The following is a 56,369-nucleotide window of genomic DNA, read 5'->3' as shown; positions in this document are numbered from 1 at the left end:
ACCTTGTTGGCCTTGTTGATCGGTCTCGCGGCCGCGGCACTGACCAGTGCCGCGGTCCTGCGCCGCCCACCGTGGCCGGACCTGACGGTCACGGTGGACAAGCACCTTCAGTAGTACGGCCGCTCCCGGGCCTCCACCGCATCCTTGGCGTCCTTCAGCGACGTCTCGGGCAGCATTTCCCGGTAGAGCTTGATGGCGTGGATCTTCTTGCCCTGCGCTATCAGCGCATCGATCTCGGCCAGGTCCGCGCCGGAGGGCGGCGCGGATCCGGACATCGGCCGAGTCGGTGAATCGTTCGGCGGCGCAGAGGAATCGGTGATCTCCAGATGTCGCATGATGAGATCGAGTTTGTACTCGATACGTTGCAGCCTGCGTTCGTGCCGCCGATTCTCGAACATCCCCGAACTCTAACGCCGGGAGGGCATGTGGCGGGCGCGCTCACGCACCGTTCACATCACCTTCAAGGTCCCGCCGTCGATGACGTAGTCCGCGCCGAGAATGTTGCCCGCGCGTCCGGAGGCCAGGAAGGCCACCAGCGCGCCGACCTCCTCCGGCTCGGTGATCCGCTCCGAGGCGATGCCGAACTGCTTCGGTAGCGCGGCGAGGAACTCCTCGTGGCCGACGCCGCTGACCTCGGCGACCTTGGCGCCGAACCGGCCGGCTTCGCGCCACAGCGGGGTGCCGACCACACCCGGGGATACGGTGTTCACCCGCACACCGCGCGGCCCGAATTCCTCGCTGATCCGCTTGGAGAACGAGGTCAGCGCGGCCTTGGCCTCGCTGTAGGCGACCGGACCGACCGCGGGCAAGTGGGCGTTGATCGAGGAGATGGTGACGATCGCACCGCGACGTTCGATCAGGCTGGGCAGTGCCGCCCGGGTGGCCCGGACCGCGCTCATCAGGTTCAGTTCGAATATCCGGTCCCACTGCTCGTCGGGGATGTCGAGGAATCCGCCCAGGGTCATCTGATCGACGTCGCCGCCGCCGACGTTGTTGATCAGAATATCGATTCCGCCCAGTTCCGCCTGCGCGGCGCCGAACAGCGCGGCGATGCCCTCGGTGCTGCTCAGATCCGCGGAAACCGCTGCGACACTGACTTTTTCGAGTTCCGGCGTGACGGTGCGCGCCCCGCCGACGACGCGCACGCCCTCATCGGTGAGCGCCTGTGCGACGGCCAGGCCGATGCCGCGGCTGGCTCCGGTGACGACGGCGGTCTTGCCGGTCAATTCGAGATCCATCGGATTGCCTTTCCTTATTGAACTGTAGGTCAAAAACTAGGGCAGCGGAAAGCGCTGCGGTGGAAGGGATTTCAGAGCGTGCTGAGTGCGGTATCGATGATGCGGTACAGGACCGCCAGGTCGTAGCTCTTGGCCATGACGCGAAGTCCGGCGATGGTGTTCATCAGGAACTCCGCGGCGGCGCGTGGATCGGTGTCGCGGCCGACGTCGCCGTCGCGGCGGCCCTGGGCGATCCGGTCGGCCAGGGCGGTGAGGTTGTGTTCGGCGATGGCTTTGACGATGCGGCGGATCTCCGCGTCGTGTCCGGACAACTCCAGTGCCGTATTGGCGGCCAGGCAGCCGCGTCGATCCGGATCCGCGATATCGGCGTCGACCAGATACCGCAGGTACGCACCCACGACCTCGTGGGTGCTGCCGGGCCGGGACATGTAATCTGCGGTCAGCTCGATCCCCATCCGGTCGTAACGCGCGAGTGCTCGCTCGAACAGCTCGCGTTTGCTGCCGAAGGCGTTGTACAGGCTGCCCTTGGCCAGGCCGGTGGCTTCGGCGAGCTGCGCGGGAGATGTGTTGGCGTATCCGTTGATCCAGAACGTCTCCATCGCGCGATCGACGACGGCGTCGTCCTCGAAGGTGCGTGGTCTGCCCATGAGATGAACGATAGGGATTCTGGACCTGTAGGTCAAGAATTGAAGCGGCTGTATCGGCCGAACCGGAGGGGTGGTTACTGTTCGGTGGTGACTACTCCGCAGGATTATCCGGTGCTCTGGCCGGTACCGACCCGGTGGGCGGACAACGACCACTACGGTCACGTCAACAATGTGACGTACTACTCGTACTTCGACACCGCGGTCAACGCCTGGCTGATGCACGCCACCGGCACCGACATCCGCGACCTGCCCGCCATCGGAGTCGTCGCGCGCACCTCGTGCGACTTCCACGGATCGCTCAGTTTTCCGGACCGACTGCGTGTCGGCCTGCGCGTCAGCCGCCTCGGCCGTTCCAGCATCACCTACGACCTGGCCATCTTCCGAGAGGTCGGAGCAGACGAGGTCGGAGAAGACCTCGAACTGGCGGCCACCGGCGGTTTCGTACACGTCTACGTCGACAACGAGACCCGCAAATCCGTGCAGATCCCGGCCGTCATCCGTGCGGCAGCCGCCGAATTGGCCGTCGAACCGAAAACTGAGTGAGTCGACGCCCGCGTCAGCAATTGCAGTCCTGTCATCGTTGGCGACGGGACACCCGCACCAGCAGAGGCAAACGTGCGCTCTTTCGCGCCCCGCACGGAGCGAGCTTTCGAGCGAGGACTTCGCGGCCGGCTCGCCGTTCAGCGCTCGAAGCGCATGTGCGAAGCCCGAGTCTCGAGTGCTGAACGGCGAGCCCTCGGGGCCGCGAACACGCCGCAGCGAAGCGGAGGCCAAGGACGCAGTCAGATTCGGCCCAGCAGGGTGAGAGGGTCCTCCAGCAGTGAGGCGACGGTCGCCAGGAAACGGGCGCCGAGTTCGCCGTCGATCATCCGGTGGTCGAAGCTCAGGCCCAGGGTGGTGACCCAGCGGACGGCGAGTTCGTCGCGATAGACCCACGGTTGTTTGCGGATCGACCCCAGGCACAGGATCGCCCCCTCGCCCGGATTGACCAGTGGCACACCGGCATCGACCCCGAAGACGCCGACGTTGCTGATGGTGAACGTGCCGCCGCGCAGATCCGCGGGCGTGGCCGAACCGGTCCGGGCGATATCGGCGAGCCAGCCGATCTCCCTGCACAGCTCGCGCAGGCTCAGGGTGTGCGCGTCCTTGACGTTCGGCACCAGCAGTCCGCGCTCGGTGGCCACCGCGATCCCCAGATGCACATAGTGCTTGGTGACGACCTCGTGGTTCTCCTCGTCCCAGAAGGAGTTGACGCCCGGGAATTCCGCCATCGCCACCAGCGTCGCCTTGGCCACCAGTGCGAGCGGGGTGAGCGAGAGGCCCATGAACGAATCGGTCGTGCGCAGATGGTCCAGCAGTTCCATCGAGGCGGTGAAATCCGTCGTGACGAACGCGCTGGCCTGCGGAATCGTCCGGGCGCTGGTGAGCATGGCGGCGGCGGTGCGTTTGCGCACGCCGGTCACCGGGGCGCGGGTCTCGCCGGTGCTCGGGGTCGGGCGGATGACGCCGCCGTCCGGGCGCATCATGGGCACCGGCGGCACGCTGGGACGCGGTGCGTTGGGTAACGCCTCGTCCTCCGGACGTGCCCGGTTCATCGGCTGGGAAACCGGCACCGCGTGCCGCACATCCTCGACGGTGACCGCCCCGCCCGGTCCGGAACCGGGAACGAAGGCGAGATTGATGCCGAGTTCGCGGGCCAGTGCGCGAGCGCCCGGCGTGGCCGAGGGGCGGTCCGGATAGGCCGGTGCGGGTAGCTGTGTGGTTTCCGTCGAATCTTGGTCCTTCGCGGGGATATCAGGTCGTTGACGGGGGCGGCGCGAAGCGGTCTCGTCGTCCGGGCCGTAGCCGACCAGGACCGACCGGCGCTCGCTCGGCGCGGGCGGTGTGGCCGCGCCACGGTCGCTGCGCACCCGGATCAGCGGCGCGCCCACCGCGACGGTATCGCCCGGGGCGGCCAGCAGCTCGGTGACCAGACCGGAGAACGGACACGGCAGCACCACCTGGGCCTTGGCCGTCTCGACCTCGGCGATGGTCTGATTCAACTCCACCGACTCGCCCACGGACACTGCCCAGGAGACCAGTTCCGCCTCGGTCAGCCCCTCGCCCAGATCGGGAAGCCGGAACTCGAGCACCCGCGGATCGTCGGTGCCGTTCGGTAGGGGATCGTCCGCATTCGCGCGGCTGTTCTCCTCCGGGGGCCGGCTGGTCGACCGGGGATCTTGTGCGGCAGCTTCGTCCAACGGGCACCTCTGTCTGAACGGGCGGATCAGGCGGCAAGCGTTCGGTCGACCGCGTCCAGGATGCGGTCGGGGTCGGGCAGGTGGTGCCGTTCGAGCTTAGCCGGGGGATAGGGGATGTCGAAGCCTCCGACGCGCAGAATCGGTGCTTCTAGCTGGTAGAAACAGCGCTCGGCGATGCGGGCGGCGATCTCCGCGCCCAGTCCGGCGAAGACCGGGGCCTCGTGCGCGATGATCAGCCGCCCGGTGCGCAACACCGAATCCTCGATGGTGCCGAAATCGATCGGGGAGAGGCTGCGCAGATCGACGACCTCGAGCGAACGCCCCTCCCCGGCCGCGATCTCGGCGGCCGTCAGCGCGGTGCGGACCATACCGCCGTAGGCGACCACCGTCGCATCTGTACCCGCGCGGCGGATGCGGGCCCGCTCCAGCGGAAACGGATCCCGGTCCAGGGCGGCGAAGTCCACCTCGTCCTTGTCCCAGTAGCGGCGTTTGGGTTCGAGGAAGATCACCGGATCGTCCAGCGAAACGGCTTGGCGGATCATCAGATAGGCGTCGGACGGGGTGCTCGGCGAGACCACGCGCAGGCCCGCGGTATGCGCGAAATACGCCTCGGGTGATTCGGAGTGATGTTCCACCGAACCGATCCCGCCGCCGAACGGAATCCGAATCGTGATGGGCGCGAGCACCTTTCCCGCCGTTCGATAGTGGATCTTGGCAACCTGGGAGACGATCTGATCGAAGGCCGGATAGACGAACCCGTCGAACTGGATCTCGCACACCGGGCGATAGCCGCGCAGTGCCATGCCGAAAGCCGTTCCCACGATGCCGGATTCGGCCAGTGGCGTGTCGATGACGCGGTTGTCGCCGAAATCCTTCTGCAGGGTGTCGGTGACCCGGAAGACGCCGCCGAGACGACCGATATCCTCGCCCATCAGCACGACCCGGGCGTCGGCCTCGAGGGCCCGGCGCAGGCCGAAGTTCAGTGCCGCCGCGAAGGTGATGGTCATGGCCGAACTCCTTCCAGGTAGGCGGTGTACTCCCGGCGTTCCCGCTCGACCAGCGAATGCGGGGTGGCGTAGACGTGTTCGAACAGATCCTTCGGCTCGGGATCGGGCATCGTGATCGTCGCGGTGCGCAGCCGGGCGCCGACCTCGTCCGAGCGTTCCCGTACTTCTCGTTCGAAATCGCTGTCCCACAAGCCCTCTCGTTCGAGCAAGCGGCGGATCCGGTCGATCGGGTCGCGACGCCGCCACAGCTCGGTCTCGGCGGCCGAGCGGTAGCGGGTGGGATCGTCTGCGGTGGTGTGCGGGCCCATCCGATAGGTGATCGCCTCGATGAACGACGGGCCGCCGCCCGCGCGGGCGCGAGCCACGGCCTGCCTGGTCACGGCCAGAACGGCGAGGACGTCGTTGCCGTCGACCTGGACGCCCGGTATCCCGTAACCGTAGGCGCGTCGCACGATCGGAGTCGCGCTCTGCACCCGCACGGGTTCGCTGATCGCCCAGTGATTGTTCTGGCAGAAGAACACCACCGGCGCACTCCACGACGCCGCGAAGCCCAGAGCCTCGGCGATATCGCCCTGACTCGTCGCGCCGTCGCCGAAGTAGGTGATCACCGCGATCTCCGCACCGTCCAGATGGGCGGCGTAGGCGTAGCCGGTGGCGTGCAGTCCCTGTGAGCCCACCACGATGGCCGGATTGGTCATATTGATCTGCGCGGGATCCCAGCACGAATGCGCCACGCCGCGCCACAGGCGGGTGATCTGCGCCGGATCGACGCCGCGGCAGTAGGCCACCCCGGCCTCGCGATAACTGCAGAATGCGTAGTCGTCGGGGTGCAGGGCGTGCGCGGAACCGATCTGTGCGGCCTCCTGGCCCAGCAGCGGCGGCCACAGTCCGAGCTGGCCTTGGCGCTGCAGTGCGGTCGCCTCGGTATCGATCCGGCGGGCGGCGACCATGTCGAGATAGAGCCGGCGTATTCGATCCGGGCCGATATCGGCGACCAGGGCGGCGTGTTCGCGATCCAGGACGCGGCGGCCGTCGGGTTGGACCAGTTGCACCGGATAGGCGAGCTTCTCGGGCAGGCTCGTCGTGGCGGCGATCGCGCCGGTGGGAGACGCGGTGTCGGGGGATGCGGGCGTGGCCCGGGTTGTGGCCGTTGCCGCGGAGGTGGTGGGCATCGTTGCCGCCTTCCTGAAACGTAGCCGTTCTGGTACGTCTGCCTTCTGGCCTGTAGCCGGTCCGGGATCTCCGGGTCGGGCGAGGAAGTGATGTGCTCTACTTCACAGCATCCACGATTGTGCGACATGCGCAAGCATCAACATGTGAACTGTGCAGAGTGCGTGATCTGTGACCGCCAATTGCTGTCATACTGCATAACATGTCCAGTGCAGAACCCGCCGGAGCCGTCGTCGACGCGACCGATGCCAGGCTGTTGCTCGAACTCGTCGCCAATCCCCGGGCGACCGGTGTCGAACTCGCCACGCGGCTCGGTCTGTCGCGCAACACCGTGCAGGCGCGTCTCGCCCGCTGGGAGGCGGCCGGAGTCCTCGCCGGATTCGACCGCCGGGTCGATCCGCGGGCGCTGGGTTATCAGTTGGCCGCGTTCGTGGCGGTAGTGGTCGATCAGCATCAACTCGATGCGGTCGTCGCCGAACTGGCCGAGGTTCCCGAGGTCACCGAGGTTTGCGGAATGACCGGCCTGACCGATCTCACTGTCCGTGTCGTCGCTCGTGACGCCGACGACCTCTACCGCATCGCGGGCCGCATCCTGAAGATCCCCGGCGTCGAACGCACCAATATGGCCCTGGTCATGCAGCAACTGGTCGGTCCGCGCACCGCCCCTCTGCTGCAACGCCTTTCCCGCGCGAACGGCTCCCCCCGCCAGGACTCCGCTCGCACGGCTCCCCGCCCTTCCCGCTGAGGGTGCCTTTATCGGCGCAGTCCGTGCGCTCGCATCGCTCGCGCCGCCGCCGAGTCCGGCTGAGGTAGCGCTGTTTTCCGAGGCGTGTGGGCATCCTTTTGCATTGGCCGCGTCCGGCGGCGGGCCCGTGCTCGTGCGTACCGGGCGGAGTGAAGGACCCGGTCGCCGCAGCGGGGAACATGTGCCAGGATGACCACATCGCCCGCACGCCGGTACTTCTCGCGTCGCGTGCGGCTCGTCGCGAGCGTTCTGGGCCAGGTTGCCGTCAGATCGACCGCGGGAATCACCACGCGCTCCTTGTCGGCACGGACTCGCGAGCGGTCGGTGACCTGATCGGTCTCCGGATGGGATCCGACATTCTGGCGCGAGAGGGCGCCGATGGTGCGGCGATGTCGGGGGCGCGTCCGGTCGCGGTATGGGTGGGATCCGGAACGGTCTTCCCCGGCGGCGCGGCTGTGCGCCGTTCCGCGCCGGGCGTTCGCCCGTGGCCGGGTGGGTGCGGGGTTAGACATCCCAGGACCGTAGGTTGTCAAGCGGCTGTGGTGTTTTGGTTGGTTTGTCGGTGTGCCCAGGCGGTTTGTTCGTTGTAGGGGGTGTGGTGGCGGAGGCATCCGTGGAGGATGCCGATGAGGCGGTTGCCCAGGGCGCGTAGGGCTTGGTGGTGTAGGTCTCCGGCGGCGCGGTGCTGGTCGTAGTAGGTGCGGGCGCCGGGGCTGTTCTGCAGGGCGCAGAAGGCCCAGGCGTCGATGGCGTCGTAGAGGCGGCGATTGCGGACGTGTCGAGCGAGTACGGCGCGTTTTCGGCCCGACGCGACGGTCAATGGTGAGGTTCCGGCGTAGTTTTTGCGAGACTTGGCGGTGGTGTATCGGTTCGGGTCGTCTCCGAACTCACCGAGCACCCGGGCGCCGAGGATGACACCAAGTCCTGGCAGGGAACGGTAGATACCGGTGTCCGGGTGTTTGTCAAAATGCGTCGCGAGCACGGTCTCGAGCTCGCTGATCTGGGTGTTGATCTCGGAGATGATGCCGGCCGCGGCGCGAGTGGTGGCCGCGAACGCGGTGGTGACCGCGTCGGTCGCGTGCAGGTGTTCGGCACGTAGCGCGACCTGGATCTGCGCAGCGCGTTGTTCGATATTGCGTTGGCGTCCAGCACGTTTGAGTGTTGCCCCGATCGCCGAGAGGCTGAGGCGGGCGCCTTCGGCCGGGCTGGGTGCTCGCCCTAGCACAGCCAGGGCATCGCGGCAGGCCAGGTCATCGAAAGCGTCCAGGGCAGCGGGGTAGTACTCGCGCAGTGCCGACCGCAGGGCGTTGGTGTGGCGGTTGCGGGCCCAGATCAGGTTCTGGTGGCCGCGGGCGAGGACCTTGATCGCCTCGGCTTCGGGGCTGTCACCGGCGATCGGGCGGTGGTTGTGCCGGTCGGTGCGGACCAGATCGGCCAGCAGTTTCGCGTCTCCGGCATCGGATTTCGCCCCGGAGACGTGGTGGCGGTCGCGGTAGCGGGCCGCGGCCAGGGGGTTGATCGCATATACCTGGTAGTCGCTGGTGACCAGCGCGTCGACCCATAGACCGCGGTCGGTTTCGATGCCGATCACGACCTCGCCCGGATTGGTCACATGGGCAGCGACCAGGTCGTGGAAGGTGCGGATGCCTGCTAGCCCCTCGGGCAGGCGGCGGGAGGCCAGCCGTTCGCCGTCTGCGTTCATGATGTGGACGTCGTGGTGATCTTCGGCCCAGTCATCGCCGACGAAGATCAATGGATCACCCCTTCCTCGTGCCGATCAGAGCGTGGAATGTGTTCGAGCCCAAGGCGACCCGGCGGCGACCTAATGGATCAGTGCTCAACCCGGCACGACACCCCATCAGCGCTACAGGCAGCCTCACCGACCGGCCGGGGCACGATCTAACCCTAGGAATCGGACAACACTCCAGGGAACAGAAGTGCTCACCGGCCGGCGGCTCGGTTGATCAGCCTCACCCCCACCGATCACTCCCGGTTGAAGGCTCGCCGATCAATTCCCATTAGGGTGCGGGATATGGATGTTTCGGGCAAGGTGGCGATCGTTACGGGGGCTGGGGCGGGGATCGGGGCGGCGTTGGCGCGGGGGTTGGTGCGGGCCGGGGCGAGGGTTGTGCTCGCCGATCTGGACGAAGCGGTGGCCGGGGTGGCCGCGGAGTTGGGGGAGTCGGCGGTGTCGGCAGTGGGAGATGTCGCCGATTCGACGGTGATCCGGGGGCTGGTGGCGCGGGCCGAGGCGGAATTCGGGCCGGTGGATCTGTATTTCGCGAACGCCGGGATCTTCGGTGCGCGAGGGTTGGACGGCAGCGACGAACAGTGGTCCGCCGCAATGGAAGTCAATGTGATGGCGCACGTGCGGGCCGCGCAGATCCTGGTTCCGGGATGGGTGCGGCGTGGCAGCGGGTATTTCGTCGCCACCGCCTCGGCGGCCGGGCTGCTCACCCAGATCGGGTCCGCGCCGTACGCGGTCACCAAGCATGCGGCCGTCGGATTCGCGGAGTGGCTCAATATCACTTACGGGGACAAGGGAATTCGGGTCAGCTGTGTATGCCCGATGGGTGTGGACACCGACCTGCTGCGCGCGGGCAACGACAATTTCACCGAGGCCGCGGCGAACGAGGAGGCGATCCGCGCGGTCGTTTCCGCCGGTGCGGTGCTCACACCGGAACAGGTGGCGCGCGACGTGCTGGCCGGTGTCGCCGACGAACGATTCCTGATCCTGCCGCACACCCAGGTGCTGGAGATGTACCGGCACAAGAGCGCCGACTACGACCGCTGGCTGTCGGGCATGCGGCGGTACCAGGCCACATTGCAGCAGTGAGTCTTTCGATCACCCGGCGGTGCTCACCTTCATCAACTGGATCGACGACCCCCTGAGGCGAGGCTGAAACAACAGCACCGACCGACCATCGAACGCCCTCGAACAACCCGTGGAGCATTCGAATCGCCGTCCGGGCCGCCGCAATCCGCAGGTCGACGCGGGCTTCCTGCGGTGGTGAGGACCGAATTCGGTCCACTTTCGGACGATTGGCCGCTGACTGGGCTGTCCGTGCCCGGGACGATAGCGGAATGGCCTTCACCGCACCGCAGACCAGTGATCCGAATCCGCGGTCCGGTCGATCTCTCGCACAGTCCAGTGCGTCTGCCGAGCCCGGCCCGGATGTCGGCGACCCAGGTTCGGGCGTTGGCGACGCCGGCTCGGACGTCGAGCGCGCCCTTGGTTCCGATAGCGCCTCGCGGCCGGACGTCGGCTCCGATGATCCGGGGATCTGGCAGCCGGTCGGTGCCGGGATCGTGGCCGCGTTGGTGGGGTTCACCAGCACGTTCGCGGTGGTGCTCACCGGGTTGACCAAGGTGGGGGCAACGCCTGGGCAGGCGGCCTCGGGACTGCTGGCGATCTGCTTGACGCAGGCGGTGGGGATGTTGGTGCTGAGTCGCCGGTATCGGATGCCGATCGCGTTGGCCTGGTCGACGCCAGGTGCGGCCCTGCTGGCGGGGACCGGCGCGGTGTCCGGGGGCTGGCCCGCGGCGGTGGGTGCGTTCGCGGTGGTGGGGGTGTTGATCGTGCTGACCGGGTTCTGGCAGCGGCTGGGCCGGTTGATCGCGGCCATTCCCGCCGAGATCGCGCAGGCCATGCTCGCCGGTGTGCTGATGCCGCTGTGCCTGGCCCCGATGCACGCATTGACGGTCAGTCCGGCGGTCGTCGTCCCGGTGATCGTGGTCTGGCTGGCACTGCAGCGGTTCGCCCCGCGCTGGGCCGTGCTCGCGGCGTTCGCGACCGCCGCGGTCGGGGCCGGTGTCGACATCGCGGTCGAACATCGGCGGCTGGATCTCGCGGCGATGGTCCCGCGAGTGGAATTGACTGTGCCGCACTGGAGTTGGACGGCGCTGATCGGCATCGCGATACCGCTGTACATCGTGACGATGGCCGCGCAGAACATCCCGGGCGTGGCCATCATGGAGTCCTACGGTTTCCGGGTGCCGTGGCGCGCGGCGATGGCCGCGACCGGAATCGGCACGGTGATCGGCGCGCCCGCGGGCGCGCACGCGATCAACCTGGCCGCTATCAGCGCGGCCTTGTCGGCAGCGCCGTCCGCGCATCCGAATCCGCGGCGACGCTGGATCGCGGTGTTCACCGTGGGCTGTTCCTACCTCGTGTTGGCGTTCGTCTCGGGCGCTCTGGTTGTCCTGGTCGCCGCCGCACCGAAAGGCGTGCTGGAAACCGTTGCGGGGCTTGCCCTCATCGCAACGCTCGCCACCGCGCTGACCGCGGCCCTGAGTTCGGCCGAGCATCGGATCGCCGGAACGGTGACCTTCCTGGTCGCGGCGTCCGGATTCGCGGCGTTCGGTATCGGCGCGGCCTTCTGGGCGCTGGTGGCCGGGCTGCTGGTCCGCGGGGCGCTCTCGGCGCGCCGTGCGGGCGATTCGCCACGCCGGCCCACCGGGGAACGTCCTGTCGTAGGGTGAGAGACATTCGCGTCCCGGGGGAACAGATGTGACAGAGGAGTCGGCTTGGCCTCGGTATTGATCTCGGCGGAGGACCTTCGGAAACAGCTGGGCGACAACGCGTCCCGTACGCATCTGCTCGATGTGCGCTGGGCGCTGGGCGACCCGGATGGTCCCCAGCACTATCTGGGCGGGCACATCCCCGGCGCGGTGTTCGTGGACCTGGAGACCGAATTGGCCGCTCCGCCCTCTCCGGCGCGCGGCCGTCACCCGCTGCCCGAGATCGCGCATCTGCAGAAATGCGCCCGAAGCTGGGGCCTGCGCACCGGTGAGCCGGTCGTGGTCTACGACGCGACCGGCGGTTTGGCCGCCGCGCGCGCCTGGTGGTTGCTGCGCTGGGCCGGGATGGACGATGTGCGGATCCTCGACGGCGGGCTCCCGGCGTGGGAGCGGTCCGGTGGTGAACTCGCCGTCGGCGGCGAAGCCGACCCCGCCCCAGGCGATGTCGTGCTGACCGCGGACGCTATGCCGGTCATCGATGCCGATGGCGTGGCGGCCTGGGACGGTCTGCTGCTCGATGCCCGCGCGGGCGAGCGATACCGGGGCGAGCTGGAACCGGTCGATCCGCGCGCCGGGCACATCCCCGGCGCGGTGAGCGCACCCACTGCCGAGAACCTCACCTCGGAAGGCACTTTCAAGAGCCCCGATCAGCTGCGAGCCCGGTTCACCGAGCTCGGCGCCGGTCCGGTGGCGGTGTACTGCGGTTCGGGTGTCACCGCCGCCCACCAGATCGCCGCCCTCGCCGCGGCGGGTATCGAGGCCACCCTCTATCCAGGGTCCTGGTCCCAGTGGTGCGGCGATCCGGAACGCCCCGTCGCCACCGACTGATCGAACCGGTTCGGGCACTGCGGTTTTCCGCTGGCCCGGGAACCGGTACTCCGGGTGGCGGGGTGGTCGGTCGTCGGGGCATCCGGGCGAGATGGTGAATGTCCGGGCCGTCGATAGCAGTGTCCGGCCCTGCGACATGCGTCAGGGGCAGTCGTCGGCTGTGCGGGACAGGACATCACGGTCCGCAGCGGTGATGGGCAGGGCGTAGCGGGCCGCGGCGGCGAGGTAGCGACCCGCGTAGTAGCAGCGGTAGGCCGGTGCGGGCGGTAGCCAGTCGGCCGGGGTGCGGTCGCCCTTGTTCTGGTTGGCCGGGCCGTCGACGGCGAGCAGATTGAATTCGATGTCGTTGGCGAAGCGGATGCGTTGTGGCAGTGGCCAATCCGAGGCGCCCATATCCCAGGCGGCGGCCAGCGGATAGATGTGGTCGATCTGCACCGCGCGGGCCCGGGATCTGTCGAAGGCGACGTCTCTGCCCGTATAGGGATCGTGCAAGGTCCCCGCGGCGACCACGCATCCATCGGTGTTCGCGCGGAACCGCACGGCGCTGAGCTGCTTGCCCAGCACGGTATTGCGCGAATCGCAGCCGCCGGCCCCCGCGGGCCAGGCCGGACCGAATACACAGCCCTGCCCGGCCGCGCAGCCGCGCTCGTATCCACCCGGATGCGGTCGCCGCGGCAGCACCCGCACCACGGCCAGCAGCCGTCCGAGTTGAGCCCGCGTGGGACTGCCCGGTGCGGGCGACGACGCGGTGAACAGCCCCGGCCCTTTCAGCACCGCAACAGCCAGCAGCACCGCGACGACCGGCGCCGCCAGTGCCCACCCCCATCCGCCCCTGTTCGAATGCACGGCACCACTTCTACACCGTGGCACCGACAGATTCCCGGAGAAGGCGTGGCGGGCCGATATCCGGATCGAAGCGATGGTTCGCCGAGATCGGCTACGGCTCTGTGGAACTGAGCACGGCCGGATCGAGAATCCCTGCGGCGATCGAGGGTTCGACAGGCTGACGGGGCTGTGCGCGGGTCCGGCGACGTCGCGGCAGGGGCGGTCGATTCGGAGCCGATGCCCGCTGCCGACGAGATGGCATGCGGGCGTGCGCAGCCGGCGTGCGGGCCCGCCCGGGAAGGGGTGCGTGTTTCGGGAGTCGGCGCGGCGCACCTGCGGCGTGTCCAGTGGCCGTTCGAGTGTTCGAGCGGCAATCGCACTGGTAGACAGGGCAGTTGGAGGAAAATCTATCTGCCCGGTGCGGATATCCGTTACTGTGCTCCTGATCACATTGGTTTCGTGACAACGTTATCCGGTAGTTACGATCCTGCGTGCGCACGTGACATGCGGTCACGGGGGGCTGTTGATTCCAGAATCTGATGAGGTGGGTGTTCACGTGGCAGGGCGGCATCGTAAGTTCGGTACGGCGGCACGGCGGGTGATGTTGCCCGCGGTGGGTGCGATTCCACTCGCACTGGTCGTCGGCTGCTCCAGTACGACCCATCAGTCGGGGCAATCGTCCACTGCCACATCGGCATCCACCGCGCCGACCCAGGACTCGACCCAGCCCACCGTGCCGGGTACGGCGGTCACGCCCCCGCCGAGCAAGGATCAGGGGCCGCAGCCGCAGGCGGGGCCCTCGGGCACCCCGCAGCCCGGTGTGACACCGTCGTGGGCGGACAGTCTGTACACCCCGCACACCACCGTGCAGCCGGGCGTCACCCCCGGGGTCACCGTGCAGCCCGGGGTCACCCCGGCCGCGCCCGCGCCGGATTACGTTGTCCCGCCGGACTTCCGGCCCATTCCGCAGGACGAGTACGAGTCCGCCCCGGCCGTGAACTGGACCCAGCTGCACGCGCCCACCGCCGTGAAACCGGTCAAGCCGATCGCGCCGCCGCCGCGCACGCTGCGCCTCGGCAATTTCACCTCTCCGGTCCCGGACTCCGTGCCCAATGACGTGCTGAACAACGTCAACGTCACCGCCGCCCAGGCCGAGGCCAACCTCTCCACGGGCCTGAACTCCGTCGGCATAAACCCGAGCCGTTCCGACAAGGTGGCTGCGGGTGCTCTCGCCGGTGCTGCCTTGGGCGCGACCGTGGCCGGCGTGCCCGCCGCGGTAGCCGGTGGTGTCGTGGGCGGCATGCTCGGTGGTGTGATCGGCGTCGCCGTCACTTCCGAGACCGTCGTCGGGGTTCCCGTCGGCGGGGCCGTTGGAACGGCGGTCGGTGCCGCGGCGGGTGCCGCGGCGGTCGGCATCCCGGCCGCTGTCGTCGGCGGCGCGATCGGTGGCGTCGCCGGCGCCGCCATCGGCAGCGCGATCTGAGCAATCCACCGGGCTTTCGAAACTGCTGCGCTGCGGGACCATATGGTCCCGCAGCGCGGTATTCGTCGAGCACGTGGGCTCAGGTTGCTCGAACCCGTACCGCCTACGCGGTCGTGGTCACCACCGGCCCGGGTACGTCGGGGTTCCGCCCGGCGTGGAACGGGCCGATACCACCTACGCATCGGAACATGTGCTGATGTGGTGACCGGCCCCTCGTACATCCGCGTATCCGGTCACCATGACCCGACCGCGCCGCGGGCGCAGGCGCCGTCCGGCGGTTTCCGGGGAAGGTAGCCACCGATATCGGCGGCGGGCGCATGCACCCGGACGACCGCGACGATCCGGTGCCGTCTCGACTTGTCGGTGCCACCTGATTGGATGGTTGGATGCTGCACGGATTGTGGACACCCGGGTCGGGGTTGGTGCTGTGGCGCCATCCCGATGCCGGCGCGGTGTCCGCGATCGATGCGGTGAGCCTGCCCGATCCGCTCGGCGGGGTGATGCAGACGGCGCGGTTCCGGCATCGGGCGCATGTCCTTGTCGCCGGGGCGGAGGGGCCACAGGAGATCACGGTGCGCGGACATGCGCTCGCACCGCCGATGGCCGCGCAGGTGTTGCTGCAGCGGTTGCCGCCCGCCGTCGTCGCTGGTGATCTGCGGTTTCTCGGACATGTCGGGTGCGGTGTAGAACGCTGGGTGCGAGCGGGGCGGATCGTGCCGGAGCTCCGGCGCGACGACGGCGAGTGGTGGGTGCGCTGGCGGTTGGTCGGCGGCCGGCGGCAGCGCGCGTGGCTGGCCGAGCTGGCCGCGGCGATGCCGCCCGCCCTGCGGGTGGCCGGACGCCCGGCAGCGCTGCTGGAAGACCTCGTCGCCGAGCTCACCGATCCGATCGCCCGCCTGCACCTGGACACCGCGGCGATCGGCTCGCATCACCGCCCCGCCCATCCGCTGTTGACCGCGCTGATCGCCGATACGCCGCTCGATTCCGGTTCACATCGGGTGGCCGATGTGCTCGACCAGTGGCGGACCAGCCTGACTACCGGTGAACCGGAACTCGTGCTGCGCCTGCTCGAACCGGACGACGATCCCGGGCAGGGCGCGGAAACCGTCGACGCGCTGTGGCGGCTCGAGGTCTGTCTGCGCATGGAAGGTGAAGCACCACAACCTGTTCCGGTTATCGGCGATCCCGCGCTGGTGCGAACCGCGGGTGAGCGGGTGGCCGCGGCGATCCAGGCGTATCCGATGTTGCGGGAGTTGCCGCGCGACCCGCGCGGGATGGATTTCCTGCTGCCGACCCCGGTCGTCCAGGATCTGGTCGCCCACGGTGCGCACGAATTGCGTTCCGCGGGAGTGCATCTGCTGCTGCCGCGCGCATGGCGGATCGTCGCTCCGAGTATGCGAATGCGGGTGCAGAGTCCCGCGGCGACCGAGACCGAGGTCGGCCTGAGCGGATTGGTCGCCTACCGCTGGGAGTTGGCGCTCGGCGATATCGTGCTCACCCCGGCCGAGATGTCCCGGCTGGTGAAATCGAAATCCGATCTGGTGCGACTGCGCGGTCAGTGGGTGCAGGCCGACCACCGGACGCTGGCCGCCGCGGCCATGTATCTGGACGGCCGCACCGACGAACAGGTCGGATCGCTGACCGCGCTACTGGCCGAGATCGCCGCCTCCGAGGTCCGGAATGTGCCGATCGAGGACGTCACCGCGAACGGCTGGGTGGCCGAACTGTTCGAGGCGACCCGCTCGGCGGATCCGGTCGAGCCGCCATCGGGCCTGAAGGCGCAGCTGCGGCCGTATCAGCTGCGCGGCCTGTCCTGGCTGGCGACGATGAACCGGCTCGGCTGCGGCGCGATCCTCGCCGACGATATGGGCCTGGGGAAGACGCTGCAGGTCCTGGCCCTGCTGGTCTACGAAAGGGAGTGCGCCACAAGCGATTCCGAGCCCGGGCCGACGTTGCTGGTGTGCCCGATGTCGGTGGTCGGCAACTGGCAGCGCGAGGCCGAGCGTTTCGCCCCGGGCCTGCGGGTTCTGGTGCATCACGGCGCGGCGCGCCGCTCGGGCGCCGAACTCGATGCGGCCGTTGCGGATTCGGATCTGGTGATCACCACCTATGCGCTGCTTGCCCGCGATTTCGAGGAGTTGAAGCGGCAGCCCTGGCGGCGGATAACCCTGGACGAGGCGCAGCACATCAAGAATGCGAACACCCGCCAGGCGCGCGCCGCGCGCGCCCTGCCCGCCCCGCATCGCCTGGCGCTGACCGGAACTCCCGTGGAGAACCGGCTCGAGGAGTTGCGCTCGATCCTCGACTTCGCGGCGCCGTCCTTGCTGGGCAAGGCATCCCAGTTCCACGCCAGGTTCGCGATTCCGATCGAGCGTGAGCGCGACGAGAACGCGATTACCCGATTGCGCACGGTCACGTCGCCTTTCGTGCTGCGCCGGGTGAAGACGGATCCGGCCGTGATCTCCGATCTGCCCGAGAAGATCGAGATGACGGTGCGCGCCAATCTGACCGTGGAACAGGCCGCGCTGTATCAGGCCGTGGTGGACGATATGGTGACGAAACTGAAGAACGCCGAGGGGATGTCCCGCCGCGGCGCGGTGCTCGGCGCACTGACCAGGCTCAAGCAGGTGTGCAATCATCCCGCACATTTCCTGGGCGACGGATCGGGCGTGCTGCGCCGCGGCCGCCATCGGTCCGGCAAGATGGGCCTGGTCGAGGACATTCTCGAATCGGTGCTGGCCGACGGCGAGAAGGCTCTGTTGTTCACCCAGTTCCGGGAATTCGGCGATCTGATCGGTCCGTATCTGGACGAGCGGTTCGGCACGCAGATTCCGTTCCTGCACGGCGGGGTGTCCAAGAAGCGGCGCGATGCGATGGTCGACCGATTTCAGAGTGATGATGGTCCGCCGCTGATGTTGTTGTCGCTCAAGGCCGGTGGCACCGGACTCAATCTCACCGCCGCCAATCACGTAGTGCACCTTGATCGTTGGTGGAATCCCGCGGTGGAGAACCAGGCCACCGACCGAGCCTTCCGGATCGGTCAGCGGCGTGATGTGCAGGTGCGCAAGCTGGTCTGCGTCGACACGATCGAGGAGCGCATCGACGATATGATCAGCGGCAAGCGGGAATTGGCGAATCTGACCGTCGGTTCGGGCGAGAACTGGATCACCGAATTGAGCACCGAGGAGATCGGCGCGCTGTTCGCCCTGGGGTCCGAGGCGGTCGGCGAATGAACGAAACCGGTGCGGGACAGGTGCGGGGATGAGTCCGTTCATCGACTACGACCGGTACGGTAAACGCCTGCCCGTGCGCGGGGGCGTCGAACCACGCAGTCGCAGAGGCTCTTTCGCGCGGACCTGGTGGGGAAAATCCTTCATCGAGGCGGTGGAGCAGGTCGCCGACGCCGGACGGTTGACTCGCGGACGCACCTACGCGCGAGCCGGTCAGGTGGTGAACTACCACATCGAACCAGGTGCGGTGGCCGCGGAGGTGCAGGGTAGTCAGCCGCGCCCGTTCTCCGCCGCGCTGACCCTTCGCACTCTGCGCGACGAACGCCTGGACGAGCTGATCGATCTGGTCCGCGCCACCCCCGGCATGCTCGCCCAGTTGGCCTCGGGCGCCCTGCCGAAGGAATTGGGCCCGCTGCTGCTGCCCAGCACCGCCGCCGAACTCGATTTCGCCTGCAGTTGCCCGGACGACGGCTGGCCCTGCAAACATGTGGCCGCGGTCTGTTACATCATCGCCGAACGCCTGGACGAGGAACCCTCGATCATGCTCACCCTGCGCGGTCTGGATCTGGACACCCTCATCGGCGGCGTTCAGAATGACAGCGGTCCAACGGTTTCCGATGATCTCTACGGCGAGAACATCAGCCTGCCCGGCCTCCCCGAACCTGAATTCCGTCCCGCCGTGGACGATTTGGATTCGATTCCGCTCCGCCAGGCCCTGCGCATGACCGCCGAGGACGAGCACACCGCCGAATCGGGCCTGCGCGACCTCAACACCCTGTACCGCACATTGGACAGCTGACCGGGCGCGGGCCGGCACCACAGCCGGAGGTCGCGATGCGCCCCGGCAGCATCGTGATATCGGTTGCCGGTGGTGAGGTCGCGGCCGCACACTGTGGCTCGTCCGGACGTGTGATCACCCGGTGGGGTACCCGCGCCCGTCCTCGATCCGTTCTCGCCTGGTCGAATCGCGGACAGACGATGTCCGGCCGCGCGAGAGAACGCTGCGGTAGACGTGTCGGCCGCTGGACGTCAGCCGATGCGGATGGCAACGAACTCGGCGCTCGTACGAGGTCGGCGCAAGACCGGGCACTAGGCTGAGGAGATGTCCGATGTCGATCCGGTCGATGATCTCGGGACGCCGGTGCCGATCGCCCGCCCGGTGGAACGGGTCGTCTCGCTGGTTCCGTCGCTGACCGAGGCGATCGCACTGAGCTGTCCCGGAATGCTCATGGCGGCAACCGACTGGTGCACTCATCCCCGGGAGCTGCCGGTGGAACGGGTGCGGGGGACCAAGAATCCGAATGTGCGCCGGATCGCCGAGCTGGCTCCGGATCTGGTGATCTGCAATCAGGAGGAGAATCGCCGCATCGACGTGGGCCGCCTGCGGGATGCGGGAATCGCGGTGTGGGTCACCAGGATTCGCACGGTTGACGAGGCATTCGAGTCGATGACGAGAATGTTCGCCGCAGCGCTCGGCGTCGTGCCGCCGGACTGGCTGTCCGAGGCCGAATCCGTCTGGGCCCCACCGCCTCCGGAACCGATCCGCAACGCCGTTATCCCGATCTGGCGTGACCCGTGGATGGTGGTCGGCCGCGACACCTTCACCGGAGATCTGGCCCACCGCCTCGGATTACGCCTCGTCCACGCCCACCTCCCCGGCCGCTACCCCACGGTATCCGCCGTCGAACTGCTGTCCGGCGTCGACCTGGCCGTACTCCCCGACGAGCCGTACGTCTTCACCGAAACCGATGGCCCCGAAGCTTTTCCGGACATCCCGGTTGCGCTGGTCTCCGGCCGCGACCTCACCTGGTACGGCCCTTCCTTGGTCACCGCGCGAGCACGGCTGTCCGACCGACTGGCTCGAGCGACGAACCCGGCACCTCCGCATCGGTCGGACAGCTGACGCTTCGGGGGTTCGAGCTCGGTGGTTACCAGTGGCCCAGGGCTGTATTCGTCGCTCCGAATCAAGATCGGTTTTGCGGATTGGAGCCAGTCCATCTGAACAGTTCGCGATCGAAGAGAACCCATTTGGACCATTGATTAATTTTTGATGTAGATGTAAATTTGATGTATGATTCGTACTCAGGTTCAACTACCTGATGGGCTGTACCGAGATGCCAAACGGATTGCTGAGGAGCAGGAGATGACGTTGGCGGAAGTCGTTCGCCGCGGTCTCGAACATATGGTGCGGATCTATCCGGCTCGCGACAGCGCGAGCGAATCCGATTGGCACCCGCCGACACCGCGGGGGCTGGGCCCCTTTCGTGCACCGGAAGAAACCTGGCGCGATCTCGCCAATGAGGCGTGATGCTGTCGATTGACACGAACGTGTTGCTGTATGCGCAGAACAAGGACTGTGCCGAGCATCGGGCGGCGGCGGATTTCCTTGTTGATTGTGGTCGTCGTGATGATGTAGCGATCGCCGAACTCGTCCTCATCGAGCTGTATCAACTTCTGCGGAACCCTGCCGTCTTGGCTCGGCCGCTCGACGGCCCGGATGCGGCAGAGGTGTGCCAAGCATTTCGCAGCAATCGCCGCTGGGCGCTGATCGAGAGTGCGCCAGTGATGAACGAGGTGTGGAAGGTGGCCGCCACTCCCGGGCTGGCCCGCCGGCGCCTGTTCGACGCTCGGCTGGCCTTGACACTGCGACACCATGGCATCGACGAGATCGCGACCCGGAACGTCGGAGATTTTCGGAGTTTTGGATTCGCCCGTGTGTGGGATCCGATCGGCCCGGGCTGAACTATCTCAGGATTCCTTCGGGGACAGCATAATTCAGCCGTGCACCCGGCATGCATGCACACCGTGCATGCATGCCGGGTGACCTACACGTTGCGGCGGTATTGACCGCCGACGGTGAAGAAGGCATCGGTGATCTGTTGCAGAGTGCAGACTCGGGCGGCGTCCATCAGGACCTCGAAGACGTTCTCGTCGGTGCGGGCGGCGGCGTCGAGGCGGGCCAGGGCGTCGTGGGCGGAGTCGCGGTGGTCGGTCTGGAACTCACGGGTGCGCTCGAGCTGGGACTGCTTCTCCGCTTCGGTGCCGCGGGCCAGTTCGAGTTCGCGTTCCTCCTCGCCGTGCGGGTTGCGGAAGGTGTTCACCCCGATGATCGGCAGCGAGCCATCGTGTTTGCGCTGCTCGTACAGCATGGACTCGTCCTGGATGCGACCACGCTGATAGCCGGTCTCCATCGCGCCCAGGACGCCGCCGCGTTCGGAGATGCGCTCGAACTCCTGCAGCACCGCTTCCTCGACCAGGTCGGTGAGCTCGTCGATGATGAAACTGCCCTGTAGCGGATTCTCGTTCATCGACAGGCCCCATTCCCGGTTGATGATCAACTGGATGGCCAGGGCGCGGCGCACCGAATCCTCGGTCGGGGTGGTGACCGCCTCGTCGTAGGCGTTGGTGTGCAGGCTGTTGCAGTTGTCGTAGAGCGCGATCAGGGCCTGCAGTGTCGTGCGAATGTCGTTGAAGCTCATCTCCTGTGCGTGCAGCGACCGCCCGGAGGTCTGCACGTGGTACTTGAGCTTCTGCGAGCGCTCGTTCGCGCCGTACTTGTCGCGCATCGCGACCGCCCAGATCCGCCGCGCCACCCGGCCGATCACCGAATACTCCGGATCCATGCCGTTGGAGAAGAAGAAGGAAAGGTTCGGCGCGAAGTCGTCGATATGCATACCGCGCGCGAGATAGGCCTCGACGTAGGTGAATCCATTGGACAGCGTGAAGGCAAGCTGGCTGATCGGATTCGCGCCCGCCTCGGCGATGTGGTACCCGGAGATCGAGACCGAATAGAAGTTGCGAACATCGTTGCGCACGAACCATTCCTGGATATCGGCCATCATGCGCAGGCTGAATTCGGTGGAGAAGATGCAGGTGTTCTGGCCCTGATCCTCCTTGAGGATGTCGGCCTGCACGGTGCCGCGCACGGTGGCCAGCGTCCGCGCCCGGATATCGGCGGCCTCGGCCGTATCGGCTTCACGGCCTTCGGCCTCGGAGAACCGTTGCAGCGCTTGGTCGATCGCGGTGTTCAGGAAGAACGCCAGAATGGTCGGCGCCGGCCCGTTGATGGTCATCGACACCGAAGTCGTCGGCGCGGTGAGATCGAAGCCGTCGTAGAGCGCCTTCATATCGTCCAGCGTTGCGATGGAAACCCCGGAGGTGCCGACCTTTCCGTAGATATCGGGCCGTTCGGCCGGGTCGTGTCCGTAGAGAGTCACCGAGTCGAAGGCCGTGGACAGCCGCTTGGCGTCCGAATGTTCCGAGAGCACCTTGAATCGGCGGTTGGTCCGGAACGGGTCACCCTCACCGGCGAACATGCGCGCGGGATCCTCGTTGTCCCGCTTGAACGGGAACACCCCGGCGGTGAACGGGAATCGGCCGGGCAGATTCTCCGAACGCAGGAACCGCAGCAGCTCGCCGTGGTCGGTGAATCGCGGCAGGGCAACGCGCGGAATCGAGCTGCCGGACAACGACTTCCGTCGCAGCGTGGTGCGCAGCTCGCGATCCCGGATGCGCACCACCTGCTCCTCGCCGCGATACGATTCGGCCAGCGCGGGCCAATCCCTCAGCAGGGCGGCGTTATCCGCGCTCAGTTCGGAACGCGCGGATTCCAGCAGGGTGGCGATGGCGCTCTCACCCTCGCTCGCACCGGCATTGCCGACGAGGCCGGATATCTCCTCGAGCACCTGCTCGAACCGCTGAACCCGTTGCGCGGCAACGACTTGCGCGGCGGTATCGGCATGGTAAGCGCGGATCGTCTCGGCGATCTCGGCCAGGTACCGCACCCGGGCGGGCGGAATGATCTGCGCGAAGCGGGTCGAGGCGCGGGTGTCCACGCGCGGGAGTACGCCCTCGGCGACCGGCAGCCCCTTCTCGGCCAGGTGAGCGGCCAGATATTGGTACAGCGCCGTCACGCCGTCGTCGTTGAACGTCGCCGCGCTGGTGCCGAAGACCGGCATATCCTCCGGCGTGCTGGTGAACGCCTCCCGGTTGCGGATCAGCTGCCGCGAGACGTCCCGCAGGGCGTCGGCCGCGCCGCGACGCTCGAACTTGTTGATCGCCACCACGTCCGCGAAATCGAGCATATCGATCTTCTCGAGCTGCGAGGCCGCGCCGAATTCCGGTGTCATCACGTACAGCGAGAGATCGACGTGGTCGATGATGGCCGCGTCGCCCTGCCCGATACCGGGCGTCTCCAGGATGACCAGGTCGTATCCGGCGGCCTTGCAGGCCAGGATCATGGTGTCGGTATTGACCGGCAGTTCGTGCGCGCCGCGGGTGGCCAGCGAGCGGAAGTAGACGTGATCGCCGTCGAGCGAGTTCATCCGGATCCGGTCGCCCAGCAGCGCACCGCCGCCGCGGCGCCGGGTCGGGTCCACCGCGAGGATCGCCACGCGCAGTTTGTCCTGCTGATCCGAGCGCAGCCGCCGCACGAGTTCGTCTGTGAGCGAGGACTTTCCGGAGCCGCCGGTGCCGGTGATGCCGAGTACCGGGACGTTCCGTCCGGCCGCGGCTGCCTGGAGCGCCGCGAGATCGGCGGCGGGCAGTGCGTCCTGCTGCAGGCAGGTGATGGTGCGCGCGAGCGCCTTTCGTTCGCCGGCCAGGACGGCCTCGATATCCGCGGGCTCACGCGAGAGGTCGACGTCGCAGTCGCGCACGAGCTCGTTGATCATGCCCGGCAGGCCGAGCCGCTGCCCGTCCTCGGGGGAGAAGATCCGTACTCCGGCCTCGGCGAGCCGGTTGATCTCCTGATCCACGATGACGCCGCCGCCACCGCCGAAGATCCGTACGTGTCCCGCGCCCGCCTCGCGCAGCGCGGTGGCCAGATATTCGAAGTATTCGACGTGCCCGCCCTGATACGAGCTGATCGCGACGCCCTGCGCGTCCTCGGTGAGCACCGCGTCCACCACCTCGCGCACGGCACGGTTGTGCCCCAGGTGGATGACTTCCGCGCCTTGGGACTGCAGGATCCGCCGCATGATGTTGATCGCGGCGTCGTGCCCGTCGAACAGAGCCGCGGAGGTCACGAAGCGAACCGGATGTACCGGAGTGTGCAGGTCGGCCATGACATCCTCCATCAGAAGAGGCCCGTCGAATAATTTGATGTCCCGATAGTAGGACGTCAAAGTAACTGTACTGTGGCCGGGGTCGCAACGCCAGGGTTCGACAGGTGCCGGACGGTCGTGATGGTGTGGATCACAGGGCTGGTGGTAGATGTGGATGGATGTCCGAATCTAGGATGACCTAGTAGTTGGCCCGACGGCGGGAACGGCCGGGAAGGACACAGATGAGCGAGCCCGAGGTTCTGATCGATGTGCGCGACGGCCTGGGCCTGATCACGCTCAACCGGCCCAGGGCGATCAATGCGCTGAACCACCCGATGGCGCTGGCCATCCTCGACGCCCTGCGCGCCTGGGCGGACGACGAGCGGGTGCGGACGGTAGTGCTCACCGGCGCCGGCGAACGCGGACTGTGCGCGGGCGGCGATATCGTCGCCATCCACCGCGACGCGAAGAACGCGGTGGAGAACGGCGATACGGCCGGGGCCGATTCGCCCAGCGGACGCTTCTGGCGGGACGAATACGCCCTCAACGCCCTCATCGGCCGGTACCCCAAACCGTATGTGGCGATCATGGACGGCATCGTCATGGGCGGCGGCGTCGGCCTGTCCGGGCACGCCGGGCACCGCGTGGTGACCGAACGCTCCCTGGTCGGCATGCCCGAGACCGGTATCGGATTCGTCCCGGATGTGGGCGGCACCCACCTGCTCTCGCGCGCACCCGGCGAGATCGGCACGCACGTCGCGCTGACCACCGCGCGGATGAGCGCCGGGGATGCCATCGCCGCCGGATTCGCCGACTATTTCGTGCCCTCGGAACAGATTCCGGCGCTGCTGGAGGCGCTGCGCACCGCCGAGGCCGAGATCGCCATCGCGAAATTCGCTCAGCCCGCGCCGGTTTCGGCCTTCGTCGCGAATCAGGACTGGATCGATTCCTGCTACGGTGCGGATACCGTCGAGGAGATCGTGTCCCGGCTGCAGAGCGACGGACGTCCCGAGGCGGCCCGCGCGGCCGCCGATCTCCTCACGAAATCGCCGGTGGCGCTGAAGGTCACGTTGCGGTCGCTGCGCAACGCCCGCGCGGACGCGAATCTCGAGCAGACATTGAACCGGGAGTACCGGGTCTCGATCGCGGCACTGGGCACACACGATCTGGTGGAGGGCATCCGCGCGCAGGTCATCGACAAGGATCGGGCCCCGCACTGGTCGCCGGCCACCCTCGCCGAGGTCACCGATGCCGACGTCGAGGCGTACTTCCGCGAACTCGGCGATCGCGAACTGGGTGAACATCGACCATGCCGAGGCGAACGGTGACCGCTCCGCTAGGGTCACCGATGTCCGGACTCGATCGGGAGAGGAACACGAGATGACGCAGGACGAATCCGCGCAGAACGGCGGACCGGATTTCGAGACCGTTCTCCTGGAGCGCACCGGCCGCGTCGCGGTGATCACGCTGAACCGGCCCAAGGCGCTCAACGCGCTCAATTCCCAAGTGCTGGTGGATATTACCGCCGCACTGGATCTGCTCGAGCAGGACGAGAGCGTCGGCGCGGTCGTGCTCACCGGGTCCGAGCGGGCCTTCGCGGCCGGGGCGGATATCAAGGAGATGCAGACCAAGTCCTATATGGACATGTTCCTGGTCGATCACTTCGGCGGTTGGGACCGGGTGGCCGCGTTCCGCAAGCCGATCATCGCCGCGGTCGCCGGATACGCCCTGGGCGGCGGCTGCGAGCTGGCCATGATGTGCGATCTGCTGATCGCCGCGGACACCGCGAAATTCGGCCAGCCCGAGATCAAATTGGGCATCATCCCCGGGATGGGCGGTTCGCAGCGGCTCACCAAGGCCGTCGGCAAGGCCAAGGCGATGGATCTGATCCTCACCGGCCGCAATATGGACGCCGATGAGGCCGAGCGCGCGGGTCTGGTCTCGCGCGTCGTCCCGGCCGCCGACCTGCTGAGCGTGGCCCTCGAGGTCGCGCAGACCATCGCGTCCATGTCGCTGCCTTCGGTGATGATCGCCAAGGAAGCGGTGAACCGCGCGTTCGAGACGACGCTCGGTGAAGGACTGCGGTTCGAGCGGCGGGTGTTCCACTCACTGTTCGCGACCGAGGATCAGAAGGAAGGCATGGCCGCGTTCGTGGAGAAGCGGTCGGCCGATTTCACCAACCGCTGAGTCGCGACGCGCCGCCGGCGTTCCCGTAGCCTTGGCCCGTGTGGAAGCAGGTGGCAGCGGCGGCGACGGCGTGTGCGGTGATGTCCGTGACCGGATGCGGTGGTTCGGGCGGCCCGTCCGCGTCCGAGCAGCCGAGCGTGCCCGCCGTCCCCGCGCAGGCCGTCGCGATCGGGCGGTGCGGATCGGTCTCCGACGCCGATATCTCCAAGGCCACCGGGCTCACCGGATTGCAGCAGGTGGCGGCCGATCCGATGCGCTGCGGCTGGGCTGCGGGCGCGAGCGGTGATTACGCCGTCGTCTTCCAGTGGTTCCGTGGGACGTCGCTGCAGGATCGGCGCGGCCGGGTCACCCTCGGCACGCCGTCGTCGGTGCGGGTCGCGGGCCGTCCGGGCATTCTCTGGTCGGGTACGAAGGCCTGCGAGATCGCGGTCGCGTCCGGTGGGGCGGATTTCATCGACTGGATCCTCACCGGTAGCGGGCCCGAACCCGCACGGCCGCAAGGTTGTTCGGACCTCGAGCAGCTCGCCGCCGATACGCTCGCGAAGGCGGGTTAGCGATGCGCGCGATGGTGCGGACGGTGATCGCGGTGATGCTGGCCGCCGCGCTGGCCGGATGTGCGGGCAGCGGTACGCCGCGGACGCAGAGCACTCCGGCCGATGCCCCGAACGTTCTGGGCGGCTGCGGGCCGCTGAGCGATCAGGCTCTCGCCGGTCTGTTGCGGGCGACCTCGGTGCGTCGGCAGAGTGCGCCGACTACCTGTACCTGGACCGCCCAGACTCTCAGCGGCACAGTCGATCTCAGTTACAGCTGGTTCTCCGGCGATGTACTGATGCGGGAGATGCAGGTCGCCGCCCAGTACGGGTACCGGACCGAGAAAGTGGTGGTCGACCGTTTCGGCGGGATGTACTGGCGCGATCCGCGGGATCCGGGCACTTGCGGGGTGACCGCCGCCGACAGCGGTACTGTCACCTGGTGGGTGCAGAATCGCGACCATGCCGCACAGCCCGATCCGTGCGCGGCGGCGATGAGCCTGTTGCACACCACACTGACCTTCGACGGTATCTGAATCGAAACTACCTGGGCGGCAGCTGATTCGCGGGCGTGCCCGCGACCTCGACGGGAGTCGGCGGGGCGTGGTGGGTGGCGGGTGCGGTCGAATCCCGGTTCGTGGTCAGCAGACCCGCCACCGTCGCTCCCAGTGTCGCCGTGACGGCAAGCGCGGCAACAACTTTGCGCTTGGATACCGGTGCGGGATCGGCGGGCCGCAGGGTCGGTCGCGCGCCGAATCGCACACTCCGGATCCGGCGGGCCGTGGGCAGTTGGGCGGACATCAGCACCGCGCCGCGCGCGGAGACGAATTCCGGTTCCGGATCGTAGATCACCGGCAGATCCAGTAATTGCCCGAGCGCCTGGCGAATACCCGGATTGCGGGAACAACCACCCAAGAGGGCGAGGGCCTTCGGCGGAACGCCCGTCTCTCCGACAATCTGCCGCACATAGGACACCGAATGGTGGATTCCGGCCTCGGCCAACTCCTCGAAATCGCTGCGCGTCAACACCATTCGCTGTCCGCTGTGCGGATCTGTGGCGGTCAGCACCGGTGCTGTGGTCAACGCCTCCTTGTAGGCGCGACTGGTCGGCTTATCGAGGTTCAGACCCCCGTGGGCCAGATGCCAGCGCAACAGCGCGTCATGTCCGTCGCCGCCGAGAACGGTGCTGCGCCTGATCGCCAGGATGGCGTCGGTGCGGCAGTCGGCCGCGGTGACGGTGAGTCCGGAGGCGCCCAGATCGTAGAGCAGTACCGCGCCCTCGTCCGGGAGTTGGCCGCTGAAGCGCAGATAGCGCAGCTGGGCGTGCGGTTCGTCGACGACGGTGAGATTGCCGCGACCGGCCATGGCCCGCACCGCCTCCTCGTGCAGGGAGCAGCGGCAGGTGACCGCGAGGCCGGTGATGAATTCCTCGCGCTGGGCTGCCGCGTCCCGCATCAGTCGGATGGCTGTGAACACCGATTCCGCTACGTCGGCTCCGGCCCGGCGGGGCACGGTGCAGCGATCGATCGGCGGTAGATGCGGCTGGTCGGAGTGCGTCAACATCGCGCGAGCTCCGCCAGCGCCCGCCGACACCCCCAGGACCAGCACCATGGGCTCCATGGTGAACCTTTCGCGCCCGGATGGGAAGGTCATCGCGGCCATGTCGCTGGCTGGATGCTGAATGGTTATCCAGGTGGTGTCACGGCAGGCCTCCGGCTTCGGTTTTCATGCCTACCGGTCGGACGATTTTGCTCGTCAGGACCAGTGCGTCGGCGTGTCACCGATATCGAAATCCCCTGCGGCCTGCCGGAACTCCGACAGTAACTGTAGTAACTGACGCAGGCGCTGCGGCGGCAGGCCGGGACGTGCGAAAACCGATTCGTTCAACTCCTCGGTCGCCTGCGCCACCAACTGGCGACCGGCATCGGTGATCTCGATCAGCGTCGCCCGGCGGTCACTCGGATGCGGTACTCGTTTGACCAGTTCGGCGGCCTCGAGTCGATCCACGGTATTGGTCACGCTGGTCGGATGTACCTGCAACCGGGCGCTGGCCACGGCCATCGGCAGCGCTCCGGTCCGGCTGAAGCTCAGCAGAGCGAGCAGCTCGTAGCGGGAGAAGGTCAGCCCCGACGGCCGCAGCGCCTCGTCCACCCGCGCCATCACGATCTGTTGCGCCCGCACCAGCGACGTCACCGCCGCCATCCCGTCCGCGACCTCACCCCAACCGTGTGTGGTCCACTGGCGATGGGCCTCTGCGATCGGGTCCAGGGGCAGCGGGCGGGGTGTAGCCATGCGACCGAGTTTAGAGGGGGCGGCGCGGAGTGACGGTTTCACGCCATTCGCACCCGGGTGCGTTTTCGATCATGCTGACCACAACCCTGGGCGCGGCGGGCGGCCCCGGGCACCATGAGTGTCGATGCGGGTGTGCCCGAGTGGTCAGGGGGCGGTCTGCAAAACCGTGTACGCGGGTTCGATTCCCGCCACTCGCTCTGCTGAAATTTCTGCTGGATTACCTCAGCCCGGAAAGATCGCGCAGCACAACGTGATTGCGGTCGGTGGTGGTGCCGAGGGTGTATTCGGGGGCCAGCCCCAGAAATTCGGCGCGGCTGCGGGTGCTCCAGCGGCGGGCGTCGGGGGTGCGGGTCTTGTAGAAATTGACGGTGTAGCCGCCCTCGTGGAGACGCATCAGGCTGTAACCGCCGGGATATTCCTTGACCGCGCCGACCTCGAGGAATTCGACGCTCAGCGGGATGTCGGGGACGGTGCGGCGGTTGCGATGGGTGTGGCCCGCGTGATGCAGGAATACGCCGGGAGCCGATCGGTAGAGGTTCTGCAGGGTCGCCGCGTCGGAGCGATTCAGGACGAAATCCGGGCCGTTGATATTGGACAGGGCCGAATCCAGGGTGACGGGGTGGTGGCCGAAGACCAATGTCGGGCGGTCCGGATCGGCTCGCAGGACCTCGCGCAGGTGAGCGAGCTGATCCGGATCGATGGCGCCGCCGGCCGCGTCGAGACGGGTGGTGTCCAGGCCGAGCACGCGCAACTCGCCCATCCGATGTTCGGTGAGCCGGCCTCGCGCGCCGAATGATTCGCCCCAGCAATCGTGGTGGGCCGCATCGGCCACCGGGGGACATTCGGCGTAGTCCGCGCCGACGTGCGGCCGGTCGTGATTGCCGCGCACGGCGAACCAATCCCGTTCGGACCTGCCCCAGCGATCCAGATACGTTCGCACGGAACGAGTTTGGCCCGGAGTGGCCTCCGCGGTGAGATCACCGGCCAGCAGCAGGTGGTTCGCGCCGCGGTCGGGGCGGCGCAGATCGCCGAGCATCGCGGTGAGCATCAACTCCGGATAGGGCGGCAGCCCCGGTTCCTGCTGGACGCCCGGCGGATATCCGTTCGTGATCAGACCGGCGGTCTGCTCGCCGAAATGCACGTCGTTGGACAGCGCCACGGTACGCAGCAGGCGGCCCGGCGGCGGCACGAGCGTGGTGAACCGCCCGGTGCATTCGGCGCTACCGGGCAGATGCGTCGCCACGGTCGGCGCCGGAACCGCGCGCACACCGTCGGACCACGCCTCGAAACGATATGTGCGCCCGGGTTCGAGCCCGGTGACCTCGGCGTAGTGGTATGGCGTCCGGGCGGTGTCGTCGACGACGGTGCGAGCCGGACCCACCGCGTCGGCCGGGGCAAGGTGGACCTGTGTGCCCGCGTCCATCGGAATCCTGTTCCCGGCCACGTCCGACCCCAGTGTGGTCCACGTCAGGATCGCCGAGTCCGGCGTCAGCGTCACCAGCTCGAGATCGGTGGCGATCATCGAATTCGCCTGTGCGCGGGCAGTTCCCGCCGCGACCATGATCGGCGCCGCCGCCAGCGCCGCGAGCATCCGGCGGCGGTTCGGGCCACAACACGTCATCAGCGGCATCCCCCTTCGCGCCTGTCCGGCCCGACGTCCCGAGTGCGGGCGCCGTCACCGCGCAGACTACGGCACCCGGATGTCGGTCCGGTGACCGTGCGCGCCGGCCAGGTGTCGCGGCCGGGTGGCGCGAACGCGATCTCAGCCGAGGGTGTAGTGGTATCTGCTGGTCGGGACGACGTCGATATCCTTGTTGGCGCCGAAGGCGTCGATGCTGGTCAGCATGCGGCTGACGCGGCGTTGCAGCTCCGCGTCATCGCCCCCGCTGCCCCAGAACGCGTGCGGATCGGTCATGGCGGCCATGGGGAACAGCTCCTCGACCAGGCCGTCGACGCGACGTCCCGGAGTCACCGCCGAGATGACGGTGTTCTGCAGATAGCCGAAGGTGGCCTGGGTTTCCATGGCGATCGCGGTGTGCACCTCGTGCCAGTACTTCCGCCACGCCTCGGGTGTCATTTCCGGCGGAACCCGCAGGAACGCGATATTGGACAACGCGTCGAAGCGCACGCCGTCGGCGGTCGCCGGAGGCGCCATCGGGACGCGTTCGGCCACGATCCAGCCCTCGACCCGATCGGCGGCGGAGGTCAGTTCCCGGGTGGTCGGCTCATGCTCGCCCCCGGTCCACACGCTGACCACTGCGGCGATCGGCTCGGCGTAGGTCGACAGTCGCAACGTCGCCGCCGCGACATCATCGTCGACGACGTTGACCTGCAGTTCGGTCGCGCCCGCGCGGGCCAGCCGGACATGCGTGCCGGCGGAGCACAGCGTCTCGGCCGGCTCCGAACCCCACAGGGCATACATCAATTTCATCTCGTCGCCCTTTCCGAAGCGGTGGTCGAAGACGGTATCCGCGCGATGCGATCGTCCGCGGGAATTCCCGCGGACGATCTCGCTCAGCGGAAAACGCCACGTCAGCGGGCCGTGAGTTCGGAGAGCCGGAAGGCGACCGCACGTCGCACGCCCGGGAACAGGACCGCCGAGCGGATCACGGTGTTGCGCAGGGCGCGCGCCGGGCGCTGTTGCAGAGTGGCCATCCGGGTCATCCGATCGGTGAGTTCGACCACACCCTGCGCGACCGGGCGGCGGATCGCCTCGTACTCGTCGAGCAGGGCGTCCGGCTCGCCGTGCAGCACCTGCGCGAGCAATCGGCCCAGTAGTGCGCCGTCCTGGATGCCGGTGTTCATTCCCTGCCCGCCGGCCGGGCTGTGCACATGGGCGGCGTCACCGGCCAGCAGGATGCGGCCCGCGCGGTAGTGGTCCGCGAGCCGGTGATGCACGCGGAAACGCGAGCTCCACAACACCTCTCGCACCCGTCCGCCCGGACGGCGTTCGTCGATCACCGCCTGCATGAAGGCCAGGTCCGGATGTTCGGGCGCGTCATCGACGGTGGCGACGATGCGGAATCGGTCACGCTGCTCGTCCGGCAGCGGCGCGACGAGGGTGAATCCCTGCGGCGCCAGGTGCAGGGAGACTTCGGTGCGCGGGTCGGGCCAGTCCATCCGGACGTCGGCCAGCGCGAACGACTCCGGATAGCTCGCCCCGGTGAACCCGATGCCCGCCTGTTCGCGGACCACGCTGTGCATACCGTCGGCGCCGATCACGTAATCCGCTCGGATTGATCCGGAACCGCCTGCGGCATCGGTGAATTCGACGCTGACGCCGGTCTCGTCGCCCTCGACCGCGGTGACCGTGTACGGGCGCAGTACGGTGCCGCCTGCCTTACGGAGCCGGGTCAGCAGCACCTCCTCGGTGGTCGCCTGGCTGATCATCAGGGTGTAGGGGAATCGGGTCGGCAGATCCTTGAAGTGGATGGTGGCCAGCCGCTGCGGACCGTCGTTCAGGTCGAACTGCTCGACGACGAGTCCGCGCTCGTTGAGCTCCGCGGCGACGCCGAATTCGTCGAGCACCTCGAGGGTGCGGGCGTGGACGACCGCGGCTCGCGAGGTGTTCGCTCCCTCGGCCAGCCGGTCCAGCAGTACCACGTCGACGCCCGCGTCGGCGAGGGCGATCCCTGCGGTCATTCCGGTGGGACCTGCGCCGATGACGACGACCGAGGCGGTGGCGGGAACGGTGTTCATAACGGCTCCTCAAATCTGCCAACATCTGTTGGCCAACGGCTGTTGACATCTACGATAGGGGGTCGCCGATAGCATGTCAACAGTTGTTGGCCTACACTTGTTGGCATGATCGCCGAGACCCCCGCCCGCCGCTCCGACGCCACCCGCGCCGCCATCCTGGCCGCCGCCCGGCACCGCTTCGCGCAGGACGGGTTCCGCAAGGCGACCATCCGGGCCATCGCCGCCGACGCCGAGATCGATCCCTCGATGGTGATGCGGTACTACGGCAATAAGGAGGGGCTGTTCGACGCGGCCCTCGAGATCGACCTGGAGTTGCCGGATCTCGGTGTGGCGCCGCCGGATTCGCTGGGTGAGACGATCATGCGCCGATTCCTCGAACTGTGGGAGACGCCGCCCGGCGACGAGATCCTGCTCACCCTGCTGCGTTCGGCGGTGACAGACGATTCGGTGGGGCAGCGCGCCCAGCGAATCTTCGCCGGACAGATCATGCCGATGGTGCTGCGCGTCGGCGATCCGGCCGATGCCCCGCGCCGCGCGGGCCTGATCGCCAGCCAGGTCCTCGGCCTGGCACTGTGCCGCTACGTGCTGCGGCTCGAACCAGTGGTCGCGATGACGCACGCAGAACTGACCGCCAACCTCGCACCGGTCCTGCAGCGATACCTGACGATGCGTCCCGGCGAATCCTGATCGCTCGGCCCGGACCGTAGGGTTGGGCTGCCGTCGTGGCGGCACGACGTGCACGAGAGATATGAGGTGCGCCGGTGCATTCGGTGGAGGAACTGGCCGCGCGGTTGCCCGCGGGCCGCATGGTCACGGATCCGGGTGTGATCGAGCGTTACGGGCACGACGAGGCCGAATGGGCGCCCTACGAGATGCCGCTGGCGGTGCTGCGCCCGCACTCGGCCGAGGAGGTCCGCACCGTCGTGCGGTGGTGTGCCGAACACCGCACGCCGGTGATCGCCCGCGGTGCGGGGACCGGGTTGTCCGGCGGGGCGAACGCGACCCGCGGCAGTGTCGTGCTCTCGTTTGAGCGCATGAACGCCGTACTGGACATCGATCCGCTCGAACGTGTCGCGGTCGTGCAACCCGGGGTGGTCAACGAGGATTTGCGCACCGCCTGCGCCGAGCACGGGCTCTGGTATCCGCCGGACCCGGCGAGCGCGCCGTGGTCCACGATCGGCGGTAACGTCGCCACGAACGCGGGCGGGCTGTGCTGCGTGAAATACGGGGTGACCCGCGACTACGTGCTGGGCATGCAGATCGTCACCGGCACAGGGGAATTGGTGCGGCTGGGTCGTCGCACCGCCAAGGGGGTGGCGGGTTACGACCTGGCCGGGCTGATGGTCGGCTCGGAGGGGACGCTCGGCATCATCACCGAGATCACGGTGCGGCTGCGCCCGCGGCGTCCGGCCGAGCGCACCGTGGCCGGATATTTCGACTCCATCGTGAGCGCCGGACGCGGCGTCGAGGCCGTGGTCGGTTCCGGAGTGATCCCCTCGGCGCTCGAACTCATCGATCGGCATTGCCTACGCGCGGTGGATGATTGGAAGAAGCTCGGACTGTCGGTGGATGCGGAGGTCGTCCTGCTCGGCCGGGTCGACGTCGCCGGATCGGTCGGCGACGACGACGCCGAGACCATGCGCCGCTGTTTCGAACAGGCCGGCGCCACTTGGAGCGCGGTATCCACCGACGAGATCGAATCCGAGGCCCTGTTCCAGGCTCGCCGCCTGGCCTATCCGGCCGTCGAACGGTTGGGACCCGTCCTCACCGAGGACATCTGCGTCCCGGTGCGCGCCGTACCCGACATGCTCGCCCGCATCGAGCGGATCGCCCTCCGGCACGACACCGTCATCGCGAATATCGCCCACGCCGGCGACGGCAACCTGCATCCCCTGCTCATCACCTCCCACGATGACGAAGCCGCCCGCACCCGCGCCCAAGCCGCCTTCGCCGACATCATCGACGCCGCATTGGATTTCGGCGGAACCGTAACCGGCGAACACGGCGTCGGCCTGCTGAAGATGCCCGGCCTCTCCCGCGAACTCGATCCCGTGGCCATGACCATGCACCACAACATCAAACAAGCTCTCGACCCCCTGGGAATCCTCAACCCGGGCAAGGTGATCGAGTCGGTTCATTCACCGGAAAAGCCCTGACCGGCAGTGTGCCGGTCGGAAGAGTTCGCTCGGCCAGGCCGAGGGCGGTGCGGGCACTGTCCGCGGTGTGCGCGGCAAGCACGCCGAGCGGCCGTGTCCGGCCTTGTTTCGATGCACCCCTTCTCTAGGGTGATATTCGGCAGCCCGAACGCGGTGACGGTGAAAGGGATGAGCGGCTATGGCGGGTAGGCGATGGAGCGATCTGAGTACGCGCAGCCGGATTCTGATCGTGACGGCCGGTGTGTTCGACGGTGTGGTGAGAATCGCGGCGCTGCGCGATCTCGCGCACCGGCCGGTGGCGGAGGTCCGTGGTTCGAAGCGAGTTTGGGCGACGGCGATCGTCCTGGTGAACTCGGTGGGCGTCGTTCCCCTCGCCTACTTCCTGCTGGGGCGCCGCGCACCGGACAGCCCTACTCGTTCACTCTGACCACGCGGTGCGGCGGTGATCCGCGACGGCGGTCGCGCCGACGTCGGCGGTACGGCCGTGGAGGACCCGGTGAGACACGGTTGTGACAACCCGTGACACTGCGGCGGGATGAGTCCTCGGACGCAAACAGGCCCTGACCAGTTATACCCTGGTCAGGGCCTGTTTCTTTCGGTGCCCTCGGCAGGAATCGAACCTGCGGCCTTCTGCTCCGGAGGCAGACGCTCTATCCCCTGAGCTACGAGGGCGGGGATGGACCCGCTCGTCCATTGTCCGATCGGGCTGGGAAAGCGTATCGCATCCTCGGCCGTGCGCCAAAAGCGGATTTCAGCGGGGTCAGGTCATGGGGAGAGGCGTTGCGCCACGGGTGGTGAGGAGTTGGGTCATGAGGTTGATCTCGCCCTGCTGGGTGGTGTTCATACTGTCGGCCAGGGTTCGGACCGCGTCGGTGTCGGCGTGGGTCGTCGCGTAGGCGACCATGGCGATTCCGCCCTGGTGGTGGCGGAGCATCAACTGGAGGAACAGGGTGTCCTGGGCCGGGCCGGTGAGTTGGCGCAGCCGGTTCATCTCCGCGGCGGTGGCCATGCCGGGCATGGATTGCACCGGGCCGCTGGGCGTCGAGGTCATCGGCATCGAACCGTGCATGGTCACGTGGTCGGTCATCCAGCCCATGTAGCCGTCCGGATCCACGCTCGGCCGCTCCCACAGTTGCAGCCAGCCCTGCATGCGCCCGGCTTGATTCTGCTGGGTGGTGAGAATGTCGTAGGCCAGCCGCTTCACCTCCGGATCGCTGCCGCCGGACAATTCGAGCGCGGCCATTCGCACTGCCTGCGCATGATGTACCGACATGTCCTGGCAGAACCCGGTGTCCACCGCGTTGGGTGCGGCGTCGCCGTTGTGTTGCAACGGAAGTCGCGCGATTACGCCGATCGCGAAACCGGTCAGCAGCAGACACGCTCCGATCAGCGCCAGCAGCGTCGTGCGGCGTCGAGGGGAATGCCCGCTCTCGTCCATTACCGACCCGATCCCGGGACGAAACCACCTCCGGAAGGAACCGGGATGCCCGGGATCCCGCCCGGCAACGAGCCGCCCATTTCGCTGAGGTCCGCCTGCAATCCCTTGCCGTCCATGGGGATCGCGTCCGCTCCGGGAGGAGTGGGGTCGAATGCCGGTGGGTTGTCGGTGTCGAAGGTCGGGTTGGCGCAGTCCGCGCCGACCTCGGGGTAGGTGTACTGGTTCAGGCGCAGGGCGCTGATGAATTCACCGATGCGCTTGTCGTCCGCGCTGTCCAGTTTCAGCTGGTGGCCCCAGGATTGCAGCGAGACGGCGTGATCGAGGCCGGGATACGGCGACATCAGCATGGCGGGCTTGCCCTGCACCCGCTGCTTCAGCGAATCCAGGGCGGCGCCGGTGACCTTGTCGGGGTTGTAGGCGATCCAGATCGCGCCGTGCTCGATCGAATGCACCGCGTTCTCGGTGCGGATCGCCTTGCCGTAGACCACGCCGGTGCAGGTGGCCCAGGACGCGTCGTGCGGCCCGCCCATCGGCGGCTTCATGTCGTAAGCCACCCGCTGGGTCGCCGAGACGTGCAGCCCCGCCGGATAGTCCTTGCGCACCACGCCCGGAATATCGCCCGAGGGATCCTTGTGCTCGGCGGTCGGGGTGAACTTCTGCGCATCGGCCTTCTGCTGATATTTCGGCACCAGGTAGATTGCCAGTGCGGCGACCAGCGCGACGATCACCACGACGCCGCCGACGATCGGCCACTGGATTCGCCGTCCCCCGGGCAGTTTGGCGCCGCCTCCCGATTTACTCGCGGGAGCGGACCGGGCCGCGGCACGAATGGCCTTGGCCGATTTTGCGCTGGTGTTCGGCATCGCTGATGGGCTCTCTTCGGTCGGTCGGCGGATCCGAGTCCGGGAAACCCGCTGGCGGTGCCCCCCTGCTCGAACCATAGGATAGTTACTCGTGACTCCAGTTGACCTTGCAGATCTCCTTCGTGCTACCGCGGCGAAGGTGCTCGTGGAACGTGGATCGGACCCGGGGGTCCTGCCCGACGAGGTCACGGTGGAGCGTCCGCGCAATCCCGAGCACGGTGACTATGCCACGAATGTGGCCATGCAGGTGGCGAAGAAGGCCGGAATGAATCCGCGCGAACTCGCAGGTCTGCTCGCCGAGGCGCTCTCGGCCGCCGACGGTATCGACTCCGCCGAGGTCGCCGGTCCCGGATTCCTCAACATCCGGCTCGCTGCCGCCGCGCAGGGCGTGATCATCGAGAAGATCCTCACCGCGGGCGAGCGCTACGGCACCGCCGACACCCTGGCGGGCGCGAAGATCAACCTGGAATTCGTCTCCGCGAATCCGACCGGTCCGGTTCATCTCGGCGGCACCCGCTGGGCGGCGGTTGGCGACGCCCTGGGCCGGATCCTGATCGCCCAGGGCGCGGAGGTGACCCGGGAGTACTACTTCAACGATCACGGTGCGCAGATCGACCGTTTCGCAAATTCCCTGGTCGCGGCCGCCACCGGCGCGCCCACCCCGGACGACGGGTATGCGGGCGCGTACATCACCGAGATCGCCGACGCGATCGTCGCGGCGAATCCGGGAGCGGCGGAACTGCCCGCCGGCGCGGGCGCCGAATCGGCTGCCGCCGAGCGGTTCGAATTGTTCCGGCGCGAGGGCGTCGAGCTGATGTTCGGGCAGATCAAGGCGTCCCTGCACGATTTCGGCACCGACTTCGACGTGTATTTCAACGAGAGCGCGCTGTTCGAATCCGGTGAGGTCGAGCGCGCGGTGGCCACGCTGAAGTCGTCCGGGAAGCTGTACGAGAAGGACGGCGCGTGGTGGATCGCCTCCACCGAATACGGTGACGACAAGGATCGCGTGGTCATCAAGAGTGACGGCAAATCCGCCTATATCGCCGGTGACATCGCGTATTTCCACAACAAGCGGTCGCGTGGATTCAACCTGTGCATCTACATGCTCGGTGCGGACCACCACGGCTACATCGGACGTCTGAAGGCCGCCGCGGCCGCCTTCGGTGACGATCCCGCGACCGTCGAGGTGCTCATCGGCCAGATGGTGAATCTGGTGAAAGACGGTGTGGCGGTGCGGATGTCCAAGCGCGCGGGCACCATCGTCACGCTCGACGACCTGGTCGACGCGATCGGTGTGGACGCCGCGCGGTACTCGCTGATGCGCTCCTCGGCCAACAGCAGTATCGATATCGATCTGGACCTGTGGACCAAACAGGAGAGCGTCAACCCGATCTACTACGTGCAGTATGCGCACGCGCGCACCTGCCGGATCATCGAGAATTCGGAGTCCTTCGACTTCGCCTCGGTGACACCGGATTTCGCCGCGATGACCGCGGACCGCGAGGGCGAGCTGATCCGCACGCTGGGTGAGTTCCCCCGGATCGTGGCCACGGCCGCGGAAATGCGCGAGCCGCATCGGGTGGTGCGGTATCTGGAGGAGCTGGCCGGGGTGTACCACCCCTTCCAGTCCGACAACGAGATGCGCGTCCTGCCGCAGGGCGATGAGCCGCTCACTCCGCGGCATGCCGCGCGGCTGGAACTGGTGAAGGCGACGCGGCAGGTGCTGCGCAACGGTCTGTCGCTGTTGGGCGTCAGCGCTCCGGAGCGCATGTGAATCGCGCCGTACCCGATGGAGCCGACCGGATGTCCTGTCCGGCAGGCTCTTTCGAGCACGCCCGGGATGGGGTGGCGAATCCGTGCAGCGCGGCACGCCAGATGAGTATGTACCGAGGAAGGGATCATTCGTCGTGAGCGAGCGAACCATGGGTGCGGCCGCGCTCGTGTCGGAGTCGAGCACCAGCGGGACTCCCGCATGAGCGTGCATCCGGCCGGGCCGCGGCATGCCGAGATCCCGCATGCCCCGAATCTTCCAGAGCGGCCGAAAGATCCGGCGCAGCTGATCGATCTGCCCGCGAACGTCTGGCCCCGCAACGCTTCTCGCGACGCCGACGGCGTGGTGCGGTTGGCCGGTGTACCGGTGTCCGAACTCGCCGAGCGGTTCGGCACCCCGCTGTTCGTGGTGGACGAGGACGACTTCCGTTCCCGCTGCCGCGATATGGTGCGCGCGTACGGACCCGATGCCCGAGTTCACTACGCCTCGAAGGCTTTCCTGTGCGGTGAGGTGGCGCGCTGGGTCCGCGACGAGGGCCTGTACCTGGACGCGGCCTCCGGCGGCGAACTCGCGGTGGCCCTGCACGCCGGATTCCCGGCCGAGCGAATCGCCCTGCACGGCAACAACAAATCGGTCGCCGAACTGGACGCCGCGGTTTCGGCCGGGGTGGGCCACGTCGTGGTCGACTCGTTGATCGAGATCGACCGCCTGGAGGCCGCGGCCGGCCGCGCGGGTGTGCTGCAGGATGTCCTCGTGCGTGTCACCGTCGGCGTGGAAGCCCATACGCACGAATACATTTCGACCGCGCACGAGGATCAGAAGTTCGGCTTCTCGATCGCCGGTGGCGATGCGATGGAGGCGCTGGCGCGGGTGTTCGAGGCCGAGAATCTGCGTCTGGTCGGCCTGCACAGCCATATCGGTTCGCAGATCTTCGATATCGACGGCTTCGAGATCTCCGCGCGCCGTATGCTGCGGCTGCTGCGCGAGGCGATCGAGAAGTTCGGCGTCGATCGCACCCAGCAGATCCACACGCTGGATCTCGGTGGCGGACTGGGCATTTCGTATCTGCCTGGGGACGACGCGCCGCCGCTGGACGAATTCGCGAAGAAGGTCCGTCATCTGGTGGAGGAGGAGTCCGCCCAGATCGGCCTGCCCACCCCGACCATCGCGATCGAACCGGGCCGCGCCATCGCCGGACCGGGCACCGTCACGCTGTACGAGGTCGGCACGATCAAGGACGTCGTCCTGGACGCGGGCGCGCAGCGCCGCTACGTCAGCGTGGACGGCGGCATGAGCGACAACATCCGCCCGGCGCTGTATCAGGCCGAATACGACTGCCGCCTGGTCTCGCGGTCCAGCGAGTCCGCCGCGGTCGTCGCCCGCGTGGTCGGAAAGCACTGTGAGAGCGGCGATATCGTGATCCGTGACACCTGGATGCCCGAGGACGTCGGTCCAGGCGATCTGATCGCCGTGGCGGCGACGGGTGCCTACTGCTATTCGATGTCGAGCCGCTACAACCTCTTGACCCGTCCGGCGGTGGTGGCCGTGCGCGACGGGCAGGCGCGCCTGATCCTGCGCCGCGAGACGGTGGAAGATCTCTTGAGCTTGGAGGTGCAGTCATGACGGACCGGGAATACCCCTTCGGATCCGATCATCCGATCGGCGTCGCGGTCCTGGGCATGGGCAATGTCGGTACCGAGGTCGTGCGGATCATCCAGGAGCAGGCGCAGGACCTGCGCCAGCGCATCGGCGCCCCGCTGGTGCTGCGCGGAGTCGCGGTCCGCCGGATCGACGTGGACCGGGGCATCGATCCCGAGCTGCTGACCACCGACGCGCACGCCCTGGTCACCCGCGACGACGTGGACCTGGTCGTCGAGGTGATGGGCGGTATCGATCCGGCCCGCGCGCTGATCGGCGCCGCGCTCACCGCGGGTAAGTCGGTGGTGACCGCGAACAAGGCGCTGCTGGCCGACTACACCGGCGAACTCGCCGCGGCCGCCGAGCACAGCCGCGCGGATCTGTATTTCGAGGCGGCTGTGGCCGGGGCCATCCCGGTGGTGCGCCCGCTGATCCAGTCGCTGTCCGGTGACCGGGTCAATCGGGTCGTCGGAATCGTCAACGGCACAACGAATTTCATCCTCTCGGCGATGGACGAGACCGGCGCGGACTACCACGCGACGCTCGCCGAGGCCACCCGTCTCGGCTACGCCGAGGCCGATCCCACCGCGGACGTCGAGGGTTTCGACGCCGCCGCGAAGGCCGCGATCCTGGCCTCGCTGGCCTTCCACACCCGCGTCACCGCCGCGGATGTCTATCGCGAGGGCATCTCCCGGATCACCTCCGAGGATCTGGAGACCGCCGCGGCCGTCGGTTGCACCGTCAAGCTGCTGGCCATCTGCGAGCGAGTCCCGGCAGGCCCGGATGAACAGTATTCATGGGGCGCCGCTGCGGACCCCTCCGTGGTTGCGCAAGCTGCCTCCGCTGTGTCCGATGGCGAGGCTCCCGGGGCCCTGCGTGGTGACGCTTCGCTGCCGCCTTCGGGCCCGTCTGTCACCTCGCAAGCCGTCGCAGCGGCGCCAGGACCCGCACAGGGCGGCAAGGACCGCATCTCGGTACGGGTGTATCCAGCGCTGATCCCGCGCAAACATCCGCTCTCCTCGGTGAACGGGGCGTTCAACGCCGTCGTCGTGGAGGCGGAGAACGCGGGCCGGCTGATGTTCTACGGCCAGGGCGCGGGCGGCGCGCCGACCGCGTCGGCGGTGATGGGCGATGTGGTGATGGCCGCACGAAACAAATTCTTCGGTGGCCGCGCACCGGGCGAATCGGTCTATGCTGAGCTGCCGATCGCGCCGATCGGCGACACACCGACCCGCTACCACGTGAACTTGAAGGTCGCCGATCGCACCGGGGTTCTGCAGGCGGTCGCCGGGGAATTCGCCCAGCACGGTGTCAGCATCTCGACCGTCCGCCAGGAGGGACAGGACGAGGGCGCGCGACTGGTCGTGGTCACCCACCACGCGACCGAGTCGGCACTGGCAGATACGGTGGCCGCGTTGGCCGAGCTGGAATCCGTCACGTCCGTGACCAGCGTTGTGAGATTGGAAGGCACCGAGGAATGAACAAGGCAGGAGTGCCGATTCCCGCGGTACACAAGCCCTGGCCGGGGCTGATCGAGGCTTATCGCGATCGTCTGGCGGTCGGTGCGGACTGGGAGACGGTCACGCTGTACGAGGGCGGTACGCCCCTGGTGCCCGCGCACCACCTCTCCGAAATCACCGGATGTGAGGTGTATCTCAAGGTCGAGGGGCTGAATCCGACCGGATCCTTCAAGGATCGCGGAATGACCGTGGCGATGACCGATGCCAAGGCGCGCGGCCAGAAGGCGGTACTGTGCGCCTCCACCGGCAACACCTCGGCCTCGGCCGCGGCGTACGCCACCCGGGCGGGCATGCACTGCGCGGTGCTGATTCCGCAGGGCAAGATCGCGATGGGCAAGCTGGCCCAGGCGGTCATGCTGGGCGCGAAGATCATCCAGGTGGACGGCAATTTCGACGACTGCCTCGAGCTCGCGCGCAAGGTGACCTCGGAGTTCCCGCAGGTCGGCCTCGTGAATTCGGTGAATCCGGCGCGTATCGAGGGCCAGAAGACCGCCGCCTTCGAAATCTGTGACGCGCTCGGCCGCGCCCCCGATGTGCACGCGCTGCCGGTCGGCAACGCCGGGAACATCACGGCCTACTGGAAGGGCTACAGCGAGTACTACGCCGACGGCCTCATCGCCGCACGTCCGCGCATGCTCGGCGTGCAGGCCGCGGGTGCCGCGCCACTGGTCAACGGCGCCCCGGTGAAGGATCCCGAGACGATCGCCACCGCCATCCGGATCGGCGCACCCGCGTCGTGGAACAGCGCGGTGGCCGCCAAGGAAGAGTCGGGCGGCGCGTTCCGCGCGGCCACCGACGAGGCGATTCTCGAGGCGTATCGCCTGGTCGCGGGCACCGAGGGCGTTTTCGTCGAACCGGCTTCGGCCGCCGGCGTGGCCGGGCTGCTGGCCGCGCGCGAGGAGGGCTGGCTGGATGCGGGGCTGACCGTGGTCTGCACGGTGACCGGTAACGGTCTCAAGGACCCCGACACGGCGCTGTTGGGGATGCCGCAGGTTCAGGCGATCGCGGTCGACCCGGTCGCGGTCGCCCACGAGCTGGAACTGGCCTGAGTTGGCGCGGGAAGGGCAACGTGAGCGAGTGAACCCTGTCACAACGCCCGCGCAGGTCGGCCGGCACGACCCCGCTGCGACCCGAACCCTGCCCGCGGGGCTGTGCGTCACGGCACGGGTGCCCGCGTCCAGCGCCAATCTCGGACCCGGTTTCGATTCGCTGGGAATCGCGCTGGGGCTGTACGACGAGATCGTCGTGCGCACCACCGATTCCGGGCTGACAATCCGGGTCGAGGGCGAGGGCGCGGACGATGTTCCTTGGGGCCCTTCACATCTCGTGGTCCGTGCGATCGAACGCGGCCTGCAGGCCGCGGGCGTCTGGGCCGACGGCCTGGATGTGGTGTGCCACAACGTGATTCCGCATTCGCGTGGGCTGGGTTCCTCGGCCTCGGCGGTGGTCGGCGGACTGGCCGCGGGCTGGGCGCTGGCCGCGAAGTTCGATCCGGAACGCAGCTGCGACGAAGCCGAATTGGTCCAGCTGGCAGCGGAATTCGAGGGACATCCGGATAATGCGGCGGCCAGTGTGCTGGGCGGCATCGTGGTGTCCTGGACCGAGAACGACGAGGTTGCCGACGGTGAACGGCTCGGCCGCGGGTATCGCGCCGTGCGGCTGGATCCGCATGCTCGGCTGCGCGCGTTCGTCCTGGTTCCGGAGGAGCGTTCGGCCACTTCGCATACCCGCGGGCTGCTGCCCGAAACGGTGCCGCACGGTGACGCCGCATTCAACGCCAGCCGTGCCGCACTCGCGGTAGTGGCCTTGACGCAACGTCCTGACCTGCTGCTTCCCGCCACCGAAGATCGTCTGCATCAGGGCTACCGGGCCTCGGCGCTGCCGGTGACGACGACCTGGATCGCTCGGCTGCGCGAGGCCGGAATCGCCGCGACCGTATCCGGTGCGGGCCCGACCGTATTGGTGTTGACCACCGGTGAATTTCCTGCCGAACTGCGTGAACTCGCGATTGCCGAGGGGCTGCGGGTGCTCGAACCCGCCATTTCCGAGGGTGTGCGAACCGATTGACGGCGTGCCTGCCTTGCAGGCATTCCAGTGGGGAGCTATCCTGAGCGAGTCCGTACATCGTGCGCATCAGACGCCGGTGCTTCATTTGGGCAATCGCTCCAGCAGGCTCCTTGCTCAGGCTCGCGAGACGGGTCTCGAGAGATCTTGGGGTCAGCACTGGAATGAACTCCCACCTTTGTGAACCGGTGGCGCAGACCTGGCGGTGATGAACCGCAGGTCCGGCGGGGCAGGCGATACGGCATCCGGGCTCGGCACAGTGATCGGGCTTCGGGACGAAACCCTCGAATAAGCACACGGCAATCGAGGGAAGGAAAGGATCTCCGTGACAGATACGGACCTGCTCGCGACACCCGGGGTGGAAACCGATGGACGTTCCTCGGACAGCCGCGAAAGTGACTCCGGACAGATTTCGAAAATGAGCGAACAAACCGACGTCGCACGATCGGGGCTGACTGGAATGTTGTTGCCGCAGTTGCGCGCACTGGCCGGAGAGCTCGGTATACGAGGCACTTCCGGAATGCGTAAGGGCGATCTCATCGCCGCTATCAAGGAAAATCAGGCCGGTGGTTCGGCTGGTAAGCCCGTGCGTGGCCGCGAGGGATCCGCGCCCGCCAAGTCGGCGAAGACCGACGAGCCCGCACCCGCCGCGGAAGCGCCGCGGGCCAAGTCCGCCTCGGCGCGCGGCGAGCAGCAGACGCTGGACGGCGTCGCCGAGAAGCCTGCCGACAAGTCCGCCGAGAAGGCCGAGAAGTCCGACAGGCCCGCCGAGAAGGCCGAGAAGTCGGCCAAGCCCGCCGATAAGGCCGAGAAGGCTGCCGAGCCCGCTCAGGCCAAGGCTGATTCGCCTGCGCGCCAGGCCGACTCGGGTGAGGATTCCGGCCGCGAGGGCGGTCAGCGGGGCCGTGGCCGGCAGCGTCGCGGTCGTGAGCAGCGTGCGGCCGAGGGCGGCGAGGTCAAGGCCGAGACCAACGGCGCCGAGGTCAAGTCCGAGCAGGACTCCGGTGAGCGTCGTCGTGATCGCAGTCAGCAGAACGACCGTAGTCAGCAGAACGGTCAGGGCAACCAGAACCGCAACGGCGCCGATCGCGATCGTGATCGTGATCGCGGTGGTGACGACGACGGTGACGGCCGGGGCCGTCGCGGCCGCCGGTTCCGGGAGCGTCGTCGGGGCCGGGACCGCGAGGGTGGCGCCGGTGGCGAGGCCCGCGAGGTCGAGATCCGCGAGGACGACGTCCTGCAGCCGGTCGCCGGAATCCTGGACGTGCTGGACAACTACGCGTTCGTGCGCACCTCCGGCTATCTGGCCGGTCCGAACGACGTGTACGTCTCGATGAACCTGGTCCGCAAGAACGGCCTGCGCCGCGGTGACGCGATCACCGGTGCGGTGCGCGCGCCCCGCGAGGGTGAGCAGGGCAATCAGCGGCAGAAGTTCGATCCGCTGGTACGCCTGGACACCGTCAACGGCACCGATGTCGATTCGGCTCGGCGCCGTCCGGAGTTCAACAAGCTGACCCCGCTGTACCCGAACCAGCGGCTGCGGCTCGAGACGCAACCCAACAAGCTGACCACCCGCGTGATCGATCTGATCATGCCGATCGGCAAGGGGCAGCGTGCCCTGATCGTGTCCCCGCCCAAGGCCGGTAAGACCACGATCATGCAGGACATCGCGAACGCCATCGCGACCAACAACCCCGAGTGCTACCTGATGGTGGTGCTGGTCGACGAACGTCCCGAAGAGGTCACCGATATGCAGCGCTCGGTGCGCGGCGAGGTGATCGCCTCGACGTTCGACCGGCCGCCGAGCGATCACACCTCGGTCGCCGAGCTCGCCATCGAGCGGGCCAAGCGCCTGGTGGAGATGGGCCAGGACGTCGTCGTGCTGTTGGACTCGATCACCCGTCTGGGGCGCGCGTACAACAACTCCTCGCCCGCCTCCGGCCGCATCCTGTCCGGTGGTGTCGATTCGACCGCGCTGTACCCGCCCAAGCGGTTCCTGGGCGCGGCGCGCAACATCGAGAACGGCGGCTCGCTGACCATCATCGCGACCGCGATGGTGGAGACCGGGTCCACCGGTGACACGGTCATCTTCGAGGAGTTCAAGGGCACCGGTAACGCGGAGCTCAAGCTCGATCGCAAGATCGCCGAGCGCCGGGTGTTCCCGGCGGTGGACGTCAACCCGTCCGGTACCCGCCGCGACGAGCTGATCATGTCGCCGGACGAGGCCGCGGTCATCCACAAGCTGCGGCGCGTGCTGTCCGGCCTGGATTCGCATCAGGCGATCGATCTGCTGATCGACCGGTTGCGCAAGTCCAAGAACAATATGGAATTCCTGGTGCAGGTCTCCAAGACCGCGCCGGGTGCTCTGGACGAGTAGTACTCCAGCGTTCGTGCGGGCTCGCCGGTGTCGCGACGGGCTCGCACGGCGCACGGAACGTATGTCCGGCGAGCGAGCCGTGTCCTCGCCGGATGCCCACCCCCGCTGAGGTCCTGCTGCGGCAGGGCCTCAGCGGCGTTTTCGGGTGGGGGAGTAGAAGATTCGGCCGACCAGTACCGCGCCGAGGATCAATCCGCCGAGGATCAGTGCGGTGGCGGCGGTGAGTCCGCCGGTCGGCAACGCGGTCGCGGTGAACTGATAGGGCTCGGTGTCACCGGGCGTGCCGGGCGTGAGCTCGGCGGCCCGGTCCGCGGGCGCCGCCCACCAGCAGATGGCGATCGTCACCGACAAAATCGTCAATACGGCTCCGGCGAGGAGTTCCGCGCGCCAACCCCCCGGCAGGACGCGAAGCCTACGGCCGATCGCCGATCCGGGAGACCGCGACCCCCGAGCCCCCCGAGCGGTGTGCTGATTCACTGCGTTCCCTCCTGCCGTAGCCGGTTCCGGCCTGCTGCCGATAATCTATGAACACCTCTGTTCATATTCACGAGTAGCCGACTACCCGAGTTCAGCGTGGCTCGAGAGCTGCGAATATGCGCGCCCGTACTTTCTGGGGGACCACGCTAGGGCTTGTTCGGGGAATAAACATACCTGTTCCCCGTTTTGGGAACATCGCCGGTCGATCCGGCCCGGAACAAAACCGGGGCAGATCGGCGTTTACACTGGTTCGTTGGCAACAATGCCTAGTCGGTTCCGGTTCACGTCCTGTTTCGCCAGGGCGACCCGGCGACCATCGAAAGGACATCCATGAAGGCAGGAATCCACCCCACATACGTGGAGACGACCGTCGTCTGCGGTTGTGGGAACACGTTCCAGACTCGCAGCACCAAGGAGTCGGGCAAGATCACCGTCGAGGTCTGCTCGCAGTGCCACCCGTTCTACACGGGCAAGCAGAAGATCCTCGACACCGGCGGCCGCGTCGCCCGCTTCGAGGCTCGCTACGGCAAGCGCACCCCGAAGAAGGCCGACGCCAAGTAGCTGTCCCATCGACGCCCGTCCTGTCCGTGCAGGGCGGGCGTCGGTATTTTTCGCTGTGTCTTTGCCCTCCGCTTTCCTCCGGGGTGTTCGCGGCGAGCTTCGGTGGTGGTGAGGTGTTGAGGGAAATGAAATTGCAGGAATCGACCGAGAATCGCACAGAGGAGCTCCCGCGATGGCCGATGTGACGGCCCCGTCCGCGATCGACGACATCCTGGCCGAACACGCCGGGTTGGAGACGCAGCTGTCCGATCCGGCGCTGCACAACAATCCGGCCGAGGCCAGGCGCGTGGGCAAGCGGTTCGCCGAGCTGGCTCCGATCATGTCCGCTTACACCAAACTGCAGGCCGCGCGCGAGGACCTGAGCGCCGCGCGAGAGCTGGCCGCGGACGACGCTTCCTTCGCCGCCGAGGTGCCGGATCTGGAAGAGCAGGTGCAGGAGCTGGAGAAGACGCTCACCGATCTGCTCGCCCCACGCGATCCGCACGACGCCGACGACGTGGTGCTCGAGGTGAAATCCGGCGAGGGCGGCGAGGAATCTGCGCTGTTCGCCTCGGATCTGGCCCGGATGTACATCCGCTATGCCGAGCGACGCGGCTGGAAGGTCGAGATTCTCGACGCCACCATCTCCGATCTGGGCGGCTACAAGGAGGCGACGATCACCATCAAGAGTCGCGAGCCCAGTCGCGACGGTGTGTGGTCCCGGCTCAAGTTCGAGGGCGGCGTGCACCGCGTGCAGCGGGTGCCGGTGACCGAATCCCAGGGGCGCATCCACACCTCGGCCGCGGGAATTCTGATCTATCCCGAACCCGACGAGGTCGAGCAGGTGCAGATCGACGAGGGTGATCTGCGCATCGACGTCTATCGCTCCTCCGGTAAGGGCGGTCAGGGCGTCAACACCACCGATTCGGCCGTGCGCATCACCCACCTGCCCACCGGCATCGTGGTGACCTGCCAGAACGAGCGGTCCCAGCTGCAGAACAAGATCCGCGCGATGCAGGTGCTCGCGGCCCGGCTGCAACTGCTGGCCGAGGAACAGGCAGACGCGGAGGCCGCCGCCGGCCGCGCCAGCCAGATCCGCACCGTGGACCGGTCGGAGCGGATCCGCACCTACAACTTCCCGGAGAACCGGATCACCGACCACCGCATCGGATTCAAGGCGCACAACCTGGATGCGGTGCTGGACGGGGATCTGGACGCACTCCTGGACGCGCTCGGCGAGGCAGATCGAGCCGCCCGCCTAGCCGCCGAGTAGTCCCGTAGCGTGATCATGTCGCTGGACAAGGATTCGGCCCCAGGTGCGATCCGCCCCACTGCGAAGCGTCGCCGTCGGCCGGAACTGTCAGGTCGGCTGACGCCAACTCCAACTCCAACGGCAACTCCAAGGGCTTACAGCGCCGAAAACTCGCCGGATCCAAGCGGAGGCCGAAAACACAGTGAGTCGCGTTTCCTTGCGTCCGGTCGTTCTCGAGGCGGTCGCACAGCTCGAATCCGCCGGTGTGCACAGTCCGCACACCGACGCCGAATATCTCGCCGCCCATGTGCTTGGGGTGGAGCGTTCACGTCTCGCGCTGGTGCCGATGCTGAGCGCCGAACAGCTCGTGGAATTTCGCAAACTGGTGGACCGGCGCGCGGAACGTGTTCCGCTGCAACATCTCACGGGTGTCGCGGCGATGGGCGAGATCGATCTGGCGGTGGGTCCGGGGGTATTCGTGCCGCGCCCGGAAACCGAATTGCTGTTCGCCTGGGCGCTGGCGCACCTGGAGGTGGCCGGGCACGAACATCCGCCGATCGTGGTGGATCTGTGTACCGGATCGGGTGCGCTCGCCCTGGCGATCGCGCATGCGCGTCCCGACGCCGAGGTGCACGCGGTCGAGCTCGATCCGGCGGCGCGCGCGTGGGCGCGCCGCAATGCCGACGAGCAGGCCGCCCGGGGTGATACACCCATATATCTGCACGCCGGCGACGTCACCGATCCGAATGTGTTGTCCCCCTTGAACGGTCGTGTGGACGTACTGGTCGCCAATCCGCCCTACATCCCCGAGGGTGCGCGGCTGGACCCCGAGGTGGCCGACCACGACCCGCATCGGGCCCTGTTCGGCGGCTCCGACGGCCTGTCCGTGATCACCCCGATGATCGACACCATCACCCGCCTGCTCCGCGCGGACGGCGTGGCCGCGGTCGAACACGACGACACCAACGGTTCCCGGGTCGCCGCCCTGTTCGCGGGCGCCGGCCGATTCACCGCCGTCGTCGAGCATCCCGATCTCGCGGGTAAACCCCGCTTCGTCGCCGCCCGCCGCACCGCGGACTGAGGCTCAATCGTTGTAATGACCGCCGACCTGCACTACGACGATCTCCGTATCCGTCACGTAGTAGACAAGTCGATGTTCCTGGGTGATTCGTCGCGACCAATGGCCGGCCAGTTGATGGCGCAGTGGCTCCGGCTTGCCGATACCGGTGAACGGATCCACCAATACCGCCTCGATCAGCTTGTTCGCGGCTTTCAAGACGGTGCGATCGGGGGCGAGCCAAGCTGCGTAGCTGTGCCAGCCTTGTGAAGTAAAGGAGAGCTTACGATCGCTCGGCATCAGGCATCCGGGTCGAGGAGTTCGTGGAATTCGGTCTCACCGCGTCGCGCGGCCTCAGCGGAGGCCAGCAACTGAACGCCGCCGTGGGTAGACAGGACGTAGAGCGTTTCCTGCAACGAGTTCCAATCAGATTCAGCGACGAGTACCGCGTTCTCGCCGCTCTTGGATACCACTGTGACCGGGTCATGGTCGTCGTTCACCTGCTGGACCAGGCCGAATAGATTCTGGCGAACGGTTGAGATGGGTAGTGCGGTCATGGCTGCGACCTCCTGTCTTGTACGATATATCGTACAAGAAGTACTCGATAGCCCGCCGTTCGACTGCGACCGGACCGGCTTCCGGTGCAAGAGTCGAATACCGCCGAATACCCGATCCGCGCGCACCAGAACGGTATTCGGCACGAGCGAGACCGGGGGCGCGCGATGACGGCGAAATCCGTTGAGCCACCCGGTGATATCCCGGCCGTGGAATGCGTCGGCCTGACGCACCGCTACGGCGACCACACCGTTGTGCACGATCTGGATCTGCGTATCGAACGCGCTGCTCACCACCCACTACATGGCCGAGGCCGATGTGCTGTGCGATCGAATCGCTCTGCTGCACAAGGGGATTCTGCGGGCGGTCGGTTCACCGGCGGATCTGCGGGCCGCCCTGGGCCCGGAGGCCACGCTCGAGGACGTCTTCCGGCGCCACGCCGGCGCCGGGCTGGACTCCGACGGGAGCGACGGGCCCGAAGCAAGCAACTCGCGTGACCACGCAGGGCCCCGTGGACGTCGGCGAAGGCACGGTTCGAATACGGAGGGAGGGCTGCGCGGTGTCCGAAACACACGCCGAACCGCTCAGCGTGCCGGCTGAATTCCCGCCGCTGCGCCAGGCGCCGCGCGGTGTGGGTCGCGCGGTCGCGCTGAGTTCGCGGATCGGGACGTTTGCGCTGGTGGAGCTGCAGAAACTGCGCCACGATCGCACCGAACTGTGCACCCGCGCGGTGCAGCCCGCGCTGTGGATGCTGATCTTCGGCACCACCTTCTCCCGGCTGCACAGCATCCCGACCGGTTCGCTGCCCTACCTGGACTTCCTCGCACCCGGCGTCATCGCGCAGTCGGCGCTGTTCATCGCGATCCTGTACGGCATCCAGCTGATCTGGGACCGGGACGCCGGAATCCTGAACAAACTGCTGGTCACGCCGACCCCGCGTGCCGCGCTGATCACCGGCAAATGCTTCGCGGTCGGAGTGCGCTCGGTCGCGCAGGTGCTGATCATCGTGGTGCTGTCGCTGCTGATGCGCGTGCACCTGACGGTGAACCCGATCAGACTGCTCGGCGCGGTGGTCGTGGTGATCCTGGGCGCGTCCTTCTTCGCCTGCCTGTCGATGTCCATCGCGGGTCTGGTGACCAAACGCGACCGGCTGATGGGCATCGGCCAGGCGATCACCATGCCGCTGTTCTTCGCCTCCAACGCGCTGTATCCGATCGATCTCATGCCGGGGTGGCTACGTGTGATCAGTCACGTCGATCCGCTCAGCTACGAGGTGGACGCGCTGCGCGGTCTGCTCATCGGCGCGGCCGACCGGCTATGGCTCGACATGGGCGTTCTCGTGCTGGCGGCGGTACTCGGAATCGCCTGTGCCTCTGCCCTTCTGGGCCGGTTGGTGCGGTGATTCGCCGATGTCGAGACTCCCGCCGCACCTCCGTTCGCGCCAGCAAATACACTCACCCGGGTGAGTATCGTCTACGACTGCTCCGATCCCGACTCACGTGCCGCCGGGCTGACCGCCGCGCGGACGACGTTGAAATCCGGACGGCTCGCGGTCATTCCCACCGACACCGTGTACGGCCTGGCGGCAGATGCCTTCGATTCCGGGGCGGTCGCCGATCTGCTGGCCGCCAAGCGCCGCGGCCGCGATATGCCGGTGCCGGTGCTGGTGGGGTCCTGGAACACCATCGACGGACTCGTGTTCTCCGTATCGCAGCACGCGCGCGATCTGATCCGGGCGTTCTGGCCGGGCGGCTTGAGTCTGGTTGTGCAGCAAGCTCCTTCGCTGGCATGGGATCTGGGCGACGCCCGCGGCACGGTGATGTTGCGGATGCCGCTGCATCCGGTGGCGCTGGAACTGCTCCGGGAGGTCGGCCCGTTGGCGGTGTCCAGTGCGAACGTCTCCGGGCAGCCCGCCGCCGCGACCGTGCAGGAGGCGCGCGAACAGCTCGGCGAGCTGGTCGGTGTGTACCTGGACGGCGGACCGGCCGATCACGGCGTCCCCTCGACGATCGTGGACCTCACCGCGGACAGTCCGCGCATCCTGCGCGAGGGCGCGGTGAGCGCCGAACAGGTGGGCGAGGTGCTCGGCATTGCGCCGGGGGACCTCACGGTCCGAGCGTCGCGGTGACGGCCTGGTAGATGATATTCAGCCAGGGCGCGGTCGTTCCGCTGCGCGAGCTTCTGCTGGTCCTGCTCGTGTCGACGGTGGTGACTCTGCTGTCCACCGGTGGTATTCGGGTGCTGGCGATCAAGTTCGGCGCGGTCGCCATTCCGCGCGAACGCGACGTGCACGTCAAACCGATCCCGCGGATGGGCGGGGTGGGCATCTATCTGGGCGTGGTGGCCGCGGTGCTGTTCGCCCACCAGCTACCCGCGCTGCGACGGGGTTTCGACTATCCGCACGACGTCCCCGCGGTCGTGATCGCGGGCACGCTCATCGTGCTGGTCGGCATCATCGACGACCGCTGGGGCCTGGACGCGCTGACCAAATTCGTCGGCCAGATCACCGCGGCCTGCGTGATGGCCGTGATGGGACTGAGTTGGGTCGCGATCTACAACCCGTTCACCAACACCACGGTGGTGCTGGACCAGCTGTACGGCGGCGCGGTGACGGTGATCATCACGGTCACCATGATCAACGCGTGGAACTTCGTCGACGGGCTGGACGGGCTGGCGGCCGGACTCGGGGTGATCGCCGCGCTGGCGGTGTTCGTCTTCGCGGCCGGGCTGCTGTACCAGCAGGGCGGGGCCACCGACGGGTACCCACCGGCGATGCTCGCGGCCGCACTCGCGGGCGGCTGCCTGGGATTCCTGCCGCACAATTTCCAGCCCGCCCGGATATTCATGGGTGACTCGGGTTCGATGCTGATCGGGCTCATGTTGGCGGCGGTCTCCACCGGCGCCTCGGGCCGGATTCCGCTGACCGGATACGGCGCGCGCGACATCGTCGGTCTGCTGTCGCCGCTGTTGCTGGTCGGTGCGGTGATGTTCATTCCGGTGCTGGATCTGGTGCTGGCGATCGTGCGCCGGGTCCGGGCGGGAGTGAGCTTCTCCACGCCGGACAAGATGCACCTGCATCACCGGCTGTTGCAGATCGGGCATTCCCAGCGCCGCGTCGTGCTCACCATCTACCTCTGGGTCGGCGTGCTGGCCTTCGGCGCGGTCGGCTCCTCGCTGATCGATCGGCGGCTGGTGGTGCTGCTGTTCGCGGCCGGTCTGGTGTGTGCATTGGTGCTCACCGCGGTGCCTTCGCTGCGCGAGGCGGTGGGGCTGCGCAAGCGCCGGTCGGTTTCCGGCGATCCGACGCCGAACGGGCCGGAAGTAAGCGGCGAGTAAACTTCGCACCGTGACCACGGCACCGCAATCCCATCCCGACGATCCCCAGCGGGCGAGCGACGGGCCCGGCGGCGGCAGCTCGGCTAACCACGGAGAGCGCCTGGAGCCCGCCGATCAGGCGCTGCGGGCGGCGCTGCGCTACGGCATCGCCGGATTGATCGCGCTGGTGCTGATCTCGTGTGTGCTGGCCACGATCTTCGCGGGTCTGCCCGGTTTGTGGGGTGCGGTGATCGGCTCGGCTATCGGCGGGTTCTTCATTCTGACCACCGCCGCGCTGGTGCTGTTCAGTGCGAGATTGGAGACCGGCATCCAGGGCATGGTGATGCTGGGCAGCTGGGTCGGCAAACTCCTGGTTGTCCTCGTCGTCGTCGCGGTGCTGAAGCGTTTCGACTTCTACGACCGGATGTCGTTGTTCCTGACCGTGGTGGGCGCGCTGCTCGTCGTTCTGGGTGCGGAGACGTACGGCGTACTGCGCCAACGGGTTCCGGTCGTGACCCCGCCGGGCGAGGGCTCCGGGCAAGATCGTTCAAAACTGTGAGCGATACCCCCTACACGTTGTCGTAGATGGCTTGGTAAACTCTTTACCGTAAGCATCCGATCAGTGGGGGCGATCATTGCGATCCGGCCATTGCCGGTATGCTTGCAGCCGTGCCGGGCCTTAAGGGGGTTCGGCTCTGCACCGTCGACGATGTCGCCGACGTACAGACGCCTCGAGCGGGTTCCTTCCCGCCTCAGCTGCTGACGAACTTCGAGCCGACCCTAGTCGACCACCTGATCGTCAATGTCCGATCGAACCGCGGAGACCCTTGATATGCCGCGGCCCGAACACGGGAGAGAACGCTGAGCGTCACCACTCTGGCGGGCGAGTTCCATGCGCCCTCGCTGTCCGACTTTTTCCCTTCGGCGGTGCTGTTCGGCGGGACTCCTTTCGAGCTCAACCGTTTGATGCTGATCCGCGTCGTCATGGCTGCGGTTCTGATCGCCTTCATGGCGCTGGCGTTCCGCAGTCCCAAACTCGTACCGCGCGGTCTGCAGAACGTCGCCGAATACGGTCTCGTATTCGTGCGTGAGCAGATCTGCTTCGAGGTGCTGGGCAAGGAAACCGGCAAGAAGTTCTTCCCGCTGATCGCGTCGATCTTCTTCGCCGTCCTGTTCCTGAACTTCTCCAGCGTGATCCCGTTCCTGAACATTTCCTCGAACGCGCGGATCGGTATGCCGCTGGTGCTGGCAATTGTCGCGTACGTCGCGTTCAACTACATCGGTATCAAGAAGTACGGCTTCTGGAAGTACATGCGCTCGTCCATCGTGGTGCCCAATGTGCCGCCCGCGATGCACGTGCTGCTGATTCCGATCGAGTTCATCTCGACCTTCCTCCTGCGCCCGTTCACGCTCACCGTGCGACTCATGGCGAACATGCTGGCCGGACACATCATGCTGGTGTTGTTCTTCAGCGCCACGCAGTTCTTCCTGTTCGACGGCGCCGCCTGGATGAAGGGCCTGTCCCCGTTCTCGCTGGCCGGCGGTTTCGCCTTCACGCTGTTCGAGATGCTGGTGATTTTCTTGCAGGCCTACGTTTTCGCGCTGCTGACAGCCGTATACATCGGCCTGGCGCAGCACGCCGATTCGCACTGACCGCGCATACGCGCCCACAGACAACCGCACACCGACTGACCCACACACGCTGCGGTGTGGGCAACAGAAAGGGAAAGAAAACTCATGAGCCTCTCCAACGTGGCCACCACCCTCGCCGAGAACGCCCCCACGGTGAAGGGCTACGGCGCCGTCGGTTACGGCCTGGCGGCCATCGGCCCGGGCATCGGCGTCGGCATCGTCGTCGGTAAGGCGATCGAGGGCATCGCCCGGCAGCCCGAGCTGCAGGGCACCATCCGGACCAACATGTTCCTGGGTATCGCGTTCACCGAGGCCCTGGCGCTCATCGGTCTCGTCGCCGGCTTCATCTTCTGATTGCCATGAACGGGATGGTTTTGCTCGCGGCCGACAGCGGTTCGGATCCGAACCCGCTGCTGCCGGAGCCGTACGACATCTTTTGGTCGGCGGTGGTCTTCATCGTCGTCGCCGTCGTGTTCTTCAAGTACGTCGCCCCGCGCTTGAGCAAGGTGCTCGACGAACGTTCGGAGAAGATCGAGGGCGGGCTCGAGAAAGCCGAAGCCGCACAGGCGCAGGCACAGGAAACGCTGGCGCAGTATCAGCAGCAGCTGGCCGACGCCCGGCTCGAGGCCGCGCGCATCCGTGAAGAGGCGCGCACCCAGGGCCAGCAGATCCTCGCGCAGCTGCGCGCGGAGGCCCAGGCCGAGGCGGACCGCATCGTGGCCACCGGCCACACGCAGCTCGAGGCCCAGCGTCAGCAGATCGTGACCGAACTTCGTGCCGAACTCGGCCACACCGCGGTCGATCTCGCCGAGAAGATCATCGGGCAGTCGGTTGCCGATGAGGCCAAACAGGCCGCCTCCATCGACCGATTTCTTGCAGAACTGGATCTGCAGGCCGGTATCGGGGTCGGAAGGTAGCCATGCCTGGACAGGTCAGCGGCCGGAGGCGGCAGCGGAGCGTGACCACGCAGGCCGCCCTGTACAGGCATGAACAAACGCTGCCTGGACAGGTCAGCGGCCGGAGGCGGC

54 protein-coding genes, 2 tRNA genes and 1 pseudogene (1 of these 57 running past the window's edge) are annotated in these 56,369 nt (G+C 67.4%); 37 read left to right on the top strand and 20 right to left on the bottom strand.

Features of this window, described 5'->3' with window-relative positions; genetic code table 11:
• A protein-coding gene (locus NV1_RS04945) for a hypothetical protein (protein ID WP_067885961.1) crosses the window boundary here: on the top strand, positions 1-114 show its final stretch. 207 nt of this gene lie to the left of the window's left edge; the window shows 114 of its 321 coding nt (coding positions 208-321); the start codon falls outside the window, past its left edge; its stop codon occupies positions 112-114.
• Here the strand turns inward: NV1_RS04945 and NV1_RS04940 are convergent.
• The 3 genes from NV1_RS04940 to NV1_RS04930 form a co-directional block, all read right to left on the bottom strand.
• Positions 108-398: a hypothetical protein gene (locus NV1_RS04940; protein WP_067885959.1), complete on the bottom strand. Its 291-nt coding sequence runs from the start codon at positions 396-398 to the stop codon at positions 108-110. The genes NV1_RS04945 and NV1_RS04940 overlap by 7 nt on opposite strands.
• A 51-nt stretch (positions 399-449) precedes the next feature.
• Positions 450-1,238, bottom strand: coding sequence for an oxidoreductase (locus NV1_RS04935; protein WP_067885957.1), 789 nt, complete (start codon positions 1,236-1,238; stop codon positions 450-452).
• Positions 1,239-1,309: 71 nt separating this feature from the next.
• Positions 1,310-1,885, bottom strand: a complete 576-nt coding sequence (locus tag NV1_RS04930; RefSeq protein WP_067885955.1) for a TetR/AcrR family transcriptional regulator — start codon at positions 1,883-1,885, stop codon at positions 1,310-1,312.
• An 87-nt stretch (positions 1,886-1,972) separates the two neighbouring features.
• On the opposite strand from NV1_RS04930, the gene NV1_RS04925 reads away from it, so the two are divergent.
• A complete protein-coding gene (locus NV1_RS04925) occupies positions 1,973-2,428 on the top strand; it encodes an acyl-CoA thioesterase (protein ID WP_067886644.1) in 456 nt (151 codons plus the stop codon).
• Positions 2,429-2,667: 239 nt separating this feature from the next.
• Here the strand turns inward: NV1_RS04925 and NV1_RS04920 are convergent, their stop codons facing one another.
• The 3 genes from NV1_RS04920 to pdhA form a co-directional block, all read right to left on the bottom strand.
• Complete coding sequence (locus tag NV1_RS04920) at positions 2,668-4,017, bottom strand: dihydrolipoamide acetyltransferase family protein (protein WP_067886642.1); 1,350 nt, start codon at positions 4,015-4,017, stop codon at positions 2,668-2,670.
• A gap of 134 nt (positions 4,018-4,151) precedes the next feature.
• Positions 4,152-5,132, bottom strand: coding sequence for an alpha-ketoacid dehydrogenase subunit beta (locus tag NV1_RS04915; protein WP_067885953.1), 981 nt, complete (start codon positions 5,130-5,132; stop codon positions 4,152-4,154).
• Positions 5,129-6,208, bottom strand: a complete 1,080-nt coding sequence (gene pdhA, locus NV1_RS04910) for a pyruvate dehydrogenase (acetyl-transferring) E1 component subunit alpha (RefSeq protein WP_067886640.1) — start codon at positions 6,206-6,208, stop codon at positions 5,129-5,131. The genes NV1_RS04915 and pdhA overlap by 4 nt, the downstream gene beginning before the upstream one ends.
• Before the next feature lie 296 nt (positions 6,209-6,504).
• Between pdhA and NV1_RS04905 the strand changes: the two genes are divergently transcribed.
• Positions 6,505-7,047, top strand: a complete 543-nt coding sequence (locus NV1_RS04905; protein WP_067885951.1) for an Lrp/AsnC family transcriptional regulator — start codon at positions 6,505-6,507, stop codon at positions 7,045-7,047.
• 529 nt (positions 7,048-7,576) lie between these two features.
• On the opposite strand, the gene NV1_RS04900 is transcribed toward NV1_RS04905, so the two are convergent.
• The gene (locus NV1_RS04900; RefSeq protein WP_084525089.1) at positions 7,577-8,800 is read right to left on the bottom strand and encodes an IS110 family RNA-guided transposase; all 1,224 of its coding nucleotides are present in this window, start codon (positions 8,798-8,800) and stop codon (positions 7,577-7,579) included.
• A gap of 279 nt (positions 8,801-9,079) precedes the next feature.
• Between NV1_RS04900 and NV1_RS04895 the strand changes: the two genes are divergently transcribed.
• The 3 genes from NV1_RS04895 to NV1_RS04885 all read left to right on the top strand — a co-directional run bounded on the left by NV1_RS04895 (position 9,080) and on the right by NV1_RS04885 (position 12,396).
• On the top strand, positions 9,080-9,883 hold the full coding sequence (locus tag NV1_RS04895) for an SDR family oxidoreductase (RefSeq protein WP_067885949.1): 804 nt from the start codon (positions 9,080-9,082) through the stop codon (positions 9,881-9,883).
• Between the two features lie 248 nt (positions 9,884-10,131).
• Positions 10,132-11,529, top strand: coding sequence for a benzoate/H(+) symporter BenE family transporter (locus tag NV1_RS04890; protein ID WP_084525088.1), 1,398 nt, complete (start codon positions 10,132-10,134; stop codon positions 11,527-11,529).
• A 45-nt stretch (positions 11,530-11,574) separates the two neighbouring features.
• Entirely contained in the window at positions 11,575-12,396 is an 822-nt protein-coding gene (locus NV1_RS04885; protein WP_067885947.1) for a sulfurtransferase, read from the top strand.
• 141 nt (positions 12,397-12,537) lie between these two features.
• Here the strand turns inward: NV1_RS04885 and NV1_RS04880 are convergent, their stop codons facing one another.
• Positions 12,538-13,242 carry an HNH endonuclease family protein gene (locus NV1_RS04880; protein WP_373864583.1) on the bottom strand — a complete coding sequence of 235 codons (705 nt, stop codon included), beginning with the start codon at positions 13,240-13,242 and terminating at the stop codon, positions 12,538-12,540.
• A 535-nt stretch (positions 13,243-13,777) separates the two neighbouring features.
• On the opposite strand from NV1_RS04880, the gene NV1_RS04875 reads away from it, so the two are divergent.
• From NV1_RS04875 to NV1_RS04850, 6 genes are all read left to right on the top strand, one after another.
• Positions 13,778-14,704 (top strand): hypothetical protein, encoded by a 927-nt coding sequence (locus tag NV1_RS04875; protein ID WP_245713556.1) that lies wholly within the window; start codon positions 13,778-13,780, stop codon positions 14,702-14,704.
• 386 nt (positions 14,705-15,090) lie between these two features.
• The gene (locus NV1_RS04870; protein WP_067885942.1) at positions 15,091-17,937 is read left to right on the top strand and encodes a DEAD/DEAH box helicase; all 2,847 of its coding nucleotides are present in this window, start codon (positions 15,091-15,093) and stop codon (positions 17,935-17,937) included.
• A 28-nt stretch (positions 17,938-17,965) separates the two neighbouring features.
• Positions 17,966-18,733, top strand: a complete 768-nt coding sequence (locus NV1_RS04865) for an SWIM zinc finger family protein (RefSeq protein WP_067885940.1) — start codon at positions 17,966-17,968, stop codon at positions 18,731-18,733.
• A 303-nt stretch (positions 18,734-19,036) separates the two neighbouring features.
• The gene (locus NV1_RS04860; protein ID WP_067885938.1) at positions 19,037-19,837 is read left to right on the top strand and encodes a helical backbone metal receptor; all 801 of its coding nucleotides are present in this window, start codon (positions 19,037-19,039) and stop codon (positions 19,835-19,837) included.
• A 168-nt stretch (positions 19,838-20,005) separates the two neighbouring features.
• Entirely contained in the window at positions 20,006-20,242 is a 237-nt protein-coding gene (locus NV1_RS04855; protein ID WP_067885936.1) for an antitoxin, read from the top strand.
• Positions 20,242-20,676 (top strand): type II toxin-antitoxin system VapC family toxin, encoded by a 435-nt coding sequence (locus NV1_RS04850; protein WP_067885934.1) that lies wholly within the window; start codon positions 20,242-20,244, stop codon positions 20,674-20,676. Before NV1_RS04855 ends, NV1_RS04850 begins: the two co-directional genes overlap by 1 nt.
• An 83-nt stretch (positions 20,677-20,759) precedes the next feature.
• Here NV1_RS04850 and icmF read toward each other — a convergent pair whose 3' ends face one another.
• Positions 20,760-23,999, bottom strand: coding sequence for a fused isobutyryl-CoA mutase/GTPase IcmF (icmF, locus tag NV1_RS04845; RefSeq protein ID WP_067886632.1), 3,240 nt, complete (start codon positions 23,997-23,999; stop codon positions 20,760-20,762).
• A 221-nt stretch (positions 24,000-24,220) separates the two neighbouring features.
• Between icmF and NV1_RS04840 the strand changes: the two genes are divergently transcribed.
• The 4 genes from NV1_RS04840 to NV1_RS04825 are packed head-to-tail and all read left to right on the top strand — an operon-like array spanning position 24,221 to position 27,231.
• Positions 24,221-25,306, top strand: a complete 1,086-nt coding sequence (locus tag NV1_RS04840) for an enoyl-CoA hydratase/isomerase family protein (protein ID WP_067885932.1) — start codon at positions 24,221-24,223, stop codon at positions 25,304-25,306.
• 52 nt (positions 25,307-25,358) lie between these two features.
• Positions 25,359-26,165 (top strand): enoyl-CoA hydratase, encoded by an 807-nt coding sequence (locus NV1_RS04835; protein ID WP_067885930.1) that lies wholly within the window; start codon positions 25,359-25,361, stop codon positions 26,163-26,165.
• A gap of 38 nt (positions 26,166-26,203) precedes the next feature.
• Positions 26,204-26,719: a DUF3558 domain-containing protein gene (locus NV1_RS04830; RefSeq protein ID WP_067885928.1), complete on the top strand. Its 516-nt coding sequence runs from the start codon at positions 26,204-26,206 to the stop codon at positions 26,717-26,719.
• A gap of 2 nt (positions 26,720-26,721) precedes the next feature.
• Positions 26,722-27,231: a DUF3558 family protein gene (locus tag NV1_RS04825; protein WP_067885926.1), complete on the top strand. Its 510-nt coding sequence runs from the start codon at positions 26,722-26,724 to the stop codon at positions 27,229-27,231.
• 7 nt (positions 27,232-27,238) lie between these two features.
• Here the strand turns inward: NV1_RS04825 and NV1_RS04820 are convergent, their stop codons facing one another.
• Positions 27,239-28,348, bottom strand: a complete 1,110-nt coding sequence (locus tag NV1_RS04820; protein ID WP_245713555.1) for an Hsp70 family protein — start codon at positions 28,346-28,348, stop codon at positions 27,239-27,241.
• A 102-nt stretch (positions 28,349-28,450) separates the two neighbouring features.
• Positions 28,451-28,987: a MarR family winged helix-turn-helix transcriptional regulator gene (locus tag NV1_RS04815; protein WP_067885924.1), complete on the bottom strand. Its 537-nt coding sequence runs from the start codon at positions 28,985-28,987 to the stop codon at positions 28,451-28,453.
• Positions 28,988-29,113: 126 nt separating this feature from the next.
• Here NV1_RS04815 and NV1_RS04810 point away from each other — a divergent pair.
• Positions 29,114-29,184, top strand: a tRNA-Cys gene (locus tag NV1_RS04810).
• 20 nt (positions 29,185-29,204) lie between these two features.
• On the opposite strand, the gene NV1_RS04805 is transcribed toward NV1_RS04810, so the two are convergent.
• From NV1_RS04805 to NV1_RS04795, 3 genes are all read right to left on the bottom strand, one after another.
• Positions 29,205-30,617, bottom strand: coding sequence for a metallophosphoesterase family protein (locus NV1_RS04805; protein ID WP_245713554.1), 1,413 nt, complete (start codon positions 30,615-30,617; stop codon positions 29,205-29,207).
• Positions 30,618-30,749: 132 nt separating this feature from the next.
• Positions 30,750-31,418 carry an EthD domain-containing protein gene (locus NV1_RS04800; protein ID WP_067885922.1) on the bottom strand — a complete coding sequence of 223 codons (669 nt, stop codon included), beginning with the start codon at positions 31,416-31,418 and terminating at the stop codon, positions 30,750-30,752.
• A gap of 101 nt (positions 31,419-31,519) precedes the next feature.
• Positions 31,520-32,686, bottom strand: coding sequence for an FAD-dependent oxidoreductase (locus NV1_RS04795; protein ID WP_067885920.1), 1,167 nt, complete (start codon positions 32,684-32,686; stop codon positions 31,520-31,522).
• Between the two features lie 105 nt (positions 32,687-32,791).
• On the opposite strand from NV1_RS04795, the gene NV1_RS04790 reads away from it, so the two are divergent.
• From NV1_RS04790 to NV1_RS04780, 3 genes are all read left to right on the top strand, one after another.
• Positions 32,792-33,373, top strand: coding sequence for a TetR/AcrR family transcriptional regulator (locus NV1_RS04790; RefSeq protein WP_067885918.1), 582 nt, complete (start codon positions 32,792-32,794; stop codon positions 33,371-33,373).
• Positions 33,374-33,492: 119 nt separating this feature from the next.
• Positions 33,493-34,842 carry an FAD-binding oxidoreductase gene (locus tag NV1_RS04785; RefSeq protein ID WP_067886625.1) on the top strand — a complete coding sequence of 450 codons (1,350 nt, stop codon included), beginning with the start codon at positions 33,493-33,495 and terminating at the stop codon, positions 34,840-34,842.
• A 178-nt stretch (positions 34,843-35,020) separates the two neighbouring features.
• Complete coding sequence (locus NV1_RS04780; protein WP_067885915.1) at positions 35,021-35,269, top strand: hypothetical protein; 249 nt, start codon at positions 35,021-35,023, stop codon at positions 35,267-35,269.
• A gap of 172 nt (positions 35,270-35,441) precedes the next feature.
• On the opposite strand, the gene NV1_RS04775 is transcribed toward NV1_RS04780, so the two are convergent.
• From NV1_RS04775 to NV1_RS04765, 3 genes are all read right to left on the bottom strand, one after another.
• Positions 35,442-35,514 (bottom strand) — tRNA-Arg (locus NV1_RS04775).
• 88 nt (positions 35,515-35,602) lie between these two features.
• A complete protein-coding gene (locus NV1_RS04770; RefSeq protein ID WP_067885913.1) occupies positions 35,603-36,280 on the bottom strand; it encodes a DUF305 domain-containing protein in 678 nt (225 codons plus the stop codon).
• Entirely contained in the window at positions 36,280-37,143 is an 864-nt protein-coding gene (locus NV1_RS04765; protein WP_067885911.1) for a thioredoxin-like domain-containing protein, read from the bottom strand. Before NV1_RS04765 ends, NV1_RS04770 begins: the two co-directional genes overlap by 1 nt.
• A 91-nt stretch (positions 37,144-37,234) precedes the next feature.
• Here NV1_RS04765 and argS point away from each other — a divergent pair, with 91 nt between their 5' ends.
• The 6 genes from argS to rho all read left to right on the top strand — a co-directional run bounded on the left by argS (position 37,235) and on the right by rho (position 46,513).
• Positions 37,235-38,917 carry an arginine--tRNA ligase gene (gene argS / locus NV1_RS04760; protein WP_067885909.1) on the top strand — a complete coding sequence of 561 codons (1,683 nt, stop codon included), beginning with the start codon at positions 37,235-37,237 and terminating at the stop codon, positions 38,915-38,917.
• 198 nt (positions 38,918-39,115) lie between these two features.
• Positions 39,116-40,537, top strand: a complete 1,422-nt coding sequence (lysA, locus tag NV1_RS04755; protein WP_067885907.1) for a diaminopimelate decarboxylase — start codon at positions 39,116-39,118, stop codon at positions 40,535-40,537.
• Entirely contained in the window at positions 40,534-42,033 is a 1,500-nt protein-coding gene (locus NV1_RS04750; protein WP_067885905.1) for a homoserine dehydrogenase, read from the top strand. The genes lysA and NV1_RS04750 overlap by 4 nt, the downstream gene beginning before the upstream one ends.
• Positions 42,030-43,121: a threonine synthase gene (thrC, locus tag NV1_RS04745; RefSeq protein ID WP_067885903.1), complete on the top strand. Its 1,092-nt coding sequence runs from the start codon at positions 42,030-42,032 to the stop codon at positions 43,119-43,121. Before NV1_RS04750 ends, thrC begins: the two co-directional genes overlap by 4 nt.
• Before the next feature lie 28 nt (positions 43,122-43,149).
• Positions 43,150-44,139 carry a homoserine kinase gene (gene thrB, locus NV1_RS04740; RefSeq protein WP_067886623.1) on the top strand — a complete coding sequence of 330 codons (990 nt, stop codon included), beginning with the start codon at positions 43,150-43,152 and terminating at the stop codon, positions 44,137-44,139.
• Positions 44,140-44,554: 415 nt separating this feature from the next.
• Positions 44,555-46,513, top strand: a complete 1,959-nt coding sequence (gene rho, locus NV1_RS04735) for a transcription termination factor Rho (protein ID WP_157116575.1) — start codon at positions 44,555-44,557, stop codon at positions 46,511-46,513.
• Positions 46,514-46,642: 129 nt separating this feature from the next.
• On the opposite strand, the gene NV1_RS04730 is transcribed toward rho, so the two are convergent.
• Positions 46,643-46,858, bottom strand: a complete 216-nt coding sequence (locus tag NV1_RS04730) for a hypothetical protein (protein WP_067885900.1) — start codon at positions 46,856-46,858, stop codon at positions 46,643-46,645.
• A 462-nt stretch (positions 46,859-47,320) separates the two neighbouring features.
• On the opposite strand from NV1_RS04730, the gene rpmE reads away from it, so the two are divergent.
• From rpmE to prmC, 3 genes are all read left to right on the top strand, one after another.
• The gene (gene rpmE / locus NV1_RS04725; RefSeq protein WP_067885898.1) at positions 47,321-47,551 is read left to right on the top strand and encodes a 50S ribosomal protein L31; all 231 of its coding nucleotides are present in this window, start codon (positions 47,321-47,323) and stop codon (positions 47,549-47,551) included.
• 172 nt (positions 47,552-47,723) lie between these two features.
• A complete protein-coding gene (gene prfA / locus NV1_RS04720) occupies positions 47,724-48,803 on the top strand; it encodes a peptide chain release factor 1 (protein ID WP_067885897.1) in 1,080 nt (359 codons plus the stop codon).
• Positions 48,804-48,984: 181 nt separating this feature from the next.
• On the top strand, positions 48,985-49,863 hold the full coding sequence (gene prmC, locus NV1_RS04715) for a peptide chain release factor N(5)-glutamine methyltransferase (RefSeq protein WP_067885896.1): 879 nt from the start codon (positions 48,985-48,987) through the stop codon (positions 49,861-49,863).
• 3 nt (positions 49,864-49,866) lie between these two features.
• Here prmC and NV1_RS04710 read toward each other — a convergent pair whose 3' ends face one another.
• Positions 49,867-50,139, bottom strand: coding sequence for a Txe/YoeB family addiction module toxin (locus NV1_RS04710; protein WP_067885895.1), 273 nt, complete (start codon positions 50,137-50,139; stop codon positions 49,867-49,869).
• Positions 50,139-50,396 (bottom strand): type II toxin-antitoxin system Phd/YefM family antitoxin, encoded by a 258-nt coding sequence (locus NV1_RS04705; protein WP_067886621.1) that lies wholly within the window; start codon positions 50,394-50,396, stop codon positions 50,139-50,141. Before NV1_RS04705 ends, NV1_RS04710 begins: the two co-directional genes overlap by 1 nt.
• A gap of 283 nt (positions 50,397-50,679) precedes the next feature.
• On the opposite strand from NV1_RS04705, the pseudogene NV1_RS45470 reads away from it, so the two are divergent.
• The 8 genes and pseudogenes from NV1_RS45470 to NV1_RS04665 all read left to right on the top strand — a co-directional run.
• A pseudogene (locus NV1_RS45470) lies at positions 50,680-50,994 on the top strand (hypothetical protein); the annotation flags it as partial.
• Positions 50,954-51,796 (top strand): ABC transporter permease, encoded by an 843-nt coding sequence (locus tag NV1_RS04695; RefSeq protein WP_067885893.1) that lies wholly within the window; start codon positions 50,954-50,956, stop codon positions 51,794-51,796. The pseudogene NV1_RS45470 and the gene NV1_RS04695, both read left to right, overlap by 41 nt.
• Positions 51,797-51,856: 60 nt before the next feature.
• Positions 51,857-52,522 (top strand): L-threonylcarbamoyladenylate synthase, encoded by a 666-nt coding sequence (locus NV1_RS04690; RefSeq protein ID WP_067885892.1) that lies wholly within the window; start codon positions 51,857-51,859, stop codon positions 52,520-52,522.
• An 11-nt stretch (positions 52,523-52,533) separates the two neighbouring features.
• A complete protein-coding gene (locus NV1_RS04685) occupies positions 52,534-53,730 on the top strand; it encodes an MraY family glycosyltransferase (protein WP_067885891.1) in 1,197 nt (398 codons plus the stop codon).
• A 100-nt stretch (positions 53,731-53,830) separates the two neighbouring features.
• Positions 53,831-54,268, top strand: coding sequence for a Cg1360 family ATP-synthase-associated protein (locus NV1_RS04680; RefSeq protein WP_067886620.1), 438 nt, complete (start codon positions 53,831-53,833; stop codon positions 54,266-54,268).
• A 317-nt stretch (positions 54,269-54,585) separates the two neighbouring features.
• Entirely contained in the window at positions 54,586-55,362 is a 777-nt protein-coding gene (gene atpB, locus NV1_RS04675) for a F0F1 ATP synthase subunit A (protein WP_174557407.1), read from the top strand.
• 84 nt (positions 55,363-55,446) lie between these two features.
• Positions 55,447-55,695, top strand: a complete 249-nt coding sequence (locus NV1_RS04670; RefSeq protein ID WP_067885887.1) for an ATP synthase F0 subunit C — start codon at positions 55,447-55,449, stop codon at positions 55,693-55,695.
• A 5-nt stretch (positions 55,696-55,700) separates the two neighbouring features.
• Positions 55,701-56,258 (top strand): F0F1 ATP synthase subunit B, encoded by a 558-nt coding sequence (locus NV1_RS04665; protein WP_067885885.1) that lies wholly within the window; start codon positions 55,701-55,703, stop codon positions 56,256-56,258.
• Positions 56,259-56,369: the final 111 nt, after the last annotated feature.

Source organism: Nocardia vaccinii NBRC 15922 (assembly GCF_001613305.1).
Lineage (GTDB): Bacteria > Actinomycetota > Actinomycetes > Mycobacteriales > Mycobacteriaceae > Nocardia > Nocardia vaccinii.
The sequence above is the reverse complement of the archived record's forward strand: the minus strand, read 5'-3'. Positions and strand labels throughout refer to the sequence as shown.

Excerpts from the sequence above, each read along its gene's own strand:
- NV1_RS04940 (WP_067885959.1), bottom strand. The coding sequence starts at position 398 with ATGTTCGAGAATCGGCGGCACGAACGCAGGCTGCAACGTATCGAGTAC.
- NV1_RS04935 (WP_067885957.1), bottom strand. The coding sequence starts at position 1,238 with ATGGATCTCGAATTGACCGGCAAGACCGCCGTCGTCACCGGAGCCAGC.
- NV1_RS04930 (WP_067885955.1), bottom strand. The coding sequence starts at position 1,885 with ATGGGCAGACCACGCACCTTCGAGGACGACGCCGTCGTCGATCGCGCG.
- NV1_RS04915 (WP_067885953.1), bottom strand. The coding sequence starts at position 5,132 with ATGACCATCACCTTCGCGGCGGCACTGAACTTCGGCCTGCGCCGGGCC.
- NV1_RS04905 (WP_067885951.1), top strand. The coding sequence starts at position 6,505 with ATGTCCAGTGCAGAACCCGCCGGAGCCGTCGTCGACGCGACCGATGCC.
- NV1_RS04895 (WP_067885949.1), top strand. The coding sequence starts at position 9,080 with ATGGATGTTTCGGGCAAGGTGGCGATCGTTACGGGGGCTGGGGCGGGG.
- NV1_RS04890 (WP_084525088.1), top strand. The coding sequence starts at position 10,132 with ATGGCCTTCACCGCACCGCAGACCAGTGATCCGAATCCGCGGTCCGGT.
- NV1_RS04870 (WP_067885942.1), top strand. The coding sequence starts at position 15,091 with ATGCTGCACGGATTGTGGACACCCGGGTCGGGGTTGGTGCTGTGGCGC.
- NV1_RS04865 (WP_067885940.1), top strand. The coding sequence starts at position 17,966 with ATGAGTCCGTTCATCGACTACGACCGGTACGGTAAACGCCTGCCCGTG.
- NV1_RS04860 (WP_067885938.1), top strand. The coding sequence starts at position 19,037 with ATGTCCGATGTCGATCCGGTCGATGATCTCGGGACGCCGGTGCCGATC.
- NV1_RS04855 (WP_067885936.1), top strand. The coding sequence starts at position 20,006 with ATGATTCGTACTCAGGTTCAACTACCTGATGGGCTGTACCGAGATGCC.
- NV1_RS04850 (WP_067885934.1), top strand. The coding sequence starts at position 20,242 with ATGCTGTCGATTGACACGAACGTGTTGCTGTATGCGCAGAACAAGGAC.
- icmF (WP_067886632.1), bottom strand. The coding sequence starts at position 23,999 with ATGGCCGACCTGCACACTCCGGTACATCCGGTTCGCTTCGTGACCTCC.
- NV1_RS04840 (WP_067885932.1), top strand. The coding sequence starts at position 24,221 with ATGAGCGAGCCCGAGGTTCTGATCGATGTGCGCGACGGCCTGGGCCTG.
- NV1_RS04835 (WP_067885930.1), top strand. The coding sequence starts at position 25,359 with ATGACGCAGGACGAATCCGCGCAGAACGGCGGACCGGATTTCGAGACC.
- NV1_RS04825 (WP_067885926.1), top strand. The coding sequence starts at position 26,722 with ATGCGCGCGATGGTGCGGACGGTGATCGCGGTGATGCTGGCCGCCGCG.
- NV1_RS04820 (WP_245713555.1), bottom strand. The coding sequence starts at position 28,348 with ATGACCTTCCCATCCGGGCGCGAAAGGTTCACCATGGAGCCCATGGTG.
- NV1_RS04815 (WP_067885924.1), bottom strand. The coding sequence starts at position 28,987 with ATGGCTACACCCCGCCCGCTGCCCCTGGACCCGATCGCAGAGGCCCAT.
- NV1_RS04805 (WP_245713554.1), bottom strand. The coding sequence starts at position 30,617 with ATGCCGCTGATGACGTGTTGTGGCCCGAACCGCCGCCGGATGCTCGCG.
- NV1_RS04800 (WP_067885922.1), bottom strand. The coding sequence starts at position 31,418 with ATGAAATTGATGTATGCCCTGTGGGGTTCGGAGCCGGCCGAGACGCTG.
- NV1_RS04795 (WP_067885920.1), bottom strand. The coding sequence starts at position 32,686 with ATGAACACCGTTCCCGCCACCGCCTCGGTCGTCGTCATCGGCGCAGGT.
- NV1_RS04790 (WP_067885918.1), top strand. The coding sequence starts at position 32,792 with ATGATCGCCGAGACCCCCGCCCGCCGCTCCGACGCCACCCGCGCCGCC.
- NV1_RS04785 (WP_067886625.1), top strand. The coding sequence starts at position 33,493 with ATGGTCACGGATCCGGGTGTGATCGAGCGTTACGGGCACGACGAGGCC.
- NV1_RS04780 (WP_067885915.1), top strand. The coding sequence starts at position 35,021 with ATGGCGGGTAGGCGATGGAGCGATCTGAGTACGCGCAGCCGGATTCTG.
- NV1_RS04770 (WP_067885913.1), bottom strand. The coding sequence starts at position 36,280 with ATGGACGAGAGCGGGCATTCCCCTCGACGCCGCACGACGCTGCTGGCG.
- NV1_RS04765 (WP_067885911.1), bottom strand. The coding sequence starts at position 37,143 with ATGCCGAACACCAGCGCAAAATCGGCCAAGGCCATTCGTGCCGCGGCC.
- lysA (WP_067885907.1), top strand. The coding sequence starts at position 39,116 with ATGAGCGTGCATCCGGCCGGGCCGCGGCATGCCGAGATCCCGCATGCC.
- NV1_RS04750 (WP_067885905.1), top strand. The coding sequence starts at position 40,534 with ATGACGGACCGGGAATACCCCTTCGGATCCGATCATCCGATCGGCGTC.
- thrC (WP_067885903.1), top strand. The coding sequence starts at position 42,030 with ATGAACAAGGCAGGAGTGCCGATTCCCGCGGTACACAAGCCCTGGCCG.
- rho (WP_157116575.1), top strand. The coding sequence starts at position 44,555 with ATGAGCGAACAAACCGACGTCGCACGATCGGGGCTGACTGGAATGTTG.
- rpmE (WP_067885898.1), top strand. The coding sequence starts at position 47,321 with ATGAAGGCAGGAATCCACCCCACATACGTGGAGACGACCGTCGTCTGC.
- prfA (WP_067885897.1), top strand. The coding sequence starts at position 47,724 with ATGGCCGATGTGACGGCCCCGTCCGCGATCGACGACATCCTGGCCGAA.
- NV1_RS04710 (WP_067885895.1), bottom strand. The coding sequence starts at position 50,139 with ATGCCGAGCGATCGTAAGCTCTCCTTTACTTCACAAGGCTGGCACAGC.
- NV1_RS04705 (WP_067886621.1), bottom strand. The coding sequence starts at position 50,396 with ATGACCGCACTACCCATCTCAACCGTTCGCCAGAATCTATTCGGCCTG.
- NV1_RS04685 (WP_067885891.1), top strand. The coding sequence starts at position 52,534 with ATGATATTCAGCCAGGGCGCGGTCGTTCCGCTGCGCGAGCTTCTGCTG.
- NV1_RS04670 (WP_067885887.1), top strand. The coding sequence starts at position 55,447 with ATGAGCCTCTCCAACGTGGCCACCACCCTCGCCGAGAACGCCCCCACG.
- NV1_RS04665 (WP_067885885.1), top strand. The coding sequence starts at position 55,701 with ATGAACGGGATGGTTTTGCTCGCGGCCGACAGCGGTTCGGATCCGAAC.